Raw genomic sequence first — 56,784 nt, forward strand, 5'->3', positions numbered from 1 at the left:
CTCACCACAGCGGCCCCCTCCCCCGCGCGGGGCCCCCCCCCCCCCCCCTCGACGCGGCGGGCGACCCGTGGGTCCGCCGTGGCTCAGGCCGGGTTGACGGTGCCCTCGCGGCGCGCCCGGGCCGCGATCACCTCGTCGTCCGCCGCCCGCTTCAGCTTGCGCTCGGCGACGAAGCCGCCGAGCGGCACCACCGAGAGCACGAAGTACAGCGCCGCCGTCTTGAACTCCCACTTCGTCCGGTTCCAGGCGTCGAGCCAGAAGAGGACGTAGATGATGAAGAGGATGCCGTGGATCATCCCGAGGGCCGGTACCGCGTTGAAGTCCGTCGTGCGCTTCAGCACCGCCGCGATGATCAGCAGCACGAAGGAAACGGCCTCCGGTGCCGAGATCAGCCGGAGGCGGTGGAGGGACGAGGCGGTCTTGATGTCCACGGCGGATGCACCTTTGATTTTTAGACGATCTTGTGAAAGCGCTCACAAGCGCAGCCCTCATTCTGCCAGCCGCTTTGCCGAGTCTTTGTCCGGGGTGGCCTCCCGGCCGCCGTGATCCTGCCCACGGACCTGTTCCCGCCCGGCCGGCGCCGGTTACCTTCGGCTGGTGGCAACCTTCCGGCTCCAGGGGAGCAAGGTGCTCGCGGTCGACCTGACCGGCGACACCGTCAAGGCGAAGAACGGGTCGATGGTCGCGTACGACGGCCGGATGGCCTTCAAGAAGCTGTCCGGCGGCGGTGAGGGCATCCGGGGGATGGTGACCCGCCGCATCACCGGCGAGCAGATGACGCTGATGGAGGTGAAGGGAGAAGGCACCTGCTTCTTCGCCGACCGGGCGTCGGAGATCAATCTGGTCGACCTCCACGGGGACAAGCTCTATGTCGAGTCCAGCAATCTGCTGGCCGTGGACGGCGGGCTGCGGACCGGCACCAGCTTCACCGGAATGCGCGGCGGCGCCTCCGGCAACGGCCTCTTCACCACGACCCTCGAAGGCACCGGCCGGGCCGCGATCATGTCGGACGGCCAGGCGGTGGTGCTCCGGGTGACCCCGCGGTACCCCCTCTCGGTGGACCCGGGGGCGTACGTCGCCCACCAGGGCGACCTGCGGCAGAACTTCCAGTCCGGGGTCACCTTCCGCACCTTCGTGGGCGAGGGCGGCGGCGAGGCGTTCCAGATCCGCTTCGAGGGCGACGGCCTGGTCTACGTCCAGCCGAGCGAGCGGAACACGATCGCGGGTGACGTCTAAATGGCCTTCCGCGAGATCAACTCGAAGATGATCGAGGCGACCGTCGCCCCCGGGCAGCGCCTCTTCAGCCAGCGCGGCGCGATGATCGCGTACCGCGGCGAGGTCTCCTTCACCCCCAGCACCACCGGCGGCGCGGGCGGTATCGGCTCCATGATCGGCCGCCGGGTGGCGGGCGAGGCCACCCCGCTGATGAGCGTCGAGGGCAGCGGCACGGTGATGTTCGGCCACGGCGGCCACCACATCCAGGTGGTCGAGCTGACCGGCGACACGCTCTATGTGGAGGCCGACCGGCTGCTCGCCTTCGACGGCGCGCTGGAGCAGGGGACGATGTTCCTCGGCTCGCAGGGCGGCGTGATGGGCGTGGTCCGGGGCCAGGTCACCGGCCAGGGCCTGTTCACCACGACCCTGCGCGGCCACGGCGCGGTCGCGGTGATGGCCCACGGCGGTGTGATCGAACTGCCGGTCGTCCCGGGCCGCCCGGTCCATGTGGACCCGCAGGCGTACGTGGCCCACCACGGCGACATCCGCAACAAGCTCTCCACCGCCCTCGGCTGGCGGGACATGGTGGGCCGGGGCTCCGGCGAGGCGTTCCAGCTGGAGCTGAGCGGCAGCGGCGCGGTCTACGTACAGGCATCGGAGGAGAAGCTGTGACCGGAACCGGTGCCCTGGTGGCCCATGATCCGACGACCCTGCCGGGCGACGACAACGTCAACCCGTACACCTTCTGTGTGGAGTTGAAGGGGAGCCAGTGGTTCCTCCAGAAGGGGAAGATGATCGCCTACTACGGGCGGATCGACTTCAACGGCATCGGCCACGGGCGGCTCGACCGGCTGCTGCGGACCTCCTTCCACTCACCGCTGCACGCGGCCGACTGGGTGGTGGCGGAGGGCAGCGGGAAGATGCTGCTCGCGGACCGGGCGTTCGACGTCAACTCCTACGACCTCGACGACGGCAATCTGACCATCCGGGCCGGGAACCTGCTGGCCTACCAGCCTTCGCTGGCGCTGAAGCAGTCGATCGTGCCCGGCTTCCTCACCCTGATCGGGACCGGGAAGTTCGTGGCCGCGTCCAACGGTCCGGTGGTCTTCATGGAGCCGCCGCTACGGGTGGACCCGCAGGCCCTGGTGGGCTGGGCCGACTGCCCGTCGCCCTGCCACCACTACGATCACGGCTATATGACCGGGGTGATGGGCGGGGTACGGGCGCTGACCGGGCTCGGCGGCACGTCGGGCGAGGAGCACCAGTTCGAGTTCGTGGGCGCCGGGACCGTGCTCCTCCAGTCGTCCGAGAGCCTGCTGCCGGAGACCGCGACGGGGGCGCCTCCGGCGCAGGCGGGGGTGCCGGGCGGGTCCGGCGGGAGCCAGGCGCAGCACGGCTCGGCCCCGCGTCTGCCCGGCCAGCTGGGGGACATCCAGCGCCGTTTCGGTCTCTGACCGGGGGTACCCGGAGTGTGCGGCAGGGCGGACTGCGCCCCTCGCGCGCTGCGTACACTGCGCAGTCCCACGGGTGGTCGTTCGGGCGGTCGCGCGAGTGGCCGCGGTACGACCGACGCCGTACGGTGCGCCCGGCGTCCCGGGCGTCGCGCGTCACACCCCCGCGGACCTCACGGAACCTCCCAAACTAGTCCGCCTTTCAACTTTTTTAGGTAGAATCCATCTATGGAGACCGAGACGGCCACCCGCTGGCTCACCGACGACGAGCAGCGCACCTGGCGCACCCACCTCGACGTCAGCCGACTGCTGATGCACCAGCTCGAAAAGGACCTCCAGCCGTTCGGCCTGACGAACAACGACTACGAGATCCTGGTCAACCTCTCCGAATCGCCCGATCTGCGGATGCGGATGAGCGATCTCGCCGCCGCCACCCTGCAGTCCAAGAGCCGGCTCTCCCATCAGATCACCCGGATGGAGACCGCCGGACTGGTCCGCCGGGAGAACTGCGAGTCGGACCGGCGGGGGCTGTACGCGGTCCTCACCGACCACGGCATGGAGACCATGCGGAAGGTCGCCCCGCACCATGTGGCGTCCGTCCGCCGCCACTTCATCGATCTGATGACCCCGGAGGCGCTGGCCGATCTGCGGGAGTCCCTGACCCCCGTCGCCGAACATCTGCGCGGCCACCGCGGCAAGGCCTGACCCCGGGGCGGCACCCGGCGGGCCCGCGCCCGGCCCCGTACCACCGGCACTCCGCCGGTGGTACGGGGCCGGGGCCTTTCCCGAACCCGTACGGCCCCGGCCCGTCCGGTCATACAAATGACCGCACGGACGACCCGGAGTCACGCCACCGGCAGCCGCAGTACGAAAAGCGCACCACCCGCCGGGGAATCCGCCACCGTCAGAGTGCCGCCGTGCCGCCGGGCCACATCCCGGGCGATGGCGAGCCCGAGACCGGCACCGCCGTCGTCCCGGCCACGCGCCTCGTCCAGCCGGACGAACCGCTCGAAGACCCGCTCCCGCTCGGCCTCCGGCACCCCGGAACCGTCGTCCCCGACCGCCAGCACCGCGTCGGCGCCCTCCCGGCGCACCGACACCGTCACCGCCCCGGCCGCGTGCCGCTGCGCGTTGTCCAGCAGATTGCCCAGCACCCGGGCGAGCTGCCCCGGCGACCCCAGCACCTCCACCCCGTCCGCCGCCACGACCGTCACCGGCACCCGGTCCGCCGCGCCCCGCTGCGACAGCTCCTCCCGGGCCAGCGCCGCCAGATCCACCCGCGACCGCCCCGGCCGCTCCCCCGCGTCCAGCCGCGCCAGCAGCAGCAGATCCGCCGCCAACTGCTGCAGCCGTACGGTGTCGGCCACCGCGCCCGGCACGTCCAGCAGCCCCGGATGGGCCTCCCCCACCTCCAACTGCGTCCGCAGCGACGCGATCGGGCTCCGCAGCTCGTGCGAGGCGTCGGCGACGAACCGCCGCTGCCGCTCCACCGACGACTCCAGCGCAGCCAGGGTCTCGTTGGTGGTCCGCGCCAGCCGGGCCACCTCGTCCCGGGTCCCCGGCTCCGGCACCCGCCGCGACAGATCCTCGGACGCCGTGATCGCCGCCATCTCCGTCCGGATGTCCTCCACCGGACGCAGCGCCCGCCGCGTCACCAGCCAGGTCACCGAACCCACCACCAGCAGCAGCACCGGAAGACCGGCGAGCATGGCCTCCCGTACCGACTCCACGGCGTCCTGCTCGACCGTCAGCGGCGCGCCCGCGTAGACCGTGACGTCCCGGCCCTCGCCGATCGTCACGTCCACGGCGGCGAAGATGTACCCGGCCGTCTCGCCGTCCACGGTCGCCTCGCCCCGGCTGAACCGCGGCGGATCGCCCGACACATGACCCCGGTCCGGCTCTTCGGAATCGTCCCCCGGATCCGGCTCATCGGCCTCGTCGCCACCGGTCCGCCGGGGCTCCGGCGTCACATCGGCACTGCCCGTACCCGAGATCTTCTCCAGATCCTTGCTGACCGCGACCGTCCGGCCGTCCTCGTCGACGACCTGCACCGGCCGGTCCTCCGTCGACGGTACGGTGATCGGCCCCGCGTCGCCCTCCGCCGCGATCCGCGACGCCACCTCCCGGGCCGTCACCTCCGCCTGCAACTCGGCCTGGTCCGTCAGAAACGACCGCAGCACCAACAGCACCGCGAACCCCGCCGCCACCAGGGCGACCGCGACGACGGCCGTCGCACCGATCGTCGTCTTCGCGCGTACGGACCTCATCGCGGCGCCACCAGCCGGTAGCCCGCGCCCCGCACGGTCTGGATGTAGTGCGCGCCCAGCTTGCGGCGGAGCGCGCTGATATAGACCTCGATGATGTTCGGATCGCCGTCGTAGGCGAAGTCCCAGACGTGCTCCAGGATCCGCGCCTTGCTGACGACCTCGTCCGCGCGGATCGCCAACTGCTCCAGCACCGCGAACTCCTTCGCCGTCAGCGCGACCTCCCGCTCCCCCCGATACACCCGGCGGGCCGCCGTCTCCACCCGCAGATCCCCCACCACCAGCGACGGAGACGCCGTACCCCGGCCCCGGCGGCGCAACAGCGCCTTGATCCGGGCGGTCAGCACGACATACGAGAACGGCTTCGTCAGATAGTCGTCGGCCCCGGTGTCCAGGCCCTCCGCCTCGTCGTACTCGCCGTCCTTCGCGGTCAGCATCAGGATCGGGACGTCGTTCCCGGCGGCCCGCAGAGCGCCGCAGACCCGGTAGCCGTTCATCCCCGGCAGCATGATGTCCAGGATCACCAGGTCGTAGCCGCCCTCGGAGGCCCGGTGCAGCCCCTCCGTACCGTCATGGACCACATCCACGGCATAGCCCTCGGCGGTCAGTCCCCGGGCCAGGGAGAGGGCGAGACGGCGCTCGTCCTCGACGATCAGCAGACGCATGACCACAGGGTCGCAAACCCAAGCTGAAGAAGGCTTCAGGTGACTTCAGCAAGCCTTCAGGTGCACTCGGTCACCTTGGGAACGTCCAGTCAGCCACGACGACCGACGGGAAACCCCATGAAGCGCAAGATCGTCCTCGCCACCGCCGTGGCCGCCCTCATGGCGGGCGGCACGTACACGGCGTTCGCCTCGTCCGGCGCGCTGTCCGGCACGCCCTCCACGTCCTCCACGTCCTCCTCCAGCTCCTCCGGCGACGGCGCCGCGCCCGTCTCCCGGATCTCGGTGACCGAGGCGACCGAGGCCGCCCTCGCGAAGTTCCCCGGCACCCTGGAGTCCGCCGACCGCGACGACGACCGGGGCCACTGGGAGATCGAGATCCGCGCCACCGACGGCAAGGAGCGGGAGGTGACGGTCGACGCGGTGTCGGGCGAGGTCCGGGTGGACGACGGATCGTCGGACGACCGGGACGACCGCGACGACGCGGATGACCGGGACGACGCGGATGACCGGGATGACCGCGACTCCCGGGACGACGACGCGTCGGCGGCCACCGCGAAGACCACCGCCCGCCAGGCGACGGACGCGGCGCTCAAGCTCCACCCCGGCACGGTGACCGAGGTCCAGTTCGACGACGGCCGCTGGGAGGTCGAGGTCCGCGGCGACAACGGCAAGTCGTACGACGTCGACGTCGACGCGACCACCTCCAAGGCGACGACGAGCCCCGACGACTGACGGGCGCCTCCCGCTGGGGCGCCTCCCGCTGTGGGGTGCTTGGTCCCCGGGGCGCCTGGTGCCGGGGTTGCCCGCCTCGCGCGGGGTCTTCGCGCCTCAGGCGCCGGCGGGGCGGGGGCGCCTCCCGCTGTGGGGTTCCTGGTCCCCGGGCCCCCGGTGTGGGGTTGCCTGTGCCAGGCGGGGCCTTCGCGCCTCAGGCGCCGGCGGGGCTGAGGGAGATGTGACCGTCGCTCCAGCGGTATGCGGGCGGTCTTGTGCGGCGTCGGGAGGGTCGGTGGCCTCCGGGCTCACCTCCTCACGGACGGCGGAAGTGAGGGTCTCCTTCAGGAGACCCGATCTTCTCCGCCGCCCTCCCCCAAAGCTGCCTTTGGGGGGACCCCCAGGGGGCGACCCCGCACCCCCCGACCACGCCGACCGCACCTGCCCCCTGGTGCTGGAGCCCGTCCCGGGGAGGGGATGCTGCCACCTGGTGTCGGTGGTCCGCCTGTTGCCCGGTGGCTGGCTGGTCGCGCAGTTCCCCGCGCCCCTGACGGGGCGCGTCTCCTTTTCAGGGGCGGGCGGCGCTCGGGAGAGCGTTAGGGGCTCGGGGAACTGCGAGACAAGCCACAGGCGGGCCGCCGACCGCGAACAACATCAGGCCGCCGGGCGCGGCCCGGGTAGTTCGGGACGGTGCCCCGGAGGGCCAAGGCTCTGGGGGTCCCCCCATCGCCGAAGGCATAGGGGGCGGAACTGCGGGACAAGCCACCGGCGGACCGCCGACAACACCGGGCCGCCGGGCGCGGCGGACCCCCGGGGGGCCAGGGAGCCCGCGACGGGAGGCGCTACCCCGTGAGGCCCTCCAGGAGGGTGTCGGCGGCGCCGTAGGGGTCGAGGGAGCCCGCGACCACGCGGGCGGCCAGCGCGTCGACTCGCCGGTCGCCGTGGAGGTCCGCGATCCTGGCGCGCAGGGCCGTGACCGCGATGGTCTCCACTTCGCCCGCCGCCCGCCGCAGCCGGCGCTCCGCGAGGACGCCGTGCTCTTCCATCCAGGCGCGGTGTTTGTCGAGCGCCGTGACGACCTCGTCGATGCCCTCGCCGCGCGCGGCGACGGTCTTCACGATGGGCGGGCGCCAGTCGCCGGGCGCGCGGGCCTCGCCGAGGCCGAGCATGTGGTTGAGCTCGCGCGCGGTCGCGTCGGCGCCGTCGCGGTCGGCCTTGTTGACGACGTAGACGTCGCCGATCTCCAGGATGCCCGCCTTGGCGGCCTGGATGCCGTCGCCCATGCCGGGGGCGAGGAGGACGACGGAGGTGTCGGCCTGGGCGGCGATCTCGACTTCGGACTGGCCGACGCCGACGGTCTCGACCAGGACGATGTCGCAGCCCGCGGCGTCGAGGACGCGTACGGCCTGGGGCGCGGCCCAGGCGAGTCCGCCGAGGTGGCCCCGGGTGGCCATGGAGCGGATGTAGACCCCGGGGTCGGATGTGTGTTCGGACATCCGGACGCGGTCGCCGAGGAGGGCTCCGCCGGAGAACGGGGACGACGGGTCGACGGCGAGTACGCCGACCCGCCGGCCGGTCCTGCGGTAGGCGCTCACCAGTGCGGAGGTGGTGGTGGACTTGCCGACGCCGGGCGAGCCGGTCAGCCCCACGACGTACGCGTTGCCGGTGAGCGGCGCGAGCGCGGCCATCACTTCCCGTAGCTGGGGTGACGCCCCCTCGACGAGGGAGATCAGCCGGGCGACGGCGCGGGGGTGTCCCGCCCGTGCCCGGTCGACCAGTTCGGGGACGTCCACCATGGCTCCGCTCCTCCTGTGTTCGCGGCGGCCGCCCCGGGCGGCGGGCGCCGTGGATCCGATGCGCCCGGGGGCGCTGTCCGGGGAGTGCCCCGGGGCCCGGCCCCCGGGGTGTCCTGTTACGCCGGTGTGCCGGTGCCGGGCGCGGGGACCCGGAGGATCAGCGCGTCGCCCTGGCCGCCGCCGCCGCAGAGGGCGGCCGCGCCCACGCCGCCGCCGCGCCGGCGCAGCTCCAGCGCGAGGTGGAGCACGATCCGCGCGCCGGACATGCCGATGGGGTGGCCCAGCGCGATCGCGCCGCCGTTGACGTTCACCTTTTCCGGGGACACTCCGAGGTCCTTCATGGACTGGACGGCGACCGCCGCGAACGCCTCGTTGATCTCGATCAGGTCGAGGTCTTCGACGGCGATGCCTTCCTTGCCGACGGCGTGGACGATCGCGTTGGAGGGCTGGGAGTGGAGGGAGTTGTCGGGTCCGGCGACATTGCCGTGGGCGCCGATCTCGGCGATCCACGTCAGGCCGAGTTCCTCGGCCTTGGCGCGGCTCATGACGACGACGGCCGCGGCTCCGTCGGAGATCTGGGAGGAGGTGCCCGCGGTGATGGTGCCGTCGGCGGCGAAGGCGGGCCGCAGCCGGGCCAGGTTCTCCGCCGTGGTCTCGGCCCGGATGCCCTCGTCGTCGGTGAGGACGACGGGGTCGCCCTTGCGCTGGGGGATCTCGACGGGGGCGATCTCGGCGTCGAAGAGGCCGTTCTTGCGGGCGGCGGCGGCCCGCTGGTGGGAGGCGGCGGCGAGGGCGTCCTGTTCGGCCCGGCCGATGCCGAGGCGGGCGTTGTGCTTCTCGGTCGACTCGCCCATGGCGATCTGTTCGAAGGAGTCGGTGAGGCCGTCGTGGGCCATGGCGTCCAGCATGCCGACGGCCCCGTACTTGAAGCCCTCGCGGGACTTCGGCAGCAGGTGCGGGGCGTTGGTCATGGATTCCTGGCCGCCCGCGACGACGATGTCGAACTCGCCGGCCCGGATCAGCTGGTCCGCCAGGGCGATGGCGTCGAGTCCGGAGAGGCAGACCTTGTTGACGGTGAGCGCCGGGACGCCCATCGGGATGCCCGCCTTGACGGCGGCCTGGCGGGCCGGGATCTGTCCGGCGCCCGCCGTCAGCACCTGGCCCATGATCACGTACTGGACCTGGTCGGGGCCGATGCCCGCCCGGTCGAGGGCGGCCTTGATGGCGAATCCGCCGAGGTCGGCGCCGGAGAAGGACTTCAGCGAGCCGAGCAGCCGCCCCATGGGCGTGCGGGCGCCCGCGACGATCACTGTGGTGTTACCGGTCGTTCCTGACATGGGCAACGATCCCTTCCGGCTCGGACGCCGAGGAGTGAACGAGGGTTTACTACAAATGTACTGAGCGGTATGCCGGAAGGTCACGACGCGCTCCGTGTGACGGCGCGCACCTTGCGCAACCGGGGGCGGCCCGATCCACTGGTGCCATGCTGACGCGTATCGACCACATCGGGATCGCCTGCTTCGACCTCGACGCGACCGTCGAGTTCTACCGGTCCACGTACGGCTTCGAGGTCTTCCATTCGGAGGTCAACGAGGAGCAGGGGGTACGGGAGGCCATGCTGAAGATCAACGAGACCTCCGACGGGGGCGCCTCCTACCTCCAGCTGCTCCAGCCGGTCCGGGAGGACTCACCGGTCGGGAAGTGGCTGGCCAAGAACGGCGAGGGGGTCCATCACATCGCCTTCGGCACGGCCGATGTCGACGGGGACGCCGAGGCGATCCGGGAGAAGGGCGTCCGGGTGCTCTACGACGAGCCGCGGCGCGGCTCGATGGGCTCCCGGATCACTTTCCTGCACCCCAAGGACTGCCACGGCGTACTGACCGAACTCGTCACCTCCGCAACGGAGCACTGACCCGAAGGATTCCCGGCCCGGTAGAGTGGGCGGTTCCGGGCCGGGGCCGGGTCGGGGCCGCGACGCGTCCTCTCATATTGTTCTGTCACCATTCCCCGGGGGCCGTTCGCCGGGCGGGCGGTGTTTGTGCGGGAGAAGTTGCGACCAGGGGACGGATGGGACCGCGTAGTGCGGGGCTACGAACGCCAGGACAGCCACCGAGCTGACGACGACGTCCTCTCTCGGTTCGAGGCCGATATGGACCGGCTGAAGACCGAGCGGGAGAAGGCCGTCCAGCACGCCGAGGACCTCGGTTACCAGGTCGAGGTATTGCGGGCCAAGCTCCACGAGGCACGCCGCGGGCTGGCGGCCCGTCCCGCGTACGACAATCCCGATCTCGGCTATCAGGCCGAGCAGATGCTGCGGAACGCGCAGGCCCAGGTCGACCAGATGCGCTCGGACGCCGAGCGCGAGCTGCGGGACGTCCGGGCGCAGGCGCAGCGGCTGCTCCAGGAGCACGCGGAGCAGCAGGCCCGGCTCCAGGCGGAGCTGCACGCGGAGGCCAATCAGCGGCGGCAGCGGCTCGATCAGGAGCTGGCGGAGCGCCGGCAGACCGTCGAGGCGCATGTCAACGAGAACGTGGCGTGGGCCGAGCAGCTGAGGGCTCGTACGGAGTCCCAGGCGCGCCGGCTGATGGACGAGTCCCGGGCGGCGGCCGAGCAGTCCCTGGCGCAGGCGCGCGCCGAGTCCAAGCGGCTGACGGACGAGGCCCGTTCCCGGCTGGGCGCGGAGGCGGAGGCGGCGCGTTCGGAGGCGGAGGCGCTGCTGCACCGGGCCCGCCGGGACGCGGAGCGGATGCTGAACACGGCGTCGGCGCAGGCCCAGGAGGCCACCGGGCACGCGGAGCGGCTGCGGTCGTCGACGGCGGCCGAGGCGGAGCAGGCGCGGCAGCAGGCGGCGGAGCTGAGCCGGGCGGCCGAGCAGCGGCTGGCGGAGGCCGATGAGCGGTTGCGGGAGTCGCGGGCGGAGTCGGAGCGGCTGGTCGCCGAGGCCAAGGACGCGGCGGCCCGGCAGGAGGCGGCCGCGGAGTCGCTGAGCGAGCAGCGGACCCGTACGGCGAAGGCTGAGGTCGCCCGGCTGGTGGCCGAGGCGACGACGGAGGCGGAGGCCGCGAAGGCCGAGGCCGAGCAGGTACTGGCCGATGCCAGGTCGGAGTCGGAGAAGCGGCTGGCGGAGGCCTCGGAGAAGGCGCGGACGATCGCGGCCGAGGACTCCGCGGCGGCCATCGCCAAGGCCGCCAGGGATGCCGAGGAAGTGCTCACCAAGGCGTCCGAGGACGCCCGGGAGACCACCCGGAAGGCGGCCGAGGAGGCCGAGCGGATCCGTCGTGAGGCGGAGTCGGAGGCGGACCGGCTGCGCGGTGACGCGGCCGAGCAGGCCGATGACATCAAGGGCGCGGCCAAGGACGACACCAAGGAGTACCGGGCTCGTACGGTCGAGCTGCAGGAGGAGGCCAGGCGGCTGCGCGGCGAGGCCGAGACGCTGCGGTCCGAGGCGGTCGCCGAGGGCGAGCGGATCCGTACCGAGGCCCGCCGGGAGGCGGTGCAGCAGATCGAGGAGGCGGCGTCCACCGCCGAGGAGCTGCTGACGAAGGCCCGGTCGGACGCGGACGAGCTGCGGGCGGGCGCGGGCAGCGAGAGCGAGCGGATCCGCACCGAGGCGATCGAGCGGGCGACGACCCTGCGCCGCCAGGCCGAGGAGACGCTGGAGCGGACCCGGGCGGAGTCCGAGCGGCTGCGGGTGGAGACCGAGGAGCAGGCGGACGCCATGCGGGCCGCCGCCGAGCAGGCCGCCGGCGCGCTGCGCGAGGAGGCCGAGCGGGCGGTCGCGGCCCGGCAGGAGGAGGCGGCGCGGGCGGTGGCCCGGCTGCAGTCCGAGGCGGAGGCCCGGCTCGGGGCCGCCGAGACGACGTTGTCGGAGGCGCGGACCGAGGGCGAGCGGCTGCGGCGCGAGGCCGCCGAGGAGGCCGACCGGCTGCGGACGGAGACGGCGGAGCGGATCCGGAGCCTCCAGGAGCAGGCCGACCACGAGGCGGACCGGCTGCGGACCGAGGCCGCGGCGGACGCGGCGACGGCCCGCGCGGAGGCGGAGAACATCGCGGTACGGCTGCGCGGGGACGCGGCGGCCGAGGCGGAGCGGCTGAAGACGGAGGCGCGGGAGACCGCGGACCGGCTGCGGGCCGAGTCCGCGGCGGCGGCCGAGCGGGTGGGTGCCGAGGCCCAGGAGGCGCTGGCGGCGGCCCAGGAGGAGGCCGTACGGCGTCGCCGGGAGGCCGAGGACACCCTGGGCGCGGCCCGTTCCGAGGCGGACCGGGAGCGGGAGCGGGCCCGGGAGCAGAGCGAGGAGCTGCTGGCTTCGGCCCGTAAGCGGGTCGAGGAGGCGCAGTCCGAGGCGCAGGCGCTCACGGAGGACGCGGACCGGCGGGCGTCGGAGACGGTGGCGGCGGCCGAGCAGACCGCCAAGCAGGTCCGGGACGCGGTCGCCGGGCTGCACGAGCAGGCCGACGAGGAGATCGCGGGGCTGCGGTCGGCGGCCGAGCACGCGGCGGAGCGGACCCGTACCGAGGCGCAGGAGGAGGCCGACCGGCTGCGGTCCGACGCGCACGCCGCGGTGGAGCGCGCCACCGAGGACGCGGCCCGGCTGCGGGAGCGCGCCCAGGAGGAGACGGACGCGGCGAACGCGCTGGCGGAGCGGACGGTCACGGACGCCATCGCCGAGGCGGAGCGGCTGCGGGCGGATTCGGCGGAGTACGCCCAGCGGATGCGGACGGAGGCGTCCGACACGGTCGCGACGGCCGAGCAGGACGCGGCCAGGACCCGGGCCGACGCCCGGGACGACGCCAACCGGATCCGTTCGGAGGCGGCGGGGCAGGCGGACCGGCTGGTCGGCGAGGCGGCGTCGGAGGGCGACCGGATCCGGGCCGAGGCTCAGACGGTGCTGGACGAGGCGCGGACGACGGCCGACAAGCGGCGGGCGGACGCGGCGGTGCAGGCCGACCAGTTGCTGACGGAGGCCCGGGGCGACGCGGAGCGGCTGCGGGCCGAGGCGGCGGAGACCGTGGGTTCGGCGCAGCAGGCGGCGGAGCGGATCCGGGCCGAGGCGCAGAAGACGAAGTCGGACGCGGAGGCGGCGGCGGAGCGGCTGCGGGCCGAGGCGCGGACGGCGGCGGACCGGGCCGTCGACGAGGCCCGGGAGGCGGCGGCGAAGCGGCGCCGGGACGCGGCGGAGCAGGCGGACCAGTTGGTCAACCGGGCTCAGGAGGAGGCGCTGCGCGCGGCGCTGGAGTCCGAGAAGCAGGCCGACGCGATGGTCGGCGCGGCCCGCAAGGAGGCGGAGCGGCTGGTCTCGGAGGCGACCGTGGAGGGCAACTCCCTGGTGGAGCGGGCCCGCGCGGACGCGGACGAGCTGCTGGTCGGCGCGCGCCGGGACGCCACCGCCATAAGGGAGCGGTCGGACGAGCTGCGGGTCCGGGCCGAGTCCGAGGTGGAGGAGTTGCACGAGCGGGCCCGCCGGGAGACCGCCGAGCAGATGAAGGTGGCCGGCGAGCGGGTGGACCATCTGGTGAAGGCGGCCACCGAGCAGCGGAACGAGTCGGTGCAGAAGGCGAAGGACCTGCTGGCGGAGGCGAACTCCGAGGCGAGCCGGGTCCGGATCGCGGCCGTGAAGAAGGCCGAGGGCCTGCTGAAGGAGGCCGAGGCGAAGAAGGCCGGGCTGATCCGCGAGGGGGAGCAGATCAGGGCCGAGGCCGAGGCGGAGGCCCGCCGGATGGTCGGCGACGGCAAGCGGGATCTGGATGTGCTGGTACGCCGCCGGGAGGACATCCAGGCGGAGATCTCCCGGGTGCAGGACGTGCTGGAGGCGCTGGAGTCGTTCGAGGCTCCGGGTGCGGCCGACGGCAAGGGCCCCAGACCCGGCGGCGGTTCGGCCGACGGCAAGGGCGGCGTCCCCCAAGGGGGCGTCAAGGCGGGCGCGTCGGCGGGAGTTAACCGTTCGGGCGGCAAGTCGTCACGGTCCTAGGCCGTGTCCGGTGGATCAGGAGAGCCCTCCGGGGTCCATCGGACACGCCTCAGGCACTCAAAAGACTGCATATTCTCCAGATCAAACCCGTATCCGCTCGATGACACACCGCTTCGGCCCCTAGGATTCCCCCTATCACCTCACCGGTCTCTTTCGACAGGAACCCCATGAGCGACACTTCCTCCCCCTTCGGCTTCGAGCTCGTGCGGCGTGGTTACGACCGCGGTCAGGTGGACGACCGCATTACCAAGCTCGTCGCCGATCGTGATAGCGCCCTGACCCGGATCACGTCTTTGGAAAAGCGCATCGAGGAACTGCACCTCGAGACGCAGAACGCCCAGGCGCAGGTCAGCGACGCCGAGCCGTCGTACGCCGGACTGGGCGCGCGCGTCGAGAAGATCCTCCGTCTCGCCGAGGAGGAGGCGAAGGACCTGCGCGAGGAGGCGCGCCGCGCCGCCGAGCAGCACCGGGAGCTGGCCGAGTCCGCCGCCCAGCAGGTCCGCAATGACGCGGAGGCGTTCGCCGTCGACCGCAAGGCGAAGGCGGAGGACGAGGGCGTCCGGATCGTCGAGAAGGCGAAGGGCGACGCCAGCCAGCTCCGTTCGGACGCGCAGAAGGACGCGCAGTCCAAGCGGGAGGAGGCGGACGCGCTCTTCGAGGAGACCCGCGCCAAGGCCGCCCAGGCCGCCGCCGACTTCGAGACGAACCTGGCCAAGCGCCGCGAGCAGTCCGAGCGTGACCTGGCGTCGCGTCAGGCGAAGGCGGAGAAGCGGCTGGCGGAGATCGAGCACCGGGCGGAGCAGCTGCGTCTGGAGGCGGAGAAGCTCCGTACGGACGCCGAGCGCCGGGCCCGTCAGACGGTGGAGACCGCGCAGCGCCAGGCCGAGGACATCGTGGCGGACGCCAATGCCAAGGCCGACCGGATCCGCAGCGAATCGGAGCGCGAGCTGGCGGCGCTCACCAACCGCCGCGACTCGATCAACGCCCAGCTGACCAACGTCCGCGAGATGCTGGCGACGCTGACGGGTGCCGCGGTGGCCGCGGCGGGCGCGCCCGCCGACGACGAGCCGATCTCCCGGGGCGTTCCGGCGCAGCAGTCCCGCTGACCCGGCCGTCCCGCCGGCCCCTCCCGTCAGAGCGGCCCCGCCGTGACGGATCGTCCGGTCAAATGAGTGTCAAGCCCCCCGCCACCCGAGTGGCGGGGGGCTTCGCGCGCCTTTAGCGTGTCTGCATGATCGAGCTGGAGGGTCTCACCAAGCGCTTCGGGGCGAAGGTCGCCGTCGACCGGCTCTCGTTCCGGGTCCGGCCGGGCATGATCACCGGTTTTCTGGGGCCGAACGGGGCGGGCAAGTCGACGACCATGCGGATGATGCTGGACCTCGACATCCCGACCGCGGGTTCGGTCCGGATCGACGGCCGCCACTACCGCGATCTGGCGGAGCCGCTGAAGTACATCGGGGCGCTGCTGGACGCCAAGGCGATGCACGGCGGGCGGAGCGCGTACAACAATCTGCTCTGTCTCGCCCAGTCGAACCGGATCCCGGAGTCCCGGGTCGCCGAGGTGCTGGATGTGGTCGGTCTGACCTCGGTGGCCCGAAAGAAATCGAAAGGATTTTCTCTCGGGATGGGGCAGCGGCTCGGTATCGCCTCGGCGCTGCTCGGCGATCCCGAGATCCTGATGTTCGACGAGCCGGTGAACGGACTCGACCCCGAGGGCATTCACTGGATCCGCAATCTGATGAAGGGGCTGGCGGCCGAGGGCCGGACGATCTTCGTCTCCTCGCATCTGATGAGTGAAATGGCCCTGACCGCCGATCATTTGATCGTCATCGGGCAGGGGAAACTGCTCGCCGACACCTCGATGGCGGAGTTCATCCGGCAGAACTCGCGGAGTTACGTACGGCTCCGCTCGCCGGAGCCGGAGCGGCTGCGGGACGTCCTGCACGGCGCCGGTCACCGGGTGCTGGAGTCGGCCGGAACGCTGGAGGTCGACGGTGCGACCACCGAGGCGCTGGGTGAGCTGGCCGCCGCGCACGGGGTGGCGCTGCACGAGCTGAGCCAGCAGCGGGCATCGCTCGAGGAAGCGTTTATGCAGATGACGGCGAGTGCGGTGGAGTACCACGCCCACGGCACCCCGGCCGGGGCCGGAGCGGGCCCCGGACCGGACCGGTCGCGGCAGCGGCCGGAAGGGCAGGCCGGGGACCCGGGACGGCCGGGATGGGGCGCCGGGTGGTCCGCGCGTCCCGGCGGGAGCGACGAGGGCGGCGACGGCCGCGGCAAGGGAGCCTGACGCGATGGCCTCGGTACCCGCGGTCCTCCAGTCGGAGTGGACCAAGATCCGGACGGTGTCGTCCACGGTCTGGACGCTCGCCTCGGCCTTCGTCGCCACGGTGGCGATCAGCGCCGCGCTCTGCGCCGTCTACAACGCCACCTTCGACGACATGCCCGATGCCCAGCGGCTGACCTTCGACCCGGTCCTGGCCGGGTTCTCCGGGATCGTGCTGGGTCAGCTGGCGATGGTGGTCTTCGGCGTCCTGGTCGTGGGCACCGAGTACAGCTCCGGCATGATCCGGACGTCCCTGGCCGCCGTACCCCAGCGGGGCACGTTCCTCTTCGGCAAGATCGCGGTGGCCACCGCCCTGGCGCTGGCGGTCGGGCTGGTCACCAGCTTCGTCACCTTCTTCATCGGGCAGGCCCTGCTCGGCGAGCACCGGACGGCCCTGGGCGACGAGAACGTACTGCGCGCGGTCTTCGGCGCCGGGCTCTACATGGGGCTGATCTCCCTCTTCTCGATGGCCGTGGCGGCGATGCTGCGCAGTTCGATGCTGTCGCTGGGCATTCTGATGCCGTTCTTCTTCCTGGTCTCGCAGATCCTGACCGCCGTCCCGAAGGCGAAGGACGTCGCGCGCTACTTCCCGGACCAGGCGGGCTCCAAGATCATGCAGGTGGTACCGGGCGCGATGGGCAGCGACAAGGCGCCGTACGGCCCCTGGGAAGGGCTCGGGATCATGGTGCTGTGGATCATCGCGGCCCTGATCGGCGCCTATCTGGTGATCAAGAAGCGGGACGCCTGAGAAGATCCCGAACAGGCACCCCCGGGGCGCCCCCGGCACTCTCGGCGGACCACCGCCGGGGGCGACGGAAAGTGTCCGGAAGATGACGCTCCGCAGGGGCGCGCGAGTTGGTCGCGCGCTCCGGGGCAAAACCATCCGAACAGGGTGTACACGGGCAATGAAGTACACGTCACTCCTGCGGGGGAACCGCCGGTCGGCAGATATCCTCGTAAGCCTTACGGGGGGCACGCGGCGACGAAGCCGACGGCCCGGAACCTCTGACGCCGATGGGGCAGGAGCATGATCGAGGCAGTCGGCCTGACAAAACGCTACGGCACCACGACGGCGGTGGAGAACCTCACCTTCCAGGTCAGGCCAGGCGCCGTAACCGGATTCCTCGGGCCCAACGGCGCCGGGAAGTCCACCACCATGCGGATGATCCTCGGCCTGGACAATCCGACCTCCGGCACGGTCACGGTCGGCGGCCGGCCGTACCGCGCGGCGGTGAACGCGCCCCGCGAGGTCGGCGCGCTGCTCGACGCCAAGGCCGTGCACGGCGGGCGGACCGCCCGCAACCACCTGCTGTCCCTGGCCCAGCTGGCCGGGATCCCGGCCCGCCGGGTGGACGAGGTACTCGGCGTCGTCGGCCTCCAGGACGTGGCCCGGCGCCGCTCCAAGGGCTTCTCCCTCGGGATGGGCCAGCGGCTGGGCATCGCGGCGGCCCTGCTGGGCGACCCCCGGGTCCTGCTCTTCGACGAGCCGGTGAACGGACTCGACCCCGAGGGCATCCTCTGGGTCCGCAATCTGATGAAGGCCCTGGCCGCCGAGGGCCGTACCGTCTTCGTCTCCTCCCATCTGATGAGCGAGATGGCCCTCACCGCCGACCATCTCATCGTCATCGGCCGGGGCCGGCTGCTCGCCGATATGAGCGTCCGGGACTTCATCGCGGCCAACTCGGCGGGCTATGCCCGGGTCCGTACGCCGCAGGACGAGCCCGAGCGGCGCGAGAAGCTCTCCGGGGTGCTCGCCGAGGCCGGGGCCCGGGTCATGCCCGAGCCGGACGGCGCGCTGCGGGTGATGGGGCTGCCGCTGCCCCGGATCAGCGATCTGGCGCACGAGGCCGACGTCCGGCTCTGGGAGCTGTCGCCGCATCAGGCATCCCTGGAAGAGGCGTATATGCGGATGACCCAGGGGTCCGTGGACTTCCGCTCCAGCCAGGACGACAAGTCCGGACTGCGGGAGCAGCCGCCGTTCGGGGCGGCGCCGGAGATGCCCGAGATGCCGGTGGGCGGCTGGTACGCCCCGCCGCGGCCGGAGGAGAATCCGTACGCGGCCCCGGTCGCACCGCCCGTCGCCCCCGGGGGCCCGGCTCCCCTGCCGCCCGCCCCGCCGACCACGCCCGAGGACGCCCGATGACCACGCCCCACCCGCAGCCGGGCGCCTCCGCCGGGTACACCTCGCCGATCCCGGTCCGACCGGCCCGGCTCGCCGACGCGATCACCTCCGAGTGGACCAAGATCCGCTCGCTGCGGTCCACCATGTGGACGCTCGGGGCGATGGTCGGTCTGCACTTCGGGGTCGGCACCCTGACCGCGTGGATCGCCCGCGAGACCACCGAGGGCACCGATTTCGTCCGCGACGACATCCTGGCCCTCGGCTTCTTCGGCGCCGTCCTCGCCAGCCTCTGTGTGATCACCCTCGGGGTGCTGACGATCACCTCCGAGTACGGCACCGGACTGATCCGGACCACGATGACGGCCTGTCCGTCCCGGGCCCGGATACTCACCGCCAAGGCCGTCGTCTACTTCGTCCTGGTCTTCTCCGTCAGCACGGTGACCACCCTGCTGCTCGGCGTCGTCCAGGTCGGCATCGCCGGCGGGGAGCCGAGCGGCGGCCAGTGGCTCCGGGCCACCCTGGGCGCCAGCCTCTATCTGGCCCTGCTCGGACTGCTGTCGCTGGCCGTGGGGTCGCTGATCCGGCACTCCGCGGGCGCGATCACCATCATGCTGGGGTTCGTGCTGCTGCCGCTGGTGATGGCGCTCTTCATGGCCGGCTCCGGCGGGATGCGGCGGCTCAGCGAATGGCTGGTCCAGTACTCGATCCCGAGCCAGCTCGGGGTGGTCTACGAGGGCGAGATGATGTCGGGCGGTCCGAGCGGCCCGGCGGCCCTGGTGATCATCGCGGTACTGGCGGGCGCGGCCCTGGGCGGCGCGTACGCGGCTCTGGAGTCCCGCGACGTCTGATCAGCCCTACAGCCGCCGTACGCCCGCGGTGGTCAGTAGCGGGGTGTGTTGCGGGACCGCCGTACCCGGCTGGTGCGGCGGTCCTTCGCGTTCCAGCACGCCTTGTGCCAGTGCCGCCGGTCGTCCACCCCGCCGTGCTCCGGCCAGGCCACCACATGCGGTACGGAGGACGGGATCTCCTGGTCGCACCCGGGACAGCGGTACCGCTTGCCCTCGGCCGACGCCCCGGCCACATGGCGGACCGACCACTCCTCTCCCTGCCATGACTCGGTACTGCCGAAGCCGCCGTACCGGTCGCCGGGATCACCGGCCGTCGCTGGGGACTTGTCGCCGCCCTTGGGGCGGTTGCGGCGGGGGGACACGCGGCACCTCACGGGGCGAGTAGGGGCGTTTCCTGAGTTTTCCGGCGGGTTCCTGAGTTTTCCAGGGGGTTCCTAGGGTTTCCAGGGAGTTCCTGGTGGTTTCCCGCACGGTCCAGCCTACGGGCCGACGCGCCGGGTAGCCGCACCCGGGAGGGTGACGGATCGGGCCGCCACAAGGACGGGTTGGCGGACTATCCGATAAATCTCGCCATCGCCCGTGCCTTTGGCACGTGTCAGACGTTAGTGCGGGCAGGGGGAGCGCCGGGTCGGCCGCGAGGAGGCAGAAGGCATGCGCGTGGGTACGTTCGTCCTGGCCGCCCAGTTCCCGGGCCAGGGACGGGGGGAGGCTCTGCACCGGGCGGTGCGGACGGCCGAGGTCACCGAGGAGACCGGGCTCGACTCCGTCTGGCTGGCGGAGCACCATTTCGTGCCGTACGGCGTCTGCCCGTCGGCGGTCACCCTGGCGGCGCTGCTGCTGGGCCGGACCCGCCGGATCGGCGTCGGGACGGCGGTGAGTGTGCTGCCGAACGCCCATCCGGTGGCGCTCGGCGAGCAGGCGGCGCTGCTCCACATCACCAGCGGCGGGCGGTTCTCCCTCGGAGTGGGCCGGGGCGGGCCCTGGATCGATCTGGAGGTCTTCGGCTCGGGGATCGGGGCGTACGAGTCGGGCTTCCCCGAGTCGCTCGATCTGCTGCTGCGCTGGCTCCGGGAGCCCTCGGTCGGCGCGGACGGCGAGCGCTACCGGTTCCGCGCGGTCGACGTCGTACCGCGCCCGGCGGACCTGTTGGAGAGCCCGGTCCCGCTGGAGGCCCCCGCCCGGCCCGGCGGCCCGGCCCCGCACCCGGAGGTCGTGGTCGCGTGTACGTCCCCCGGCGGGGTGCGGACCGCCGGGGAGCGGGGACTGCCGATGCTGCTGGGGATGCACTGCGGCGACGAGGAGAAGGCGGAGATGGTCGCCCTGTGGCGGCGGCACGCCCTGGCCGCCGGCCACTCCCCCGACGACGTGGCCGCCGCCGGACATGTCTCGGCCGGGGTGGTCCAGCTCGACGACCGGGCGGGGGACGCCCGTGAGCGGCTGCTGAAGGCGATGCCGGGGTGGCTGCGCCAGGGGCTCGGCGCTCATCGGACGGTCGACGACAGGACGCGGGCGATGCGCGATCCGGTGGCGTACACCGAGCTGTTGTGCTCGCTCCACCCGGTGGGCCCGCCCCGGCTCGCGGCCGACCGGCTCGCGGCCACGGCGGAGCGTACCGGCATCACCCGGTTCGCCCTGCTCGCCGAGGGCTCCGGCGACCCGGCCGCCACCGAGGCGACACTGCGCGGCCTGGCCGGTGAGGTACTGCCGCTGCTGGTCTGAGCACCGGGCGCGACCGAGCCCCCCGCCCGGGAACGTCCCGGCGGGGGGCCTACGGAGCCGCCCTCTCCGCACGGCCGGACGCCCCGCATCTCCCGCGATGCGAGGCCGCTCCGTCACCGCGCACAGGTCTCAGCAGTCGCGTAGCTCCGGCGACTGGTTGAGCAGCTGTCCCCGGGGCGAGGTGAAGCGGGCGAGCCGCTCGTCCACCGACGGGTCCAGCGGGAACACCGCGACGCGGTGGCAGTTCTGGAACGCGAGACGTACTCCGAAGTGCCGCTGCAGCGCACCGCGAATGGCGTCACTCGCCAGCGCGCGCAGCAGTTGGCCACGTGCCTGCTCGTTCGGCGGAGGCGTCTGGTTGTCGGCGAACTCACCGCCGTCGACCTTCAGCTGGGCCACCAGGGAACTGATCATCTCCCATGCGAAGGGCAGGGAGGTCCGGACGCAGTCGACGAAGGCGGCTTCGTCGACCTCGCCTCGCTCGGCCTGTTCCAACAGAGCCGGTGAGACGTCGAGCGACATGGGTTCTCCTCTCGCGACCCCCCATCCCCAGGGGGCCTTACGGGCAGGGAAGAAGGCATCGAACGGCACCCGAACACGCCGACATGGGCATGGCGCATGACGACGCAGAGTGCACGACCGACGACCTCCCGCATCCACGGTAAGTGCGCCGTCCCGCCCGCACCAGAAGATTGGGCATACAACCAGCCAGAAACGAACGGGGACAAGTGGGACGACCCGAAGGCCCTCAGCCAAGCTCAGTAGCGGCTGCGGACGGAGGAGCGCAGGGGGAATCGCGCGCCGCCGCGTGCGTCGAGTAGCGTTGCCGACCATGCGCCTTGTCATCGCTCGCTGCTCCGTGGACTACGTGGGCAGGCTCACCGCCCACCTCCCTTCCGCTCCCCGTCTGATCCTCGTGAAGGCCGACGGCAGCGTCTCCGTCCACGCAGACGACCGGGCGTACAAACCGCTGAACTGGATGTCCCCGCCCTGCACCCTCAAGGAGGGCGACGGCACCGTCTGGACGGTCGTCAACAAGGCGGGCGAAAAGCTGATCATCACCATGGAGGAGGTTCTCCATGACTCCTCCCACGAGCTGGGAGTCGACCCCGGTCTGATCAAGGACGGTGTCGAGGCCCACCTCCAGGAACTCCTCGCCGACCGGATCGAGACACTGGGCGAGGGCTACAGCCTGATCCGCCGCGAGTACCCGACGGCGATCGGCCCGGTCGACATCCTCTGCCGGGACGGCGGCGGCGCCACGGTCGCGGTCGAGATCAAGCGGCGCGGCGAGATCGACGGCGTCGAGCAGCTGACCCGCTATCTGGAGCTGCTGAACCGCGACCCGCGTCTGTCGCCGGTCCGCGGCGTGTTCGCGGCCCAGGAAATCAAACCGCAGGCCCGCGTCCTGGCGACGGACCGCGGCATCGGCTGCGTGGTCCTGGACTACGACGCACTGCGCGGCATCGAGGACGACAAGCTCCGCCTCTTCTGATCCCCGGGGGCGGTCGCGTCTGCGCGCCGCGGTGCGCTTCGGGGCGCCGCCCGGTGGTGGGTGAGTGCCCCTCCGGCGCGCCGCCCCGAACTACCCGGGCCGCGCCCAGCAGCCCGGTCTGGTTCGCGGCCTGCGGACCGTGGCCGGCTGGTCGCGCAGTTCCGCCCCTTGCGTATTCGGCGATGCGGGGACCCCATCGCCTCGGCCCTCCGGGTGAGAACCACGCCCCCGCCCAGCCGGGCGGACGTTGTCGGGCGACCGCGCGCCGGTCGGTGGCTTGTCGCGCAGTTCCGCCCCCTACGCCTGGCGGCGTGGGGGGACCCCCAGCGCCACCTGGGTTGCCCTTCTCACCGCCCCAGCAAGAGGCGGGTGCCTCTTCTCAAGGGCAGGGCGCGGGAGAGTATTTAGGGGCGCGGGGAACCGCGCGAACAGCCACGGACGGCCCGCAGGCCGCTGACAACGCGCGGGCGCCGGGCGCGGCCCGGATAGTCGGCGGCGACCCGGAGAGCCGAGAGGCTGGGGTCCCCTCACTGCCAGAGGCACAGAGCGCGGAACTGCGCGAGCAACCCACGGCGGCGCGCGGTCGGGCTCCGGGCAGGAGAACTACGGCGAGTTGCCGCTCCCCGGCTCCGGCGCGGGGGCCGGGGGTGGGTCGGAGGATTCGGACGTGCCGGAGGCGATCGGCGCGGACTCCGCCTGCGGCGGCGACTGGGACGCGGTCGGCGGCTTGGACGACGCGGGCGGCGCGGACGACGGCGGCTTCGACGAAGCGGGCGCCGACGACGACGGCGGCCGGCTCGTCGGCGCGGACGATCCCGGCCGCGACGGCCGGGACGGCGCAGACCGGCTCGGCCCGGGTTGCTGCGGGGCCGTGGACCGGGTGGGCCGCGGGGACTCCGGGGCCTCCCGGGAGGCCGACGGCGCCGTCGGCACCCGCGACGCGGACCGGGTCGGGTCCACGGTGCCGGGAGTGTCGTCCGTTTCGGCGTCCGTCGTCCGCGGCGGTTCCTCACGCGTCCCGTCCTCGGTGGCGGACTCGCCGGTCCCCACCCGGGTCGTGGGCGCCTTCTCGTCGGAGACGGGGGCGATGGTGAGGAAGGTGCCGAGGGCGGCCACGATCACCGCGCCCGCGCCCGCCGCGACCAGGTTGCGCCGGGCGCCGAGCAGCACTCCGAGGCGGCGCCCCGGCCGCCGTCCGCGGGGCTTCCCCGGCCGCTCGTCGCCGAATCCGGGTGTCCGTGCCGCGCCGATCACCGGCTGGGGCACGGTCAGCGGTTCGGAGATGGCCGCCCCGCCGCCGATCGACAGCGGCGGCCGGGACGACACGGCGAGCGGCGGATGGTCGTCGGACCGTACCTGCGGCCATGCCTCCAGTGGCGCGGGCGGCTCGTCGGCCACCGGGGCGGCGGGCGGCGGCACCGCCACCGGTACGGGTACCGGGACGAGCTGGGGCCGGGCCGGGCCGCCGGGACCGATGGCCCGGTGCTCCGGCGCGGCGGCGAGCGCGGCGGGCCCTGCGCCACGGGTCTCCCGGTCGGTGACCAGGGCGAGGGCGCGGCGGCCCGCGACGGTGCCGTTCTTGTCGGCGAGCGCGCCGCGCAGGGCGATGGACGCCTCCAGTTCGGCCCGGGCCCGGCCGAGGCGTTCGGTGCAGAGGGCGAGTACCCCGAGTTCGTGGTGGAAGTACGCCTCCTCGGCGACCTCCCCCGCTATTCGGGCCGCTTCCGAGCCCATCCGCAGCGCGCTCTCCCAGGCCGTCCAGTGGAGTCCGGCGGCGAAGACGGGGGCGGCGGCGCGGGCGAGCCGTACGGCCGTGCTGATGTGTCCGGGTACCCGGTCCGTCAGCAGCGCCGACAGGGTGGCGAGTACGGCGTCGGCCTCGACGGCGACACGTTCGGCGGTGACCGAGGGGTGCGCGGTCCACCAGGCGTAGTGCCCGGCGGCGGTGTGGGCGCGGGCGCCCGCCTCGACGGGGTCGGCGCCGTCGGCCCCGTACCCCTTCTCCTTGAGCTGGTCGAGCGCGCCGGGCGCGAGGCGGTAGCGGGATCCGGCGGGCGACAGCAGTCCGCAGCCGGTGAGTTCGCCGAGGGCCGTATCGGCGTGTGTGTCGCCGATGAGGGCGGGCAGATGCGCCTGGTGCGGCACCTCGCCGCCGAGGGCGACGGCGAACCGCAGGGTCTCCCGGGCCGACTCGCTGAGCCGGGAGGCGAGCAGCGCGGCGGGCGCCGCGCCCTGGCCGAGCGTCGGGAGCCGTACGGGACGGCTCGCGGGCGCCTGGAACGGCGAGACGTCCTCGGCGGCGTCGTCGGCGTCGTCGGCGTCGTCCATGACGTTGGCGGCACCCGCGCCGGCGTCGGCGCGGAGCGCGTCGTACTGCCGCAGCAGGGCACCGGCCTGGACGAAGCGGAGCGGCAGCCCCTCGGACTCGAACCAGAGGTCGCCCGCCCAGTTCCGTTCGTCCTCGGTCAGTTCGCGGCCGACGAGTCCGGTGAGCAGCCGGAGCGCCCCGGCGCGGCTGAGTCCTTCGAGTTCGACCCGGTCGGCGAGGGGGCCGCGGGCGTCGTCCTCCGGCGGGTCCTCGGCGGGCCGGGCGGCGACCAGGAACGCGCACTCGGGCGCGGAGTCCAGCAGGTCGTCCAGGGCGCGGTCGCTGGTCTCCAGGTCGTCGAGGACGACGACGGCGCCGATCCCGGCGACATGGGCGAGGAGTTCGGCGCGGTCGGGCCGGTAGCGGTCGGTGCGGTACACGGTGGCGTAGAGCGCGTACAGCAGGTCGGCCGCGGTACGGCCCGCGCCGTTGAGCCGGATCACCCCGTCGGGGGCGAGCCCGGCACAGTCCTGGGCGACGAGGTCGAGCAGGGCGGTACGGCCGGAGCCGGGCGGGCCGCTGAGGCGTACGGAACGGCCCCGGCGCAGCAGCCCCGTCAGTCGTTCGCGGATCTCGTCGCGTTCGACGAGGGCGACGGGCGGGGCGGCGGGCCCGGCGGGCACGGGCGGCTGACCGGCCCGGTCGTGGGCGGCGCGTTCGGCCTCGGTACGGCGCCGGGGCGGCTCGGGCCAGTCCTGGTCGCCGGGCGCGCCACCGGGCGGGCGGAGCGCGATCTCGCTGCCGTCGACGGGGTTGACGGAGAGCAGATGGTCACCGGCGAGCACGGGGACGATCCGCGCGGTCCCGGCGGCGGGGTGGGCGAAGCCCTCCACCGCGGGGTCGCGCGGGGCACGCGGCATGCCACTGCTCTCGCCGGAGCTGGCCCTCTTCATCGTCTCCCTCGGCTTCATCGGCTCCATTGGATTCCGGCCCCCCGGAGGTGTCGTCACGCGGTTGAGCGCCGCGGCGCTCCGTTCCACGGGCGCGGCGGCGGGCAGGGGCGGCGGCGGAACCGAACCCTAGACGCTGGCAGCGTATCCCCCAACCCCAGGGGTCCCGCGCGGTCGGTCACGTCACGATCCCATGAGAAATCCCCACACACTCCTCACCCACGGTCGGCCCCGGGCGCGGCGCCCCGCGGTGACGCCTCGCGCGGTCGTGGGCCGCGGCCCGGAGCGTACCGTCGTCCACGGACGCGACCGCCCCCGGAGCCGGGGCCCGGCAACTCGCCGTAGATCTTCCGTCCGGAGTCCGCCTGCGCGCGGTCGTGGCTTGCTCGCGCTATGCCTTCGGCAATGGGGGACCCCAGCGCCTTGGGGCTCTCCCGAGCACCATCGACTACCCGCGCCGCGCCCGGCGCCCGCGCGCTGTCAGCGGTCTGCGGGCCGTCCGTGGCTGTTCGCGCGGTTCCCCGCGCCCCTAACCGCCCTCCCGCTCCCTGCCGTCGAGAAGAGGCACCCGCCTCTCCGCCGGGGCGGCGAGAAGGGCGACCAGGGGGCGCCGGGGGTCCCCTGGACGTCCACCTGCCCGCCCCGGAGAAGGCGACGCGGCTTCAGACGCGCGGCAGCGACTCCGCCGCCAGGCCGCCCTCGATCGCGAGGATGCGGTGGAGGCGGGTGGCGACCAGCAGGCGCTGCATCTGCGGGGGGACCCCGCGCAGGACGAGCCGCCGGCCGCGGCGCCCGGCGCGGCGGTGGGCGCCCATGATGACCCCGAGCCCTGTGGCGTCCCAGGAGTCGAGGCCGGTGAGGTCGAGCACCAGGTCCCCGTCCCCGTCGTCGACGGCCGAGTGCAGGACCGTACGGGCGTCCGCCGCGCTGCGGACGTCGAGGCGGCCCCCGACGACCAGCTCGGTGTGGTCGCCCCTGATGTGCATAAGCTCTCCCCGAGATGTGCTTCGACCGCCGTACAGCGGGAGCCGTACGGCGCGGCGCGGGCGCCGTCCCGGCGCGCCGCGGCCGTCTTCCTGTCGTCCGTCGCCGTGCGGACCGTTCGCGTCGCCGGTCCCGTCGGCCCCACGGGTCCGTTCGGCCCGTCCAGTCCACTGCGGTTCTCCATCAACTGACTGCCCAACGGGCCGCGCAGTTGCTGGTTGTAAGCGAACCGATACCGAAATCACTCCTAAGGGTGATCGACGGGGCCGTCCGGCCCGGTCGTACGGGCCGTGGCGGCGGCCCGGTCCGGTATCGGCGGGGTGGTCCGGGCGCGCCGGGGCGTGCCCGTCCGCACCGGACGCGGCGGTCCGCGTCAGTACGTGTAGAAGCCCTGCCCGCTCTTGCGTCCGATGTCACCCGCGTCCACCATCCGGCGCATCAGCTCCGGCGGGGCGAACTTCTCGTCCTGGGACTCGGTGTAGATATTGCCGGTGGCGTGCATCAGGATGTCGACGCCGGTGAGGTCGGCGGTGGCCAGCGGCCCCATGGCGTGGCCGAAGCCGAGCTTGCAGGCGAGGTCGATGTCCTCGGCGGAGGCGACACCGTTCTCGTAGAGCTTGGTGGCCTCGACGACCAGTGCCGAGATCAGCCGGGTGGTGACGAATCCGGCGACGTCGCGGTTGACGACGATGCAGGTCTTGCCGACGGACTCGGCGAAGGAGCGCGCGGTGGCGAGGGCTTCGTCGCCGGTCTTGTAGCCGCGGACCAGTTCGACCAGCTGCATCATCGGCACCGGCGAGAAGAAGTGCACGCCGACGACGCGTTCCGGGTGTTCGGTGACCGACGCGATCTTGGTGATCGGGATGGCGGAGGTGTTGGAGGCGAGCACGGCGTCGGCCCGGACGATCTTGTCGAGGGTCCGGAAGATCTCGTGCTTGACCTCGAGCTTCTCGAAGACGGCCTCGACGACGACATCCGCGTCGGCGACCGCGTCGAGTTCGGTCGTGGTGGTGATCCGGGCGAGCGCCGCATCGGCGTCCTCGGCGGCGAGCTTCCCCTTGGCGACGAACTTGTCGTACGAGGCTCTGATCGCGTCGGTGCCACGGGTCAGGGCGTCGTCGGTGATATCGCGGAGTACGACGTCCCAGCCCGCCTGCGCGGAGACCTGCGCGATACCGGACCCCATGAGTCCGGCCCCGATGACGGCGAGCTTCCCGGCCACGGCGACACCCCTTAACACTCGTTCACTTTTTCGCCTCTCGGCGGAGGTTAGCGTCCGCGGGCGGCCGTGTGGCGCCGAAGAGATGCGCGTCACGCTCCGTCCGGCCGACATCACACCCGGGAGCCGCTCAGCGGGCCGCCCGGACGGCGTAGCCGAGGACGCGCGGGGAGAGCAGTGTCTCGATCTCGTCGAGGACGGCGAGGGTGTCGCGGGAGACGACCTCGGGGCTCCGCCCGGCCGTCATACCGTGCCGTACGGCGTACATGACGGAGCGGTGGATCCAGTCGAGCTGGCCCGCGACGAAAGCGGGCAGCAGGTCGTCGGGCCGGGCGCCGGTCTCTTCGCGCAGGGTCTCCTCCAGTCGCTCGACGGCCTGTTGCTGGAGCCGGGCGAGTCCGGCGCGCAGGGTCGCCGCGTCGTGGACGACCATCAGAAAGCGTTCCTGTCCGGCGGCGAGGCCGAACCGGGGCGAGACGGCCTCGACCTCGGCCCTCACTTCGCGCAGTACGGCCTCGGCGGCGGACTCCCCCGAATCCCGGCCGCGCACCCAGCGGGAGAGCTGTTCGACCAAGTCGTCGCCCCGGTCGAGGAAGAGGTCCTCCTTGGTGGCGAAGTAGTTGTAGACGGTGTTGACCGACACTTCGGCCAGTTCGGCCACCTCGGCGATGGTGACGGCGTCGAAGCCGCGTTCGAGGAAGAGGCCGGTGGCGGTGTCGGAGATGTGCTGCCGCGTCCGGCGCTTCTTGCGCTCCCTCAGTCCCTCGTCCATACCACCACTCTACCTTTACCGCATTGAATCCATTTTCACAATAGACTCCAACTTCATGCTCGTTCCATCTTTGGTGTCATTGCAAATTTTCATCGACTCTGCTTCGGTGGGGTCATGGCAGTCATCAGCACGTCCGGGCTGACCCGGACCTTCACCACCCGCAAGGGCCAACGGGTCGAGGCCGTCCGCGGCATCGACCTCCGGGTCGCCGCCGGTGAGATCGTCGGACTTCTCGGCCCCAACGGCGCGGGCAAGACGACGACCCTGCGGATGCTCACGACCCTGCTCCCGCCCACCGGGGGCGCGGCCACCGTCGCCGGACACGACCTGGTCCGCGATCCGGCGGCGGTCCGGGCCCGGATCGGCTACATCGCCCAGTCCGGCGGTCTCGATCCCCAGCTGTCGGTACGGGAGGAGCTGACCACCCAGGGACGGCTCTACCGCCTCTCCCGCCGGGCGGCGGCCGTGCGCACCGCGGAACTGGCCGGGCTGCTCGGCCTGGACGCCCTCCTGGGCCGTACCGTCGCAGCGCTCTCGGGCGGCGAACGCCGACGGCTCGACATCGCCCTGGGGCTGACCCACCGCCCCGCCGTGCTCTTCCTCGACGAGCCGACGACCGGGCTCGACCCCGGCAGCCGGGCGGACGTCTGGGAGCTGGTCCGGGGGCTCCGCCGGGAACTGGGTACCACGGTCGTCCTCACCACCCACTATCTGGACGAGGCCGACGCGCTCGCGGACCGGGTGGTGATCGTGGACCGGGGCCTGATCGCCGCGGAGGGCACCCCGAAGGAGCTGAAGCGCGCCCACGCCGGCTCGGACGGCGCCACGCTCCAGGACGCGTTCCTCGCCGTGACCGGCCGTACGCCGGTACCCGTCGGCACCGGCCCCACCTCGGTCTGACCCGCCACCGCCCCGCGCCCCACGGCCCATCAAGGAGACGACCCGACCGTGCTGCTCCGCGACACCGCCCTGATCTTCGGCCGCTATGCCCGCCAGACCCTGCGTTCGGGGATCCATCTGGCCTTCGGGGTCCTGATGCCCCTGCTCTATCTGCTCTTCTTCGGCCCGCTCCTCACCGGACTCCCGCTCGGCGGCCGGGGCGACTCCTGGCAGGTCCTGGTACCCGGACTCCTGCTCCAGCTCGCCCTCTTCGGGGCGGCCTTCGCCGGCTTCGGGCTGATCGTGGAGCGGGGCCACGGCGTACTGGAGCGGATGCGGGTCACCCCCGTCAGCCGTACGGCCCTGCTGCTCGGCCGGGTCCTCCGGGACGCCGCCCTGATGGTCTTCCAGTCCGTACTGCTGGTACTCGCGGCGCTGGTCATGGGGCTGCGCGCACCGCTCGCGGGCGTACTGATCGGCTTCGTCTTCGTCGGTGTCCTGGCCACGGCGCTGGCGGCGCTCTCGTACGCCCTGGCGTCCGCGCTGCCCGTCCCGCAGACGTTCGGCCCGATCGTCAACGCCACCGTCATGCCGGTAATGCTGCTGTCGGGGCTGATCCTGCCGACGGCCATCGGACCCGACTGGCTGGACACCCTGTCCCGGCTGATCCCGCTGCGCCACCTCGTGGACGCGGTCAGGGACGCGTACGCCGGCTCGTACGCCACCGCCCCGATGCTCTACGGCTCCCTCGTCGCCCTCGCCCTCACGGCGGCGGCCGTGGCGGTCGGCACCCGGGCGATCCGCCGCCCGGCCGGCTGACCCCGGGATCCGGGCCCCGGGGACGTCATTACGCTGGCCGTATGGTGAATCTGACGCGTATCTACACCCGTACCGGCGACGACGGGACCACGGCCCTCGGCGATATGAGCCGGGCGCCCAAGACCGATTTGCGGATCGCCGCCTACGCCGACACCAACGAGGCGAACGCCGCGCTCGGCACCGCGATCGCGCTCGGGGCGCTCCCGGCGGAGGTCGTGAAGGTGCTCGTCCGGATCCAGAACGACCTCTTCGACGTCGGCGCCGATCTGTCGACCCCGGTCACCGAGAACCCGAAGTACCCGCCGCTGCGGGTGGAACAGTTCTATGTCGACCGGCTGGAGCAGGACTGCGACCGCTTCCTGGCCGACCTCGACAAACTGCGCAGCTTCATCCTCCCCGGCGGTACGCCCGGAGCGGCGCTGCTGCACCAGGCGTGCACGGTCGTCCGCCGCGCCGAGCGCTCCACCTGGGCGGCGCTGGAGGTCCACGGCGAGACGATGAACCCGCTGACCGCGACCTATCTCAACCGGCTGTCGGATCTGCTGTTCATCCTGGCCAGGACGGCGAACAAGGACCGCGGCGACGTGCTGTGGGTACCCGGCGGCGAGCGGTAACCCCCTGTTCGAACCGGTGCTTGAGCCGGTCGAGTCGGTCGAGCCCGGTCGCACCGGTCGGGCCGGGGAACCCGCGTGTTCCCCGGCCCGACCGGAGTATCCCCCGGGGCAGCCGATCAGAGCCGCTTCCCGGTCCGCTCCGGCGCCCGGTCGCCGGCCTCGTCGCCCGCCGCCGCCGCAGCCGTCGCCGTGAGGTCGTTACCCCAGTCGTCCTTGCCCTCGGGCGTCTTCGGCGGCCACATCAGGTACCAGAGCGCCACCAGGCCGTGGATGCCCGCGATCCGCCACGCCTGGGCCAGCCACGCCCACAGGCTGTCGTCCCGGCCGCTGTCACCCACATAGGCGATGGCGAGCAGCAGCAGGGCACTGGCGGTGGCCGCGCCGATCACGGTGCCGCGCCAGAGCCGGGCCTCGTACGCGGTGCGCGCCCGGCCGTACGACGGGGCCTTGGGAGGCGGCGGTCCACCGCCGAGGCGATGGGCGGCGATGCGGTCGAGCCATTTCACCGTGCGGTGGCCGTGGCCGACGGTGTAACCGATGTACAGCGCCGCCAGGCCGTGAGTCCAGTTCGCCTCGGCGCCGTTCTTCAGATCGATCGCCGTGGCGACCAGCAGTACGACCTCCAGCAGCGGCTCGCAGAGCAGCAGCGCCATGCCGAGCCGGGGCATCTTCAGCAGATAGCGCGCCCCCAGACCGGCCGCCAGCAGGACCCAGAAGCCGACCTCGCAGATCACGATCAGGGTGACGATCACGACGGTTCTCCTCTCACCCCTCAAGGCTCCCCGCCGGTCCGCCCGGATTCGTCGTCGCGCGAGACGAGATACACCGGCCCCGAACTGCATCCTTCGATGTAGCGCCGGTTCGCTCCCCGGTCCGAGGCGCCCGGTGGGCCCGCCGTGTTTGATGGGGATGTGCGCCTCCCCCGACCCCACCGCGTCGATATCCTGATCGCCGGGACGTCGCTGCTCGGCGGCATCCTGCTGTGGTCGCTCGGGCTGTTCATGCAGCGGCCGGAGACCAGCCCGCTGCCGCCGTGGGCCGCCCTGGTGCCCCTGGTGGTGATCTGCTGCCAGGCGGTGCTCCGCCGGACCCGCCCCCTGACCGCCCTGGCGATCAGCTGTCTGGCGCTGATCGGGGATCTGTTCACGGTCGGCTCGCTGGTCACCGTGATCGTCTTCACGGACGCGGTCTACAGCTCCGTGGTCTACGGCCCCGACCGCTTCGCCCGGCACGCCCCCAAGGTCACCGGGGTACTGACGGTCGCCGTCACCGGCGTAGTGATCGCGATCTTCCAGGAGGCCGAGTCCCTGCTGCTGGGGGTGATCTTCGGGCTGATCACGATGGCTCCGGCGACCACCGGGGCCATCGTCCGCAACCACCGCCAGGCGGCCGAGGCGGCCCGGCTGCGGGCCGAGCAGACCGCCCTGCTGGCCGAGCTGGACCGGACCCAGGCGATCACCGCCGAACGCTCCCGGATGGCCCGCGAACTCCATGACATGGTCGCCAACCACCTCTCCGCGATCGCCATCCACTCCACCGCGGCCCTCTCCCTGGACGACCCGGTGACCAGCCGGAACGCTCTGGAGGTGATCCGGGAGAACAGTGTCGCGGGGCTGGCCGAGATGCGCCGGCTGATCGGACTGCTCCGGGACAACAGCGACGACCGGGAGCCCGCCGCCCGGCCGTCGCTCGCCGGTCTGGAGGCGCTGCTGGCCCAGGCCCGGACCAACGGCTCCGCGAGCGGCCTCGGTTTCGCCCTCGCCACCACCGTCGACGGCGCGCCCGCCGAGGACGGCCCCGGGGCGATCACTCTCCCCGCCCCGGTCGAACAGGCGGCGTACCGGATCGTCCAGGAGTCGCTGACGAACGCCCTGAAGCACGCGGCACCGGGCGAGGTCCTCGTCGTTCTCGACCACCGTACGGGCGAATCGCTGACGGTGACCGTGACCAGTCCGTACGGCGCGCGGACCGGGCCCCGCGCCCCCGGTTCCGGGGCCGGTCTGGTGGGGATGCGGGAGCGGGTGGTACTGCTCGGCGGGGAGATCGACGCCGGACCCGAGCCGGGCCCGGGCGGCGGTCCGGAGAAGATCTGGCGGGTACGCGCCGTACTGCCGGTACACGACGAAAGGGAGCCCGACGCATGACCCCGGAAGCCCAGCAGCCCGGCGAGGAGCCGCCGCCCGTACGGATCCTGGTCGCGGAGGATCAGAGCGCCGTACGGGCCGGGCTGGTGCTGATCCTGCGCAGCGCCCCGGACATCGAGGTGGTCGGGGAGGCCGCGGACGGCGAGGAGGCGGTCCGGCTCGCCCGTGAACTGCGCCCCGACCTCGTACTGATGGATGTCCAGATGCCCAAGCTGGACGGGGTGTCCGCGACCCGACAGGTGGTCGCCGATGGGCTGGCGGACGTACTGGTGCTGACCACCTTCGACCTGGACGAGTACGTCTTCGGCTCACTGCGGGCCGGGGCGGCCGGATTTCTGCTCAAGGACACGGAAGCCGCGGCTCTGCTGGCGGCGGTACGGACGGTGGCCCGGGGCGAGGGGCTGATCGCGCCCGCGGTGACCCGCCGGCTGATCGCGGAATTCGCCACACCCCGGCCGGTTCGCGCCCCCGGCGGTCCGGACCCCTCGATCCTGGACGCGCTGACCCGGCGCGAGCGCGAGGTGCTCTCCTGTCTCGGCGAGGGGCTGTCGAACGCGGAGATCGCCGAGCGGCTGCGGATGGCGGAGGCCACCGTGAAAACCCATGTGAGCAGGTTGCTCGGAAAGCTGGAACTGCGCAGCCGGGTCCAGGCTGCGGTGCTGGCACAGGAGTTGGGCATATGACGGAGAGTTACTCACGGCTGTGACGGATGGGGCGGGAGAGGTCTCGCCGGGGCGGTGCAACGTGGTCTGGACCTATTGACGATTGGTCCAGACCTTCCTACTCTCACCGGAACACACGCTGCGGTGAGCCACGCAGAGTGCCCAGTGCACGGTTCCATCTGGTCCCACCCCCACTGTCCGGACCTCCTCAAGGAGTACCCGTGAGCACTCAACCCCCACCACTGCACGCCCCCAGAAGCCGGTGGTCGCTCAGATCCCGGGTGGTCGCGGCCGCGGCCGCGCTCGTCGTCCCGCTGGCCGCCATGGTCGGACTCGCCTCTCCCGCCCAGGCCGCCACATCGGCCACGGCGACTTACACCAAGGGCTCCTCTTGGGGTAACAACTTCGAGGGCAAGTGGACGATCAAGAACACCGGTACCACCACCATCAACACCTGGACTGTCGCGTGGGACTTCCCCGCCGGCACGCGGGTCACCTCCGCCTGGGACGCCGACGTCACCAACGTCGGTGACCGCTGGACCGCCAAGAGCAAGTCCTGGGCCGCACCGCTGGCGCCGGGGGCCTCCGCCTCCTTCGGCTTCAACGGCACCGGCACCGGCGCCCCCGCCAACTGCGCCCTCAACGGCGGCTCCTGTGACGGCGGCGTGGTCCCGGGCGACGACCCGCCGTCCGCCCCCGGCACCCCGTCCTCCAGCAACGTCACGGAGACCAGCGCCACCATCTCCTGGGGCGCCGCCACCGACGACAAGGCCGTCAAGGACTACGACCTCTTCCGTGACGGCGTCAAGCTCGCCACGGTCGCCGGTCTGACCTTCACCGACAACGGGCTGACCAAGGCCACGGACTACAGCTACACCGTCCAGGCCCGGGACAACGCCAACCAGGTCGGCCCGCTGAGCGCCGCCCACTCCTTCCGCACCCCGGGCATCCCCGGCGGCGGCGGCAACAAGATCAAGATGGGCTACTTCACCAACTGGGGCGTCTACGGGCGCAACTACCACGTGAAGAACCTGGTGACCTCCGGCTCCGCCGCGAAGATCACCCACATCAACTACGCCTTCGGCAACGTCCAGAACGGCCGCTGCACCATCGGCGACTCGTACGCCGACTACGACCGGGCGTACACCGCCGACCTGTCCGTCGACGGCGTCGCGGACACCTGGGACCAGCCCCTCCGCGGCAACTTCAACCAGCTGCGGAAGCTGAAGGCCAAGTACCCGCACATCAAGATCCTCTACTCCTTCGGCGGCTGGACCTGGTCCGGCGGCTTCGGCCAGGCCATGCAGAACCCGGCGGCTTTCGCCCAGTCCTGCTACGACCTCGTGGAGGACCCCCGCTGGGCCGATGTCTTCGACGGCATCGACCTGGACTGGGAGTACCCCAACGCCTGTGGCCTGACCTGCGACAACAGCGGACCGGCCGTCATGAAGACCATGGCTCAGGCGTTCCGCGCCAAGTTCGGCCCGAACAACCTGGTCACTGCTGCCATCACCGCGGACCCCAAGCCCGGAGGCAAGATAGAGGCGGCGGACTACGCGGGCGCGGCACAATATATGGACTGGTACAACGTGATGACGTACGACTTCTTCGGTGCCTGGAACGCCCAGGGACCGACGGCGATGCACTCGCCGCTCACCGCGTACACGCCCATCCCGGACCCGCAGTGGACCTCGGCCAACGCCATCGCCAAGCTGAAGGCCATCGGCGTACCGGCCAGCAAGCTGCTCCTCGGTGTCGGCTTCTACGGCCGCGGCTGGACCGGTGTCACCCAGGCGGCACCGGGCGGTACGGCCACCGGACCGGCCCAGGGCACCTATGAGCCCGGCTTCGAGGACTACAAGGTCCTGAAGACGAGCTGCCCGGCCACCGGCACCGCGGGCGGCACCGCCTACGCCAAGTGCGGCAGCAACTGGTGGGGCTACGACACCCCGGCCACCATCGACTCCAAGATGAACTGGGCGAAGAACCAGTCACTCGGCGGAGCGTTCTGGTGGGAGTTCAGTGGTGACACCAGCAACGGTGAGATGGTCACCGCGGTCAACAACGGACTGCAATGACCCTCGCGACCCGGGTCGCCCGCCGCAGCCGGTGAGCCACCCGTGACATGACGAAGGGGCCGAGACCACGTCTCGGCCCCTTCCCCATGCGCCTCGGCCCTCCGCGCGAGCGCCACAACCGGGCCGCGCCCGGCGACCGGGCGTTCCGACGGCCCGCGCCCCGCCTATGGCTCGTCTCGCAGTTCCCCGAGCCCCTGGGTTGCCCTTCTCACCGCCCTTGCAGAGAGGCGGGTGCCCCATTTCAAGGGCAGGGCCGGGGAGAGCATTTAGGGGCGCGGGGAACTGCGCGACAAGCCACAGACGGCGCGCGGGCGCCGGACGAAGCGCAACCCCGCCGGGCGGGGGCGACGTCCGGTCAGATGGAGAGCCAAGGCGCTGGGGGTCCCCCCACGCCGCCAGGCGTAGGGGGCGGAAGTGCGCGACAAGCCACAGACCACCCGCAGACGGGCAACAACAGATCGCGGCGCACCCCCAGCGGGAGGCGGTTACGCCACGTTGACCCGCTGGCCCGGCGGCGCCGCCTCCAGCCACGCCAGGAAACCCGTCAACGCGTCTTCGCTCATCGCGAGTTCGAGCCGCGTCCCCTGGTGGACGCAGCCCAGGACGACCGCGTCGGAGAGGAGCGCCAGCTCCTCCTCGCCCTCGGGGGTGCGCCGGCCGACGACCTCGATCGCGGCGCGTTCCAGTACCCGGCGCGGCCGGGGGGCGTACGAGAAGACCCGGAACCACATGATCCGGTCACCGCTGTAGCGGGCGACGCCGTAGACCCAGCCCTTGCCCGGCGGCAGGCCGGTCGATTCGGGGTCGTCGGGGACGTCCCACCGCAGTGAGCAGTCGAAGGTGCCGCCGGAGCGCTGGATGAGTCGGCGGCGCAGCCCGAAGACGAACAGCCCGATCCCCACCAGTGCGACGACTGCGAGCACACTCACCAGCACCGCGAGGAACATCGCCGCCGACCTCCTCGCGTCGTCGTATCCGAACCCGGACCCGGAACCGAGCCCGACATCTGTCCCGTACCGAAAACCACTCGCACCCGCATTGCCTCAGCCGCGACCCGGTCTGGAGGGTTCCAGTCCCGGCCGCGGCTGAGGGCGACGTCTGTCGGCGTCTGTCAGCGGGAGGCTCAGCGCACCGCCACCGCACGCAGCCGGACGTCCGCACGGCGCTCGGCCGCCGCGTCCGAATCCGACTTGGCCCGCTCCAGCGCCCGCTCGGCGCGCTGGGCGTCGATCTCGTCCGCCAGCTCGGCGATCTCCGCCAGCAGCGACAGCTTGTTGTCGGCGAAGGAGATGAATCCGCCGTGTACGGCGGCGACGACCGTCCCGGCACCCTCGGGGGTGCTGGTACGGATGGTCACCGGGCCCGACTCCAGCACACCGAGCAGCGGCTGGTGACCGGGCATGACGCCGATGTCGCCGGACGTGGTGCGCGCGACGACCAGGGTGGCCTCGCCGGACCAGACCTGACGGTCGGCGGCGACCAGCTCGACATGCAGCTCAGCAGCCAAGGGTGGCTCCTCGGGTCACCACCCGGCGGCTTCGCCGGGTGTCGGTTCATCAGTCTAGTAGGGCGCCGTACGCGATCGCGCCGGGGCCCGCTCCGGCACGCGGCCGGAATGGCGGTCAGGAGGGGCGAGGGGGGTGGGGACAGGCCCCGCCCCCCTCACCTCACCAGGTCACCGGGGTCAGGAGACGCCCAGCTCCTTGGCGTTCTTCTTCAGGTCCTCGATGCCACCGCACATGAAGAAGGCCTGCTCGGGGAAGTGGTCGTACTCGCCGTCGCAGATCGCGTTGAACGCGGAGATCGACTCGTCGAGCGGCACGTCCGAACCGTCCACACCGGTGAACTGCTTCGCCGCGTGGGTGTTCTGGGAGAGGAAGCGCTCGACCCGACGGGCGCGGTGGACGACCAGCTTGTCCTCTTCGCCCAGCTCGTCGATACCGAGGATCGCGATGATGTCCTGGAGGTCCTTGTACTTCTGGAGGATCCCCTTGACGCGCATGGCGGCCTCGTAGTGGTCCGCGGCGATGTACCGCGGGTCCAGGATCCGGGACGTGGAGTCCAGCGGGTCCACGGCCGGGTAGATGCCCTTCTCGGAGATCGGACGGGAGAGCACCGTCGTCGCGTCGAGGTGGGCGAAGGTGGTCGCCGGGGCCGGGTCGGTCAGGTCGTCCGCGGGGACGTAGATCGCCTGCATGGAGGTGATCGAGTGACCACGGGTCGAGGTGATGCGCTCCTGGAGGAGGCCCATCTCGTCGGCCAGGTTCGGCTGGTAACCCACCGCGGACGGCATCCGGCCGAGCAGGGTCGACACCTCGGATCCGGCCTGGGTGAACCGGAAGATGTTGTCGATGAAGAAGAGCACGTCCTGCTTCTGCACATCGCGGAAGTACTCCGCCATGGTCAGACCGGCCAGGGCGACCCGGAGCCGGGTGCCCGGGGGCTCGTCCATCTGGCCGAAGACCAGCGCCGTCTTGTCGAGGACGCCGGACTCCTCCATCTCGTCGATGAGGTCGTTGCCCTCACGGGTGCGCTCGCCGACGCCCGCGAAGACGGAGACGCCCTCGTGGAGGTTGGCGACACGCATGATCATTTCCTGGATCAGCACGGTCTTGCCGACACCGGCACCACCGAACAGACCGATCTTGCCGCCCTTGACGTACGGGGTCAGCAGGTCGACGACCTTCAGGCCGGTCTCGAACATCTCGGTCTTGGACTCAAGCTGGTCGAAGGCGGGGGCCTTGCGGTGGATCGCCCAGCGCTCACCGACGTTGGCGTTCTCCTCGGGGTGGTTCAGCACCTCGCCGAGGGTGTTGAACACCTTGCCCTTGGTGAAGTCGCCGACCGGGACGGTGATGCCCGCGCCCGTGTCGGTCACCGGGGCCTGGCGGACCAGACCGTCGGTGGGCTGCATGGAGATGGTGCGGACCACGCCCTCACCGAGGTGCTGCGCGACCTCCAGGGTCAGCGTCTTGACCGCGCCGTCCTGGGCGGGGTCGGCCACCTCGACGTGCAGCGCGTTGTAGATCTCGGGCATCGCGTCGACGGGGAACTCCACGTCGACGACCGGGCCGATGACCCGGGCGACGCGGCCCGTGGCGGCGGCCGTCTCAACAGAGGTCGTCATTACTTGTCACTCCCCGCGGTCGCGTCGGCCAGGGCGCTGGAGCCACCGACGATCTCGCTGATTTCCTGGGTGATTTCGGCCTGGCGGGCCGCGTTGGCAAGTCGGGAGAGCGTATTGATCAGCTCACCCGCGTTGTCGGTCGCCGACTTCATCGCGCGGCGCCGGGCCGCGTGCTCGGAGGCGGCGGACTGGAGCAGGGCGTTGTAGACCCGGCTCTCGACGTACCGCGGCAGCAGGGCGTCGAGGACGTCCTCCGCCGACGGCTCGAAGTCGAACAGCGGGAGGATCTCGGTCTTCCCGTCGCTCTCCTCCGCCTTCTCGAGGCTGAGCGGCAGCATCCGGTTGTCCACCGGCGTCTGCGTCATCATCGACACGAACTCCGTGAAGACGATGTACAGCTCGTCGACGCCGCCCTCGGCGGTGTCCTTCTGGACCGCCTCGATGAGCGCCGCGGAGACCTTCTTGGCATCCGCGTACTCCGGGCTGTCGGTGAAGCCGGTCCACGAGGCCGCGACCTTGCGCTCACGGAACCCGTAGTAGGCGACACCCTTGCGGCCGACGATGAAGCTGTCGACCTCCTTGCCCTCGCCGCGGAGCCGCTCGGTGAGCCGGTCGGCCGCCTTGATGGCGTTGGAGGAGTAGCCGCCCGCCAGTCCGCGGTCGCTCGTGACGAGCAGTACCGCGGCCCGGGTGGGGTTCTCCGCCTCCGTGGTCAGGGGGTGCTTGGTGTTCGATCCGGTCGCCACCGCCGTGACCGCGCGGGTCAGCTCGGTCGCGTACGGCGTGGAGGCCGCCACCTTGCGCTGCGCCTTGACGATGCGCGAGGCGGCGATCATCTCCATCGCCTTGGTGATCTTCTTCGTCGCGCTGACGGACCGGATGCGACGCTTGTAGACCCGGAGCTGTGCTCCCATGAGTCAGGTCCCTTCCGTCGTCACTTCGAGACGTTGACGGCTGCCGGGGCGTCCTCGCCGAGGAGCTTGCCGTCGTGCGTCTCGAACTGCTTCTTGAACGCGGCGATGGCGTCCGCGACCGCGGTCAGCGTGTCGTCCGACATCTTGGCGCCCTCGCGGATGGAGAGCATCAGGCCGGACTCCTCGCGGTGCAGGTACTCCAGCAGCTCACGCTCGAAGCGGCGGATGTCCTGAACCGGGACGTCGTCCATCTTGCCGGTGGTGCCGGCCCACACGGAGACGACCTGGTCCTCGGTGCGCATCGGCTCGTACTGCGGCTGCTTCAGCAGCTCGACCATGCGCTTGCCGCGCTCCAGGGACGCCTTGGAGGCCGCGTCCAGGTCCGAACCGAAGGCGGCGAACGCCTCCAGCTCACGGAACTGGGCGAGGTCCACCCGGAGGCGGCCGGAGACCTGGCGCATCGCCTTGTGCTGGGCGGAGCCACCGACTCGGGAGACCGAGATACCGACGTTCAGGGCCGGACGCTGACCGGCGTTGAACAGGTCGGACTCCAGGAAGCACTGGCCGTCGGTGATGGAGATGACGTTGGTCGGGATGAACGCCGAGACGTCGTTGGCCTTGGTCTCGACGATCGGCAGACCCGTCATCGAACCGGCGCCCATGCTGTCGGAGAGCTTGGCGCAGCGCTCCAGCAGACGCGAGTGCAGGTAGAAGACGTCGCCCGGGTAGGCCTCACGGCCCGGCGGGCGGCGCAGCAGCAGCGACACGGCGCGGTAGGCGTCGGCCTGCTTCGACAGGTCGTCGAAGATGATCAGGACGTGCTTGCCCTCGTACATCCACTGCTGACCGATGGCCGAGCCGGTGTAGGGAGCCAGGTACTTGAAGCCCGCCGGGTCGGACGCCGGGGCGGCGACGATGGTGGTGTACTCCAGGGCGCCGGCCTCCTCCAGCGCGCCGCGCACGGACGCGATGGTGGAGCCCTTCTGGCCGATGGCGACGTAGATGCAGCGGACCTGCTTGTTCACGTCGCCCGAGCGCCAGTTGTCGCGCTGGTTGATGATCGTGTCGACGGCCAGGGCGGTCTTGCCCGTCTGGCGGTCGCCGATGATCAGCTGGCGCTGACCGCGGCCGATCGGCGTCATGGCGTCGACGGCCTTGTAGCCGGTCTCCATGGGCTCGTGGACCGACTTGCGCTCCATGACCGTGGGGGCCTGCAGCTCGAGGGCGCGGCGGCCCGTGGTCTCGATCTCGCCGAGACCGTCGATCGCGTTGCCGAGCGGGTCGACGACGCGGCCGAGGTAGCCCTCGCCCACCGCGACCGACAGGACCTCGCCGGTACGGCTGACCGGCTGGCCTTCCTCGATACCACTGAACTCACCGAGGACGATCGCGCCGATCTCGCGCTCTTCCAGGTTGAGCGCGAGGCCGAGGGTGCCGTCCTCGAACTTCAGCAGCTCGTTCGCCATGGCCGAGGGAAGACCCTCGATCTTCGCGATGCCGTCGCCGGCCACGCTGACCGTACCGACCTCCTCGCGCGAGGCCGCGTCCGGCTTGTACGACTGGACGAAGTCCTCCAGCGCGTCCCGGATCTCCTCCGGCCGGATCGTGAGCTCCGCCATCAGGTTCCCTGCTCTCCTTGTTGGGCCCGAAGTTTTCTTGGGGTCTGGGGGCGACCCCCAGGAATCTTCTGCAATCTCTGCACGGCCCAACCGGGCCGCTGTCTTGCCAGTTCAGTTGTGCGCCGCGGTGCGCGACGGCCGACACACGGGGTGCGTCAGCCGGCGAGCCGGCGCTTCGCCTCGTCGAGACGGTCGGCGATGGTGCCGTTGATGACCTCGTCACCGACCCGGACCGAGATTCCGCCGATGACCGTGGGGTCCACCTCGAGGTTGAGGTGCATCTCACGGCCGTACAGCCGGGCCAGTCCGGCGCCGAGGCGCTCCTTCTGGCCGTCGCTGAGCGGTACGGCGGAGGTGACCACGGCCACCATCCGGTCCCGGCGGGCCGCGGCCAGCTTGGACAGGGAGTCGATTCCCTGTTCCAGGCTACGTCCCCTGGGCACGGTGACCAGTCGTCCGACCAGCCGCACGGTTGCGGCGTCGGCCCGACCGCCGAGCAGACTCCGCAGCAGCTCGCCCCGGCGGGACGGAGCCGCTGCCTTCTCGGTCAGCGCGGACCGCAGCTCGGGGTTGGCGTCGACGATCCGGCCGAACCGGAACAGCTCGTCCTCGACGTCGTCGAGGACGCCCGCCCGCTGCGCCGCGGTGAGGTCCGCGGTGTTCGCCAGCTCCTCCAGCGCGTCCACCAGGTCGCGCGAGCGCGACCAGCGGGAGCGGACCGCTCCGGAGACCAGGTCGGCGGTCTCGCCGCCCACCTGGCCGGCCAGCAGCCGTCCGGCCAGCTCGGCCTTGGCGTCGCCGTTCTGCGCCGGGTCGGTCAGGACCCGACGCAGCGACACCTCGCGGTCGAGCAGAGCGGTGACGGCCGCCAGCTCACCGGCGAGCTCCGCCGCGTCGACCGAGGTGTTGTCGGTCAGCGCGTCGAGCGACTCGCGTGCGGTGGCCAGTGCCTCTCGGCTCGCTCCGTTCACCGGGCGACCTCCGTCTTCACCGTGGTGCCCGCCTCGAGCTCGTCGAGGAAGCGGTCGATCGTCCGGCTCTGCCGGGCGGTGTCCTCCAGGGACTCGCCCACCAGCTTGCTCGCCAGGTCGGTGGCGAGCTTGCCGACGTCCTGGCGGAGCGCCGCGGACGCGGCCTTGCGGTCGGCCTCGATCTGGGCGTGACCGGCGGCGATGATTTCCTCGCGCTGGCGCTGCCCGTCGGTCCGCATGTCCTGCACGATCGTGGCGCCCTGCTCGGTCGCCTCCTGGCGGAGCCGGGCGGCCTCGTGCCGGGCCTCGGCGAGCTGGGCCTTGTACTGCTCCAGCACGCTTTCGGCTTCGGTCCTGGCCGCATCGGCCTTCTCGATGCCGCCTTCGATGGCCTCGCGGCGCTCTTCCAGAGTGTTCTTGATATTCGGGAGGAGCTTCTTGGCCAGGAAGAAGAAGACGATCGCGAAGGCGATGGTGCCGATGATGAGCTCATCGGGATGCGGGAGCAGCGGCGGCATCGGCTCCCCCGCTGCCGCGATGTCAATCAGGGCGCTCACATCAGTGCCTTCCGTGAAATGAGGTGGGCTTCCGTCCGGGGATTACGACGGGTAGACGAAGCCCATGACGATGCCGATGAGGGCGAGCGCCTCACAGAAGGCGAAACCCATGATCTGGTTGGTACGGATCAGGCCGGCCGCCTCGGGCTGACGGGCGAGGGCCTGGGTGCCGTTACCGAAGATGATGCCGACGCCGACGCCGGGGCCGATCGCGGCGAGACCGTAACCGATGGCGGCAACGTTTCCGGTGAGAGCGGCGAGGGTCTGGGACATGCCGGTTCTTCCTTCTCTTTCAAGGACCCGGTGGGGGTTGGCCACCGGAGATCTGGGGTGAGGTGTGGTGCGCTACGGACAGGTGGCTCAGTGGTGCTCGGCGAGCGCGCCCTGGATGTAGTTGGAGGCCAGGAGGACGAAGACGTACGCCTGGACCGCCTGGATGAACAGCTCGAACACGATCATCACCATGACCAGGATGAACGAGGTGCCGGCGTACAGGACGCCGATACCGTTCAGCAGGTACCAGCTGGCGACGGTGAACATCACGATGAGCAGATGGCCCGCGAACATGTTCGCGAACAACCGGACCGCGTGCGTGAACGGCCGGATGATCAGGTTCGACAGGAACTCCAGGACCACGATCAGCGGAAGGATCGGGCCGAGTTCCTTGTTGTAGCCGGTGATGTTCTTCCAGCCACCGACGAAGCCGTGCTTCTTGAAGGTCAGTCCGACCCACAGGAAGTAGACGAGAAGTGCGAGCGCCACCGGGTAGGCGATCAGCGATGTGACCGGGAACTGGGCGACCGGGATGATCGACCACAGGTTCATGATCCAGATGAAGAAGAAGAGCGACACCATCAGCGGGACGTACTTCTCGCCGTCCTTCTTGCCGATGATCTCGTAGACGACGCCGCGGCGGACGAAGTCGTAACCCGCCTCGCCGATCATCTGAATCTTGCCCGGAACGAGCTTCGGCTTGTTGAAGGCCGCCCAGAAGAAGCCGACGACGATCAGCGTGCTCACGAAGGCGAGCAGCATCGGCTTGTTGAAATCGAAGCCGCCGACCGAGAACAGAGGGTCGTACATGAAGGTGTGGAGCCCGGGGGCATTGAATCCACACCCACTGAAGATCTGACAGTCGGCCTCGAAGGCGAGCATCTGGGGGTCAGCACTCACCGCGGGCTCCTTCAGCGTGGCGCATAGGTACGGCAACCTCGTTGTGTCGGCGCGGCGGACAGCCGCGGTTCGGCACGGGACTGGTGTAACGGATGGTGGGGCGGCGGGCGGGCCATGAGCCTCGCGGATGAGCGGACGTCAGCTCAGATGCCCGCGCCCGCAGTGCCGCAGTTGGAACCGGACGATAGCAGGAACGCGAAAGGCCATTTATCCCGCCCCTACTCTTCACGTCGTGGACCCCGTCTTCCGGGGCTCCCGGGCGCCCGTAGCCTCGGATTCCCCGGGTTCGACGTAAAGGATCTTGGCCTTCATGTAGGCACGGGCCTGTGCCGTGACCCAGACCAGGGTCGCCACGACGAGCGTCAGGGCGAAGACCTGGGGGTCGAAGAGTTCGGTGTTCTTGAAGACCATCAGGAAGACGAAGAGGAGCAGCAGCTGCGTGGTGTACAGCAGCATCCCCATGGCCTGGAACAGGTGCGGATACTGCTTGGCGGTGCGCTGGAGCACCACCAGGCCGATCCCCATGAAGAGGATGACCACCAGCGTGGCGACGGCGGCGCCGATCGCGCCCTTGCCGCCCTCGATCCCGGCGGCGACGCCAACGGCGACGAGGCCGATGACGGCGGTCGGTACCGCGGTGTGCAGAAGGGTGCGTGCGTCATTGGACGGCATGGCGGCATCTCCGCTTGCTGGTGGTGGCAGTGGTGTCGTCATGGACGAGCGTAAGCCGGGTCCGAGACGTGTCCTCGGGGGCCGGAGGACCGTCGCACTACGGTCCTTCGGCACTGTCGCCGGTTCTCGTGAATCGTATCACAAGCTATTTGAGGAGACCTTTACCCATCCGTGTGCCTGCCATCACACATGAGAGTGAACGCGCCCGTGTGTGCACAGATTTCGGGGAGTCATATCTGCTAAGGGGGCCCAACATGGGAAAAGTCACCCGCGTGATCCGGCCTTCCGCCGCTCGGACGATCGCGAACGGGCGCCGATCGCGGTCGCCCCGTTGACACCCTCCGGCGTCCGGGTACGGGCCCGGTCCGACTCCTCCGCATCGCCCGGGACGGCCGTCCCGGCCGCCTCGGGGGACCCGGCGGCGTACCCGTGCGCGGGTTCCGGTTCCGTACCCGCGGGCCGCTTGCGGCGCCGGTAGCGCGGCGGTACGAACGCCTCCGCCCAGCGCGGCGCCCGCGGCGTGAACCGGGGCAGCAGAAGCAGCACCAGTCCCACGGCGCTCAGCCCCACGATCACCATCACGATCCACAGGGACGCGGAGTGCACCGAGTAGCCCACCACACCGAAGGCGAAGACCGCCGACCAGAAGTACATGATCAGCACCGCCCGGCTGTGCGAGTGCCCGATCTCCAGCAGCCGGTGGTGCAGATGCCCCCGGTCCGCCGCGAACGGCGACTGGCCCTTCCAGGTCCGGCGGACGATCGCCAGCACCAGGTCGGCGACCGGGATGGCGATGATCGTCAGCGGCAGCAGCAGCGGGATGAAGACCGGCAGCATGGCATGGGTGGCGTCCCGGGCGGAGCCCTCGTAGACGAAGATCCGCAGGGTGTCCGGGTCGACCTGCCCGGTCACCGAGATCGCGGAGCCGGCCAGCACCAGACCGATCAGCATCGACCCCGAGTCGCCCATGAAGATCCGCGCGGGATGCATGTTGTGCGGCAGGAAGCCCAGGCACATACCCATCAGGATCGCCGTGAACAGGGCGGCCGGGGCCGCCGCCTCGATCATGTTCCCGACCCAGAGCCGGTACGAGTAGAGGAAGAACGCGGCGGCCGCGATGCAGACCATGCCGGCCGCGAGACCGTCCAGACCGTCGACGAAGTTCACCGCGTTGATCGTGATCACCACGATCGCCACCGTCAGCAGGGTCCCCTGCCAGGAGGTGAGCGACACCGTGCCGACGCCCGGGACCGGGATCCAGAGAATGGTCAGACCCTGCATGACCATCACACCGGCGGCGATCATCTGACCGCCCAGCTTGATCAGGGCGTCGATCTCGAACTTGTCGTCGAGGACCCCGATGATCCAGATCAGGGCGGCGCCCGAGAGCAGCGCCCGGGGCTCGTTCGACAGCTCGAAGACACTGCTGAGATTGGTCAGATGGTCCGCGACCAGCAGCCCCGCGCAGAGCCCGAAGAACATGGCGATACCGCCGAGCCTCGGCGTCGGTTCTCGGTGCACGTCGCGCGCCCGGATCTCCGGCATCGCGCCGGTCGCGATGGCGAACTTCCGCACCGGACCGGTGAGGAGGTAGGTCACCGCGGCCGTGACACAGAGCGTCAGCAGATAATCACGCACGGGCTGCCCCACAGGAATCGCTGGCCATCTCAGCCCCACACCCTAGCCGTGGTGGCCGCATGGTGGAGGACAAGCGGGCGCCGCGGACGGTTGCAGCCGATCGCGATCACCCCGGATAAGGCGGAAATCTACCGGCCAGCCCGGCGGCCTCCGCGCGCAAGGTCCGCACCTCCTCGCCCTCGGCGTACAGCGCCGCGGTACAGAGCACCGCGATCCGGGCCATCTCGGCCTCCCCCATCCCCTGGGTCGTCACCGCCGCCGTTCCCAGCCGCAGTCCGCGCCCCTCGCCGTACGGCAGCGGGCAGGTGTCCAGAACCAGCCCACAAGCCGCCAGACGGCCGCGTGCCGTCCTCCCGTCCACTCCCAGGGGTGCCGGGTCCACCACGATCAGATGAGTGTCCGTACCGCCCGTGAGCACCGCGAAACCCTCCGCCTCCAGACCGGCCGCCAGTACCCGCGCGCCGGCCACCACCCGATGGGCGTACGCGGCGAAAGCCGGGGCCGCGGCCTCCCCGAACGCCACCGCCTTCGCCGCGACCGTGTTCATCTGCGCCCCGCCCTGCGTGAACGGGAAGACCGCGCGGTCGATCCGCCCCGCCAGCTCGTCGCCGCAGAGCAGCATCCCGCCCCGCGGACCCCGCAGCACCTTGTGGGTCGTCGCGCAGACGACGTCCGCGTACGGCACCGGACTGGGCGCGGCGCCCCCGGCGATCAGCCCCGCCGGATGGCCCGCGTCGACGATCAGATACGCCCCCGCCTCGTCCGCGATCTCCCGGAACAAGGCGTAGTCCGGGTGCCGGGGATAGGTCACCGAGCCGCAGACGATCGCCGCCGGGCCGCGCGTCTTCGCCAGCCGCCGCACCTCGCGGTAGTCGATCAGGCCCGTCTCCCGGTCCACCCCGTAGCCGACGAAGTCGAACCAGCGGCCGGAGAAGTTCGCGGGCGAACCGTGGGTGAGATGCCCGCCGAACGGCAGCCCCATCGCGAGCACCGTGTCACCCGGCCGCAGCAGCGCCGCGTACGCCGCGATCACGGCCGCCGAACCCGAATGCGGCTGTACGTTGACGTGCTCGGCCCCGAACAGGGCGGCGGCCCGGTCCGCGGCGATCCGCTCGGCCGCGTCCACGATCTCGCAGCCGCCGTGGTGCCGGGCGCCCGGATAGCCCTCCGCGTACTTGTTCGCCAGCGGGGAGCCGAGAGCCGCGAGCACGGCGGGCGAGACGAAGTTCTCGGCGGCGATCAGCTGGAGGGAGCCCGTCTGCCGGGCCGTCTCCCCCGCGACCACCTCGGCGATCTCCGGGTCCTGCCGGGCCAGCGGGCCGCCTCCGGCGGTGGTGTACGGCCCCGGGCCCGCGGTGCTGCTCTCTACGGTACGTACGCCCATGACGCACTCCGACCCTCGCGGTCCGACTGCCTCCACTCTATGCCGGGCGCCCTCCCGCCGCAGGGTCCCGTCCCGAACCACCCGGGCCGCGCCCGGCGCCCGACACTTGTTCGCGACCTGCGGCCCGTCGGTGGCTTGTCTCGCAGTTCCCCGAGCCCCTAAATGCTCTCCCCGGCGCCGACCTGAAAGGGTTCCCGGCCCGGTCAGAGGGGCCCGCCTCTTTACGAGGGCGGTGAGGAGGGCAACCAGGGGCGCGGGGAACTGCGCGACCAGCCACCGACGGTGGGCAGACGGCCTACGACCGGTGGGTGCTCCACGGGATCCGTGGCCCAGTGCGACACCGTCGTGGTTGTTCGCGCAGTTCCGCCCCCTATGCCTTCGGCAATGGGGGGACCCCCAGCGCCCCTGAATGCTCTCCCCCAGCCGCGCTCGCGGGGAAGCGGGAACCCCGGTACCCGGGAAGAGGCGGGTCCCTCAGCGGGAGGCGTCGGCGCGGGGGATGCCGGTGAGGGCCGTGAGGACGGGGTCCAGCGCCTGGTCGATCTCGTCGCCGATCGAACGGAAGAACGTGATCGGCGCCCCGTACGGGTCGTAGACCTCGTCCGCGTCCGGGCTGGGCGCCAGCAGCCAGCCCCGCAGCGCCGCCGCGGCCCGTACCAGCGCCCGGGCGCGTTCGACGACGCCCTCGTCGCGCGGGTCGGGCAGGGTCGCCGGGTCTATGGCCCGGACCAGCCGGGTGAACTCCTTGAGGGTGAAGGTCCGCAACCCCGCCGAGTGCCCCATGGAGATGACCTGCGCCCGGTGGTCCCGGGTCGCGGTGAGGACGAGGTCCGCCCGGATCACGTGTTCGTCGAGCAGTTCGCGGCCGGTGAACCCGCTGGCGTCCGCGCCGAAGTCGGCGAGCACGATCTCCGCGTTGGCCTCCATGGGCGCGCCTTCGTGCCCCCAGGTCCCGGCGCTCTCCACGATCAGTCCGCTCGCCATCAGATCGCCGAGGCGGTCGGTGAGGGCGTGCCGGGTCAGCCGCTCGGTGATCGGCGAGCGGCAGACATTGCCCGTACTGACGTGGAGTATCCGGAAGCAGTCGTCCTTCTCGGTGCCACGCCCCTGGTCAGGAGCGATCAAGGCGCCACCTCGAGGTCGGGGACGACCTTGCGGAGCTCGTCGGCGTCGAGGGCGCCGGCCCGCAGCAGGACGGGCACCTCGCCGGTGACGTCCACGATGGACGACGGCACGATCCCCGGGGTGGGGCCGCCGTCGAGGTAGACCGAGATCGCCTCACCGAGCATCCGCTGGGCCGCGTCGCAGTCCTCGGGCGCCGGGTAGCCGGTGAGGTTCGCCGAGGAGACGGCCATCGGGCCGACCTCGGTGAGGAGTTCGATGGCGACGGGGTGCAGCGGCATCCGGACGGCGACGGTGCCCCGGGTGTCGCCGAGGTCCCACTGGAGGGACGGCTGGTGCCGGGCGACGAGGGTGAGCGCCCCGGGCCAGAAGGCGTCGACGAGTTCCCAGGCGGCTTCGGAGAAGTCGGTGACCAGTCCGTGCAGGGTGTTCGGGGAGCCGATGAGGACGGGGGTGGGCATGTTCCGGCCCCGGCCCTTGGAGGTGAGGAGTTCGGCCACGGCCTCGGAGCTGAAGGCGTCGGCGCCCACGCCGTACACGGTGTCGGTGGGCAGCACGACCAGCTCGCCGCGGCGGATGGCGGACGACGCCTCGCGCAGCCCGGTCGTCCGGTCGGTGGCGTCGTTGCAGTCGTATCGCCGGGCCATCAGCAAGCCTCCTTGGGCACGTACACGTACGGTTGCGTCGGCCGGGCCGGGCGAACGGTCGCCGGCCCGGTCACGGGGTCGCCTTACGGGCGGTCGCGAACCTGGGGCGCTTGTTCAGGTCGGGGTGGTCCGCCGCGTCGGTCCAGCCGGACTCCTCGGCGAAGATCCACGGCACCTGGCCGCCCTGGGTGTCGGCGTGTTCGACCACGACAAGACCGCCGGGGCGGAGCAGCCGGTGGGCGGTGCGTTCGATGCCGCGGATGGTGTCGAGGCCGTCCTCACCGGAGAAGAGGGCCATCTGGGGGTCGTGGTCGCGGGCCTCCGGCGCGACGTACTCCCATTCGGTGAGGGGGATGTACGGCGGGTTGGAGATCACCAGGTCGACCTGGCCGTCCAGCTCGGGCAGGGCGCTGAGCGCGTTCCCCTGGTGGAGGGTGACGCGGGAGCCCTCGGCGTTGCGGCGGGCCCAGTGGAGGGCGTCGTCGGAGAGTTCGACGGCGTGCACCCGGGAGCGGGGCACCTCCTGCGCCATGGCGAGGGCGATGGCGCCGGATCCCGTACAGAGGTCGACGATCAGCGGTTCGACCACGTCCATGGCGCGGACCGCGTCTATGGCCCAGCCGACGACGGACTCGGTCTCGGGGCGGGGTACGAAGACCCCGGGGCCGACCTGGAGCTCCAGATACCGGAAGAAGGCCCGTCCGGTGATGTGCTGGAGGGGTTCGCGGGCCTCGCGGCGGGCGACGGCCTCCCAGTAGCGGGCGTCGAAGTCGGCGTCCTTGACGAGGTGGAGTTCACCCCGCTTCACGCCGTGGACGTACGCGGCCAGCTCCTCCGCGTCGAAGCGCGGCGACGGTACGCCGGCGTCGGCCAGCCGCTGGGTGGCCTGGGCCACCTCGGCAAGCAGCAGGTTCACTGGTCGTCCTCCACCCGTTTCGTACGGACGTGTCTTACTGCGCCGGTCTTACTGAGCGGCGGCGAGCTTGGCGGCGGAGTCAGCGTCGACACATGCCTGGATCACGGCGTCGAGGTCGCCGTCGAGTACCTGGTCGAGGTTGTACGACTTGAAGCCGACGCGGTGGTCCGAGATGCGGTTCTCCGGGAAGTTGTAGGTACGGATCTTCTCGGAGCGGTCGACGGTACGGACCTGGCTGCGGCGCTGGTCCGCGGCCTCCTTCTCGGCCTCCTCCTGGGCGGCGGCGAGCAGCCGGGACCGCAGGATCCGCAGGGCCTGCTCCTTGTTCTGGAGCTGGCTCTTCTCGTTCTGGCAGGAGGCGACGACGCCGGTGGGGAGGTGGGTGATCCGGACGGCGGAGTCGGTGGTGTTGACGGACTGGCCGCCGGGCCCGGACGAGCGGTAGACGTCGATCCGCAGGTCGTTGGGGTTGATCTCGACCTCGATCTCCTCGGCCTCGGGGGTCACCAGGACCCCGGCGGCGGAGGTGTGGATCCGGCCCTGGGACTCGGTGGCGGGCACCCGCTGGACGCGGTGCACGCCGCCCTCGTACTTGAGCCGGGCCCAGACGCCCTGGCCGGGCTCGGTGGCGCCCTGGCCGCCCTTGGTCTTCACCGCGACCTGGACGTCCTTGTAGCCGCCCAGCTCGGACTCGGTGGCGTCGATGATCTCGGTCTTCCAGCCGACGCGCTCGGCGTAGCGGAGGTACATCCGCAGCAGGTCTCCGGCGAAGAGGGCCGACTCGTCGCCTCCGGCGCCCGCCTTGACCTCCAGGATGACGTCCTTGTCGTCGCTGGGGTCCCGGGGCACCAGCAGCAGCCGGAGCTTCTCGGTCAGCTCGTCGAGCTGCTTGTCCAGCTCCTTGACCTCGGCGGCGAAGTCCGGGTCGTCGGCGGCCAGCTCGCGGGCGGTCCTGATGTCGTCGCCCGTGCTCTTCCAGGAGCGGTACGTCCCGACGATCGGCGTCAGCTCGGCGTACCGCTTGTTGAGCTTGCGCGCGTTCGCCTGGTCGGCGTGGACGGCGGGGTCGGCCAGCCGCTGCTCAAGGTCGGCGTGCTCACCGACGAGTTCCTCGACCGCCTCGAACATCGGGGGCTCCTGCTCTGCTTTCGTACGAAGGTCCTGCGGGACGTCAAAGCGCCGGTCCCGGCCGCCCCGGCACGGGAACGGCCGGTGACCGGCGCAGTTGGCTCGCTACTTCTTGGCGGAGCCGGCCTTGCCGAAGCGGGCCTCGAAGCGGGCCACACGGCCACCGGTGTCGAGGATCTTCTGCTTGCCCGTGTAGAACGGGTGGCACTCGGAGCAGACCTCGGCACGGATGGTGCCGTTGGTGAGGGTGCTACGGGTGGTGAACGACGCGCCACAGGTGCAGCTGACCTGGGTCTCGACGTACTCGGGGTGGATCTCGCGCTTCAAGGTGTCTCCTAGTTTCGGGAGGGCGCCGGGTCGCACGGGCGGAATACTCGCGCGTGAACCGGGGCCGACGAACCAGTCTGCCAGGACCGGCCGTATCTCCCAAAACCGGGGTCGGTCCGGAACTATTCCCCCCGGACCCCACGGGGGCCGTCCCGGGCCGCCGATACGGGATCGCGGCGGGTTCGCGGGCCGGTCCCGGGCCCGTCCGGCGTACCGCGAGCCGGGCCCGGCCGGGCCTGTCGGGATCAGCCCGCGGGGGCCACGGTGCCGGGGACGGTGCTGGTCACGGGCCCGGCGCCGCCCCGGCCCGCGGCCGAGTCCCGCAGCGCCGCCGCGGGTACGGGCCGGTCGTGGCGGAGGGCCTGCCACACCTGTCGGGCGTCGCTGTCGATGGGGACGACCCGGTTGGGGTCGTAGGGGTCGTAGCCGACCGGCAGGGTGACCATCTGGACGTCCGAGGGGCCGATTCCGGCGAGTGACCGGGCGAAGCCGGTGAGCTTGGCGACGGAGGCCAGTTCCGAGTCGGTGGTGACGGCCTTGGTCGCGGTGTCGGCGACGCCGAAGAGCCGTACCGGATCGGTCAGCAGCCCGGCATCCCTGACCTGGGCGATGAACGCCTTCAGAAAGACCTGCTGGAGCCGGATCCGGCCGAGGTCGCTGCCGTCGCCGACGCTCTTGCGGGTACGGACCAGGGCAAGGGCCTGCTCGCCGTCGAGGGTGTGGGTCCCGGCGGTGAGGTCGAGTCGGCTGTCGCGGTCCCGGATCGCCTCGGAGGTGGTGATCTCCACTCCGCCGAGTTCGTCGACGAGCTTCTTGAAGCCGGTGAAGTCGATCTCCAGATAGTGGTCCATGCGGATGCCGGACAGCCGCTCGACGGTGGCGACGGCACAGGCCGGTCCGCCGACCTCGTAGGCGCTGTTGAACATGGCGTTCCGGGCCCCGGGTATCCGGTCGCCGTCGGGGTCGGTGCAGACCGGGCGGTCGACCAGGGTGTCGCGGGGTATGGAGACCACGGTGGCGCTGCGGTGGCCCTCGTTGACATGGACGACCATCGCGGTGTCGGCCCGGGCGGCGCCGTCGTCGCGGCCGTACTCGCTGTTGGCGCCGGAGCGGGAGTCGGAACCGAGGACCAGGATGTCCATGGAGCCGTCGCCGATGTCCGGGGGCCGGTCCTTGCCGTAGAGCTGGGCGTCGATGTCGACGCCGTGGAGGTTTCCGTCGAGCTGGAGGTAGAGGTAGCCGAGTCCCGACCCGCCGACGACGATCAGCGCCGCGGCGGCCCAGGCCGTGACGACGGCGGCTCTACGGCGCCGGGAGCGCGGTCGGCGATCGCTCCCGCCGCCCCCGGCTATCCGGCCTTCCCGGCCGCTCCGCTCGTTCATGGTCTCTCCGCTCTCGCTCTCCGCGCGCCTCCCGGCGGTCCCGCCGCGATCCCGCGGCTCTCACCCTCCGTCGCTCTTCGGTGACAGATTTCCGGTTATGTCCAGCTTTGTTCAGCCATTGGTAGGACGTTACTGCCCCCAAAAGGGTTGCATGCGGTCGTGAGAAGCGCGTGAGAAGACGCTGAGAAAACCGCCACGGACCGTGGCACGGGCGCCACCGTACGCAGACGCGGGCCCCGCCACCTGCGAAGGTGACGGGGCCCGCGGGGGTACTGCGGCCGCGACGCGATCAGTCGTTGTTACCGGAGGACGGCGTCGTCTTCTGGATCTGGAGCAGGAACTCGGCGTTCGACTTCGTCTGCTTCATCTTGTCCAGCAGCAGCTCGATCGCCTGCTGCTGGTCGAGCGCGTGCAGCACCCGGCGGAGCTTCCAGACGATGGCCAGCTCCTCGCCGCCGAGCAGGATCTCCTCCTTGCGGGTGCTGGACGCGTCGACGTCCACCGCCGGGAAGATGCGCTTGTCGGAGAGCTTCCGGTCGAGCTTCAGCTCCATGTTGCCGGTGCCCTTGAACTCCTCGAAGATCACCTCGTCCATCCGCGAGCCGGTGTCGACCAGTGCGGTGGCCAGGATGGTCAGCGAGCCGCCGTCCTCGATGTTCCGCGCGGCACCGAAGAACCGCTTCGGCGGGTAGAGCGCGGTCGAGTCGACACCACCGGAGAGGATGCGTCCGGAGGCGGGCGCGGCCAGGTTGTAGGCGCGGCCCAGACGGGTGATGGAGTCCAGCAGGACGACCACGTCGTGACCCAGCTCGACCAGGCGCTTGGCCCGCTCGATGGCCAGCTCCGCGACGGTGGTGTGGTCCTCGGCCGGGCGGTCGAAGGTCGAGGAGATGACCTCGCCCTTGACCGACCGCTGCATGTCGGTGACCTCTTCGGGCCGCTCGTCGACGAGGACGACCATCAGATGGCACTCGGGGCTGTTGACCGTGATGGCGTTGGCGATCGCCTGCAGGATCATGGTCTTGCCGGTCTTCGGCGGGGCCACGATCAGGCCGCGCTGCCCCTTGCCGATCGGCGACACCAGGTCGATGATCCGGGTGGTCAGCACGCCCGGGTCGGTCTCCAGCCGGAGCCGGTCCTGCGGGTAGAGCGGCGTCAGCTTGTTGAACTCCGGCCGTCCGCGGCCCGATTCGGGCGCCATGCCGTTGACGGAGTCCAGCCGGACCAGCGCGTTGAACTTCTCGCGGCGCTCGCCCTCCTTGGGCTGCCGGACCGCGCCGGTGACGTGATCGCCCTTGCGCAGCCCGTTCTTGCGGACCTGCGCCAGGGAGACGTACACGTCGTTGGGGCCCGGGAGGTAGCCCGAGGTGCGGATGAACGCGTAGTTGTCGAGGATGTCGAGGATGCCCGCGACCGGGATCAGCACGTCGTCGTCGGCGACCTGCGGCTCACCCGCGAACTCCTCACGGCCGCCACGACGGCCCCGGCGGTCGCGGTAACGGCCCCGGCGACCGCGGCGACCGCTGCCGTCCTCGTCGAAGTCGTCCTGCGGGCCGCTCTGCTGGCCGCCCTGCTGCTGCCGCTGGCCGCCGCCCTGCTGGCGCTGGCCGCCCTGCTGGTCGTCGCCCTTGCCGCGGCCGCGCTGACGGTCCCGGCGCTCGCCGCGGTCACCGCGGTCGCCGCGCTGACCGCGGTCGCCGCGGTCCTTGCGGCCCTCGCCGTCCTGCCCGGACCCGTCCTGCGCGTCGGTACGGGAGACCTCCTTGGCCTCCTTGACGGCGACGGAGCCCTCGGCGTGCGTCTCGGGGCTGCCCGCCTGCGCCGTGGCGCGGCGGCGGCGGCGCTCGACGGCCGGGGTGTCGTCGCTGGCCGGCTGGCCGGGGATCTCGATCTGCTGCTGGGCGGCCTTCTCGGCCGGCTCGGCCTTCGCCGTCTTCTCGGCGGGCGCGGCCTTCTCGCCGTCACCGGCGTCGGCGTCGGTACGCGCCTTCGAGGTGGCGCGGCGCTTCGGCTTCGCCTCGGCGGCCTTGGCCTCCGGCTCGGCGGTCTTCTTGGCCGGGGCGGCCCCGCCGCCTGCCTGCGCCTCCTTGATGACCTCGATCAGCTGGCTCTTGCGCATCCGCGCGGTGCCCCTGATCCCGAGGCCGGACGCGACCTGCTGCAGCTCGGCCAGGACCATGCCCTCGAGGCCGGTGCCGGAACGGCGGCGCCGGGCGGTGGTGCCGGAGGCAGCACCTGCGGCGGGCGCGGAAGTGTCGACGGGGTTGTCGGCAGTCACGCCCATCAGATCGGTGGTGTCGCTCACGAAGGGTCCTTCCCTGGAGCGGACGTCGGCCATCTGGCTCGGCGACCGGTTGTGCTGTCCGAACGCGGTCGGTGATACGACCGTGCCGGGGCGGTGGTCCCCGCCGGCTCTGCGGACGGCGGAGAAGCAGATACTTGCGATCCGGCCCGAGGTCCCCCCCGCTCGGCCACTGATCGGCGGAGCGTGAGGTGTCGTGCCGGTTCCGGAGCGTGCTCGATACTGCTCAGGCAGGCTGCTCAGGCAGTCGGGGAGGCTCCCGGAAGAATTGGCGGTCCCGATGCGGGACACGAAGCTCCGAGCCATGAAGGCTTCGGGCGCTGACTTGAGGTTAACACTACCGGCTCCAACAAACATTCCCCCTCTCCATCACCGGCAATCTCGTGTCCCCGGGAATCACCGCGGTAATCCGCGCCGCCCCCGGGCCGGGATTCGGGTGGAATCCCGCGGCCGCGGTGCTCCGGTGGCACCCCGCGGCCGGTACGGCGCGTCCGGCGCGGTCACCGCGTCGTACGGCATACCCCCCGCGACGGCCCACGGCCCCCGGACGGCTCACCCGGAGGACGTGTCGCCCGGCCGCGTACCGTCCCCGGCCCGATGCGTCCGCCCGGAGCCGTCGGGGGACGGTTCCTCGGCGGGCGGCACGGCGTCGGACGGTACGAGCGGCAGCACGCTCGTACCCGCGGCGTCGAAGGCCAGCCGGTTGGCGGCCCAGCCCTCGCCCGCGAGCCGTGCGACCTGGTCGGCCGCACTGTTCTCGGCCAGCGCGAGCACCGTGGGGCCCGCACCGGAGATGACTGCAGGGACGCCGTCGGCGCGCAGTCGGTTGACAAGGTCGACGCTCTGCGGCATCGCCGGGGCGCGGTACTCCTGGTGGAGCCGGTCCTCCGTGGCGG

Annotated in this window: 53 protein-coding genes (1 of these 53 only partly in view); 21 read left to right on the plus strand and 32 right to left on the minus strand. The window is 71.6% G+C overall.

Annotated features, from left to right (window positions below; all coding sequences use genetic code 11):
- Nucleotides 1-83: 83 nt before the first annotated feature.
- Nucleotides 84-431 (minus strand): DUF3817 domain-containing protein, encoded by a 348-nt coding sequence (locus ABZ714_RS25220; RefSeq protein ID WP_358827598.1) that lies wholly within the window; start codon nt 429-431, stop codon nt 84-86.
- Nucleotides 432-597: 166 nt separating this feature from the next.
- Here ABZ714_RS25220 and ABZ714_RS25225 point away from each other — a divergent pair, with 166 nt between their 5' ends.
- The 4 genes from ABZ714_RS25225 to ABZ714_RS25240 all read left to right on the plus strand — a co-directional run bounded on the left by ABZ714_RS25225 (nt 598) and on the right by ABZ714_RS25240 (nt 3,371).
- Nucleotides 598-1,236, plus strand: a complete 639-nt coding sequence (locus ABZ714_RS25225; protein WP_358827599.1) for an AIM24 family protein — start codon at nt 598-600, stop codon at nt 1,234-1,236.
- Nucleotides 1,237-1,887, plus strand: coding sequence for an AIM24 family protein (locus ABZ714_RS25230; protein WP_358827600.1), 651 nt, complete (start codon nt 1,237-1,239; stop codon nt 1,885-1,887).
- Nucleotides 1,884-2,669: an AIM24 family protein gene (locus ABZ714_RS25235; RefSeq protein ID WP_358827601.1), complete on the plus strand. Its 786-nt coding sequence runs from the start codon at nt 1,884-1,886 to the stop codon at nt 2,667-2,669. Before ABZ714_RS25230 ends, ABZ714_RS25235 begins: the two co-directional genes overlap by 4 nt.
- Nucleotides 2,670-2,894: 225 nt before the next feature.
- Nucleotides 2,895-3,371: a MarR family transcriptional regulator gene (locus ABZ714_RS25240; protein ID WP_358827602.1), complete on the plus strand. Its 477-nt coding sequence runs from the start codon at nt 2,895-2,897 to the stop codon at nt 3,369-3,371.
- A gap of 140 nt (nt 3,372-3,511) precedes the next feature.
- Here ABZ714_RS25240 and ABZ714_RS25245 read toward each other — a convergent pair whose 3' ends face one another.
- Both ABZ714_RS25245 and ABZ714_RS25250 read right to left on the minus strand, forming a co-directional pair.
- Nucleotides 3,512-4,933: a HAMP domain-containing sensor histidine kinase gene (locus tag ABZ714_RS25245; protein WP_358827603.1), complete on the minus strand. Its 1,422-nt coding sequence runs from the start codon at nt 4,931-4,933 to the stop codon at nt 3,512-3,514.
- Nucleotides 4,930-5,595 carry a response regulator transcription factor gene (locus ABZ714_RS25250; RefSeq protein WP_358827604.1) on the minus strand — a complete coding sequence of 222 codons (666 nt, stop codon included), beginning with the start codon at nt 5,593-5,595 and terminating at the stop codon, nt 4,930-4,932. The genes ABZ714_RS25245 and ABZ714_RS25250 overlap by 4 nt, the downstream gene beginning before the upstream one ends.
- A gap of 117 nt (nt 5,596-5,712) precedes the next feature.
- Between ABZ714_RS25250 and ABZ714_RS25255 the strand changes: the two genes are divergently transcribed.
- On the plus strand, nt 5,713-6,327 hold the full coding sequence (locus ABZ714_RS25255; protein ID WP_358827605.1) for a PepSY domain-containing protein: 615 nt from the start codon (nt 5,713-5,715) through the stop codon (nt 6,325-6,327).
- Between the two features lie 821 nt (nt 6,328-7,148).
- Here the strand turns inward: ABZ714_RS25255 and meaB are convergent.
- Nucleotides 7,149-8,102, minus strand: a complete 954-nt coding sequence (gene meaB, locus ABZ714_RS25260; protein WP_358827606.1) for a methylmalonyl Co-A mutase-associated GTPase MeaB — start codon at nt 8,100-8,102, stop codon at nt 7,149-7,151.
- Nucleotides 8,103-8,218: 116 nt separating this feature from the next.
- Nucleotides 8,219-9,439, minus strand: coding sequence for an acetyl-CoA C-acetyltransferase (locus ABZ714_RS25265; protein WP_358827607.1), 1,221 nt, complete (start codon nt 9,437-9,439; stop codon nt 8,219-8,221).
- A 146-nt stretch (nt 9,440-9,585) separates the two neighbouring features.
- Here ABZ714_RS25265 and mce point away from each other — a divergent pair, with 146 nt between their 5' ends.
- The 7 genes from mce to ABZ714_RS25300 all read left to right on the plus strand — a co-directional run bounded on the left by mce (nt 9,586) and on the right by ABZ714_RS25300 (nt 19,366).
- Nucleotides 9,586-10,014, plus strand: a complete 429-nt coding sequence (gene mce / locus ABZ714_RS25270; RefSeq protein ID WP_358827608.1) for a methylmalonyl-CoA epimerase — start codon at nt 9,586-9,588, stop codon at nt 10,012-10,014.
- A gap of 168 nt (nt 10,015-10,182) precedes the next feature.
- Nucleotides 10,183-14,070, plus strand: a complete 3,888-nt coding sequence (gene scy / locus ABZ714_RS25275; RefSeq protein ID WP_358827609.1) for a polarized growth protein Scy — start codon at nt 10,183-10,185, stop codon at nt 14,068-14,070.
- 167 nt (nt 14,071-14,237) lie between these two features.
- Nucleotides 14,238-15,176 carry a cellulose-binding protein gene (locus ABZ714_RS25280; protein WP_358827610.1) on the plus strand — a complete coding sequence of 313 codons (939 nt, stop codon included), beginning with the start codon at nt 14,238-14,240 and terminating at the stop codon, nt 15,174-15,176.
- A 125-nt stretch (nt 15,177-15,301) separates the two neighbouring features.
- Entirely contained in the window at nt 15,302-16,360 is a 1,059-nt protein-coding gene (locus ABZ714_RS25285; protein ID WP_358827611.1) for an ATP-binding cassette domain-containing protein, read from the plus strand.
- A 4-nt stretch (nt 16,361-16,364) separates the two neighbouring features.
- Entirely contained in the window at nt 16,365-17,144 is a 780-nt protein-coding gene (locus tag ABZ714_RS25290; protein WP_358827612.1) for an ABC transporter permease, read from the plus strand.
- A gap of 279 nt (nt 17,145-17,423) precedes the next feature.
- Nucleotides 17,424-18,539: an ABC transporter ATP-binding protein gene (locus ABZ714_RS25295; protein WP_358827613.1), complete on the plus strand. Its 1,116-nt coding sequence runs from the start codon at nt 17,424-17,426 to the stop codon at nt 18,537-18,539.
- On the plus strand, nt 18,536-19,366 hold the full coding sequence (locus tag ABZ714_RS25300; protein WP_358827614.1) for an ABC transporter permease subunit: 831 nt from the start codon (nt 18,536-18,538) through the stop codon (nt 19,364-19,366). The genes ABZ714_RS25295 and ABZ714_RS25300 overlap by 4 nt, the downstream gene beginning before the upstream one ends.
- Before the next feature lie 32 nt (nt 19,367-19,398).
- Here the strand turns inward: ABZ714_RS25300 and ABZ714_RS25305 are convergent, their stop codons facing one another.
- Complete coding sequence (locus ABZ714_RS25305; protein WP_358827615.1) at nt 19,399-19,728, minus strand: ATP/GTP-binding protein; 330 nt, start codon at nt 19,726-19,728, stop codon at nt 19,399-19,401.
- Between the two features lie 289 nt (nt 19,729-20,017).
- On the opposite strand from ABZ714_RS25305, the gene ABZ714_RS25310 reads away from it, so the two are divergent.
- Nucleotides 20,018-21,085: an LLM class flavin-dependent oxidoreductase gene (locus tag ABZ714_RS25310; RefSeq protein ID WP_358827616.1), complete on the plus strand. Its 1,068-nt coding sequence runs from the start codon at nt 20,018-20,020 to the stop codon at nt 21,083-21,085.
- Between the two features lie 129 nt (nt 21,086-21,214).
- Here the strand turns inward: ABZ714_RS25310 and ABZ714_RS25315 are convergent, their stop codons facing one another.
- A complete protein-coding gene (locus tag ABZ714_RS25315; protein WP_358827617.1) occupies nt 21,215-21,607 on the minus strand; it encodes an SCO5389 family protein in 393 nt (130 codons plus the stop codon).
- A gap of 310 nt (nt 21,608-21,917) precedes the next feature.
- Between ABZ714_RS25315 and nucS the strand changes: the two genes are divergently transcribed.
- On the plus strand, nt 21,918-22,580 hold the full coding sequence (gene nucS / locus ABZ714_RS25320; RefSeq protein ID WP_358827618.1) for an endonuclease NucS: 663 nt from the start codon (nt 21,918-21,920) through the stop codon (nt 22,578-22,580).
- Between the two features lie 603 nt (nt 22,581-23,183).
- Here nucS and ABZ714_RS25325 read toward each other — a convergent pair.
- Nucleotides 23,184-25,808, minus strand: a complete 2,625-nt coding sequence (locus ABZ714_RS25325; RefSeq protein ID WP_358827619.1) for an ATP-binding protein — start codon at nt 25,806-25,808, stop codon at nt 23,184-23,186.
- On the opposite strand from ABZ714_RS25325, the gene ABZ714_RS25330 reads away from it, so the two are divergent.
- A complete protein-coding gene (locus ABZ714_RS25330) occupies nt 25,807-25,971 on the plus strand; it encodes a hypothetical protein (protein WP_358827620.1) in 165 nt (54 codons plus the stop codon). The genes ABZ714_RS25325 and ABZ714_RS25330 overlap by 2 nt on opposite strands.
- A 529-nt stretch (nt 25,972-26,500) precedes the next feature.
- Here the strand turns inward: ABZ714_RS25330 and ABZ714_RS25335 are convergent.
- From ABZ714_RS25335 to ABZ714_RS25345, 3 genes are all read right to left on the minus strand, one after another.
- Nucleotides 26,501-26,824: an anti-sigma factor antagonist gene (locus ABZ714_RS25335; RefSeq protein WP_358827621.1), complete on the minus strand. Its 324-nt coding sequence runs from the start codon at nt 26,822-26,824 to the stop codon at nt 26,501-26,503.
- 371 nt (nt 26,825-27,195) lie between these two features.
- A complete protein-coding gene (locus ABZ714_RS25340; protein ID WP_358827656.1) occupies nt 27,196-28,044 on the minus strand; it encodes a 3-hydroxyacyl-CoA dehydrogenase family protein in 849 nt (282 codons plus the stop codon).
- Nucleotides 28,045-28,171: 127 nt separating this feature from the next.
- Nucleotides 28,172-28,813 carry a TetR/AcrR family transcriptional regulator gene (locus tag ABZ714_RS25345; RefSeq protein WP_358827622.1) on the minus strand — a complete coding sequence of 214 codons (642 nt, stop codon included), beginning with the start codon at nt 28,811-28,813 and terminating at the stop codon, nt 28,172-28,174.
- Nucleotides 28,814-28,927: 114 nt separating this feature from the next.
- Here ABZ714_RS25345 and ABZ714_RS25350 point away from each other — a divergent pair, with 114 nt between their 5' ends.
- From ABZ714_RS25350 to ABZ714_RS25360, 3 genes are read left to right on the plus strand one after another with little or no spacing between them, the layout of a single operon-like run.
- The gene (locus ABZ714_RS25350) at nt 28,928-29,713 is read left to right on the plus strand and encodes an ATP-binding cassette domain-containing protein (protein WP_358827623.1); all 786 of its coding nucleotides are present in this window, start codon (nt 28,928-28,930) and stop codon (nt 29,711-29,713) included.
- Nucleotides 29,714-29,761: 48 nt separating this feature from the next.
- Nucleotides 29,762-30,511 (plus strand): ABC transporter permease, encoded by a 750-nt coding sequence (locus ABZ714_RS25355; protein WP_358827624.1) that lies wholly within the window; start codon nt 29,762-29,764, stop codon nt 30,509-30,511.
- A 41-nt stretch (nt 30,512-30,552) separates the two neighbouring features.
- Nucleotides 30,553-31,125: a cob(I)yrinic acid a,c-diamide adenosyltransferase gene (locus tag ABZ714_RS25360; RefSeq protein ID WP_358827625.1), complete on the plus strand. Its 573-nt coding sequence runs from the start codon at nt 30,553-30,555 to the stop codon at nt 31,123-31,125.
- A 116-nt stretch (nt 31,126-31,241) separates the two neighbouring features.
- Here ABZ714_RS25360 and ABZ714_RS25365 read toward each other — a convergent pair whose 3' ends face one another.
- Entirely contained in the window at nt 31,242-31,877 is a 636-nt protein-coding gene (locus ABZ714_RS25365; RefSeq protein WP_358827626.1) for a hypothetical protein, read from the minus strand.
- 159 nt (nt 31,878-32,036) lie between these two features.
- Between ABZ714_RS25365 and ABZ714_RS25370 the strand changes: the two genes are divergently transcribed.
- From ABZ714_RS25370 to ABZ714_RS25380, 3 genes are all read left to right on the plus strand, one after another.
- Nucleotides 32,037-33,269 carry a histidine kinase gene (locus tag ABZ714_RS25370; protein ID WP_358827627.1) on the plus strand — a complete coding sequence of 411 codons (1,233 nt, stop codon included), beginning with the start codon at nt 32,037-32,039 and terminating at the stop codon, nt 33,267-33,269.
- Entirely contained in the window at nt 33,266-33,952 is a 687-nt protein-coding gene (locus ABZ714_RS25375; RefSeq protein ID WP_358827628.1) for a response regulator transcription factor, read from the plus strand. The genes ABZ714_RS25370 and ABZ714_RS25375 overlap by 4 nt, the downstream gene beginning before the upstream one ends.
- Nucleotides 33,953-34,254: 302 nt before the next feature.
- Nucleotides 34,255-36,009, plus strand: a complete 1,755-nt coding sequence (locus ABZ714_RS25380; RefSeq protein ID WP_358827657.1) for a glycosyl hydrolase family 18 protein — start codon at nt 34,255-34,257, stop codon at nt 36,007-36,009.
- Nucleotides 36,010-36,494: 485 nt separating this feature from the next.
- On the opposite strand, the gene ABZ714_RS25385 is transcribed toward ABZ714_RS25380, so the two are convergent.
- The 20 genes from ABZ714_RS25385 to thrB form a co-directional block, all read right to left on the minus strand.
- Complete coding sequence (locus ABZ714_RS25385) at nt 36,495-36,956, minus strand: DUF2550 domain-containing protein (RefSeq protein ID WP_358827629.1); 462 nt, start codon at nt 36,954-36,956, stop codon at nt 36,495-36,497.
- A 176-nt stretch (nt 36,957-37,132) separates the two neighbouring features.
- Complete coding sequence (locus ABZ714_RS25390; protein ID WP_006346591.1) at nt 37,133-37,516, minus strand: F0F1 ATP synthase subunit epsilon; 384 nt, start codon at nt 37,514-37,516, stop codon at nt 37,133-37,135.
- Between the two features lie 177 nt (nt 37,517-37,693).
- Nucleotides 37,694-39,136, minus strand: coding sequence for a F0F1 ATP synthase subunit beta (atpD, locus tag ABZ714_RS25395; RefSeq protein WP_358827630.1), 1,443 nt, complete (start codon nt 39,134-39,136; stop codon nt 37,694-37,696).
- Complete coding sequence (locus tag ABZ714_RS25400) at nt 39,136-40,050, minus strand: F0F1 ATP synthase subunit gamma (RefSeq protein ID WP_358827631.1); 915 nt, start codon at nt 40,048-40,050, stop codon at nt 39,136-39,138. Before ABZ714_RS25400 ends, atpD begins: the two co-directional genes overlap by 1 nt.
- A gap of 20 nt (nt 40,051-40,070) precedes the next feature.
- The gene (gene atpA / locus ABZ714_RS25405) at nt 40,071-41,669 is read right to left on the minus strand and encodes a F0F1 ATP synthase subunit alpha (protein WP_358827632.1); all 1,599 of its coding nucleotides are present in this window, start codon (nt 41,667-41,669) and stop codon (nt 40,071-40,073) included.
- A 155-nt stretch (nt 41,670-41,824) separates the two neighbouring features.
- The gene (locus tag ABZ714_RS25410) at nt 41,825-42,640 is read right to left on the minus strand and encodes a F0F1 ATP synthase subunit delta (protein WP_358827633.1); all 816 of its coding nucleotides are present in this window, start codon (nt 42,638-42,640) and stop codon (nt 41,825-41,827) included.
- Nucleotides 42,637-43,197 (minus strand): F0F1 ATP synthase subunit B, encoded by a 561-nt coding sequence (locus tag ABZ714_RS25415; RefSeq protein ID WP_358827634.1) that lies wholly within the window; start codon nt 43,195-43,197, stop codon nt 42,637-42,639. The genes ABZ714_RS25410 and ABZ714_RS25415 overlap by 4 nt, the downstream gene beginning before the upstream one ends.
- Before the next feature lie 42 nt (nt 43,198-43,239).
- A complete protein-coding gene (gene atpE / locus ABZ714_RS25420; RefSeq protein WP_358827635.1) occupies nt 43,240-43,470 on the minus strand; it encodes an ATP synthase F0 subunit C in 231 nt (76 codons plus the stop codon).
- A gap of 87 nt (nt 43,471-43,557) precedes the next feature.
- Complete coding sequence (gene atpB, locus ABZ714_RS25425) at nt 43,558-44,370, minus strand: F0F1 ATP synthase subunit A (protein ID WP_358827636.1); 813 nt, start codon at nt 44,368-44,370, stop codon at nt 43,558-43,560.
- Between the two features lie 225 nt (nt 44,371-44,595).
- Complete coding sequence (locus ABZ714_RS25430; RefSeq protein ID WP_358827637.1) at nt 44,596-45,042, minus strand: hypothetical protein; 447 nt, start codon at nt 45,040-45,042, stop codon at nt 44,596-44,598.
- 264 nt (nt 45,043-45,306) lie between these two features.
- Complete coding sequence (locus ABZ714_RS25435; RefSeq protein ID WP_358827638.1) at nt 45,307-46,680, minus strand: MraY family glycosyltransferase; 1,374 nt, start codon at nt 46,678-46,680, stop codon at nt 45,307-45,309.
- A gap of 106 nt (nt 46,681-46,786) precedes the next feature.
- Nucleotides 46,787-48,064: a serine hydroxymethyltransferase gene (glyA, locus tag ABZ714_RS25440; RefSeq protein ID WP_358827639.1), complete on the minus strand. Its 1,278-nt coding sequence runs from the start codon at nt 48,062-48,064 to the stop codon at nt 46,787-46,789.
- 474 nt (nt 48,065-48,538) lie between these two features.
- Nucleotides 48,539-49,189: a protein-tyrosine-phosphatase gene (locus ABZ714_RS25445; protein WP_358827640.1), complete on the minus strand. Its 651-nt coding sequence runs from the start codon at nt 49,187-49,189 to the stop codon at nt 48,539-48,541.
- Nucleotides 49,186-49,833, minus strand: coding sequence for an L-threonylcarbamoyladenylate synthase (locus ABZ714_RS25450; protein WP_358827641.1), 648 nt, complete (start codon nt 49,831-49,833; stop codon nt 49,186-49,188). The genes ABZ714_RS25445 and ABZ714_RS25450 overlap by 4 nt, the downstream gene beginning before the upstream one ends.
- A 70-nt stretch (nt 49,834-49,903) precedes the next feature.
- The gene (gene prmC, locus ABZ714_RS25455) at nt 49,904-50,749 is read right to left on the minus strand and encodes a peptide chain release factor N(5)-glutamine methyltransferase (RefSeq protein ID WP_358827642.1); all 846 of its coding nucleotides are present in this window, start codon (nt 50,747-50,749) and stop codon (nt 49,904-49,906) included.
- A 48-nt stretch (nt 50,750-50,797) separates the two neighbouring features.
- Entirely contained in the window at nt 50,798-51,877 is a 1,080-nt protein-coding gene (gene prfA, locus ABZ714_RS25460) for a peptide chain release factor 1 (RefSeq protein ID WP_358827643.1), read from the minus strand.
- 105 nt (nt 51,878-51,982) lie between these two features.
- Nucleotides 51,983-52,204, minus strand: a complete 222-nt coding sequence (rpmE, locus tag ABZ714_RS25465) for a 50S ribosomal protein L31 (RefSeq protein WP_358827644.1) — start codon at nt 52,202-52,204, stop codon at nt 51,983-51,985.
- Nucleotides 52,205-52,449: 245 nt separating this feature from the next.
- Nucleotides 52,450-53,586, minus strand: a complete 1,137-nt coding sequence (locus ABZ714_RS25470) for an LCP family protein (protein ID WP_358827645.1) — start codon at nt 53,584-53,586, stop codon at nt 52,450-52,452.
- Between the two features lie 289 nt (nt 53,587-53,875).
- Nucleotides 53,876-55,891: a transcription termination factor Rho gene (gene rho, locus ABZ714_RS25475; RefSeq protein WP_358827646.1), complete on the minus strand. Its 2,016-nt coding sequence runs from the start codon at nt 55,889-55,891 to the stop codon at nt 53,876-53,878.
- A 549-nt stretch (nt 55,892-56,440) separates the two neighbouring features.
- On the minus strand, nt 56,441-56,784 hold the 3' portion of the coding sequence (gene thrB, locus ABZ714_RS25480; protein ID WP_358827647.1) for a homoserine kinase. It continues 673 nt past the right edge of the window; only the last 344 of its 1,017 coding nucleotides appear in the window; its start codon lies beyond the right edge, outside the window; it ends in the stop codon at nt 56,441-56,443.

It is taken from the genome of Streptomyces sp. NPDC006798 (genome assembly GCF_040635975.1).
Taxonomy (GTDB): Bacteria; Actinomycetota; Actinomycetes; order Streptomycetales; family Streptomycetaceae; genus Streptomyces.

Excerpts from the sequence above, each read along its gene's own strand:
- ABZ714_RS25240 (WP_358827602.1), top strand. The coding sequence starts at position 2,895 with ATGGAGACCGAGACGGCCACCCGCTGGCTCACCGACGACGAGCAGCGC.
- ABZ714_RS25230 (WP_358827600.1), top strand. The coding sequence starts at position 1,237 with ATGGCCTTCCGCGAGATCAACTCGAAGATGATCGAGGCGACCGTCGCC.
- ABZ714_RS25385 (WP_358827629.1), bottom strand. The coding sequence starts at position 36,956 with ATGTTCCTCGCGGTGCTGGTGAGTGTGCTCGCAGTCGTCGCACTGGTG.
- atpD (WP_358827630.1), bottom strand. The coding sequence starts at position 39,136 with ATGACGACCTCTGTTGAGACGGCCGCCGCCACGGGCCGCGTCGCCCGG.
- glyA (WP_358827639.1), bottom strand. The coding sequence starts at position 48,064 with ATGGGCGTACGTACCGTAGAGAGCAGCACCGCGGGCCCGGGGCCGTAC.
- ABZ714_RS25285 (WP_358827611.1), top strand. The coding sequence starts at position 15,302 with ATGATCGAGCTGGAGGGTCTCACCAAGCGCTTCGGGGCGAAGGTCGCC.
- meaB (WP_358827606.1), bottom strand. The coding sequence starts at position 8,102 with ATGGTGGACGTCCCCGAACTGGTCGACCGGGCACGGGCGGGACACCCC.
- ABZ714_RS25330 (WP_358827620.1), top strand. The coding sequence starts at position 25,807 with ATGCCACTGCTCTCGCCGGAGCTGGCCCTCTTCATCGTCTCCCTCGGC.
- ABZ714_RS25315 (WP_358827617.1), bottom strand. The coding sequence starts at position 21,607 with ATGTCGCTCGACGTCTCACCGGCTCTGTTGGAACAGGCCGAGCGAGGC.
- ABZ714_RS25300 (WP_358827614.1), top strand. The coding sequence starts at position 18,536 with ATGACCACGCCCCACCCGCAGCCGGGCGCCTCCGCCGGGTACACCTCG.
- ABZ714_RS25450 (WP_358827641.1), bottom strand. The coding sequence starts at position 49,833 with ATGGCCCGGCGATACGACTGCAACGACGCCACCGACCGGACGACCGGG.
- ABZ714_RS25245 (WP_358827603.1), bottom strand. The coding sequence starts at position 4,933 with ATGAGGTCCGTACGCGCGAAGACGACGATCGGTGCGACGGCCGTCGTC.
- ABZ714_RS25345 (WP_358827622.1), bottom strand. The coding sequence starts at position 28,813 with ATGGACGAGGGACTGAGGGAGCGCAAGAAGCGCCGGACGCGGCAGCAC.
- ABZ714_RS25380 (WP_358827657.1), top strand. The coding sequence starts at position 34,255 with ATGGTCGGACTCGCCTCTCCCGCCCAGGCCGCCACATCGGCCACGGCG.
- ABZ714_RS25400 (WP_358827631.1), bottom strand. The coding sequence starts at position 40,050 with ATGGGAGCACAGCTCCGGGTCTACAAGCGTCGCATCCGGTCCGTCAGC.
- ABZ714_RS25325 (WP_358827619.1), bottom strand. The coding sequence starts at position 25,808 with ATGCCGCGTGCCCCGCGCGACCCCGCGGTGGAGGGCTTCGCCCACCCC.
- ABZ714_RS25265 (WP_358827607.1), bottom strand. The coding sequence starts at position 9,439 with ATGTCAGGAACGACCGGTAACACCACAGTGATCGTCGCGGGCGCCCGC.
- ABZ714_RS25295 (WP_358827613.1), top strand. The coding sequence starts at position 17,424 with ATGATCGAGGCAGTCGGCCTGACAAAACGCTACGGCACCACGACGGCG.
- atpA (WP_358827632.1), bottom strand. The coding sequence starts at position 41,669 with ATGGCGGAGCTCACGATCCGGCCGGAGGAGATCCGGGACGCGCTGGAG.
- ABZ714_RS25470 (WP_358827645.1), bottom strand. The coding sequence starts at position 53,586 with ATGAACGAGCGGAGCGGCCGGGAAGGCCGGATAGCCGGGGGCGGCGGG.
- ABZ714_RS25290 (WP_358827612.1), top strand. The coding sequence starts at position 16,365 with ATGGCCTCGGTACCCGCGGTCCTCCAGTCGGAGTGGACCAAGATCCGG.
- ABZ714_RS25255 (WP_358827605.1), top strand. The coding sequence starts at position 5,713 with ATGAAGCGCAAGATCGTCCTCGCCACCGCCGTGGCCGCCCTCATGGCG.
- ABZ714_RS25360 (WP_358827625.1), top strand. The coding sequence starts at position 30,553 with ATGGTGAATCTGACGCGTATCTACACCCGTACCGGCGACGACGGGACC.
- prfA (WP_358827643.1), bottom strand. The coding sequence starts at position 51,877 with ATGTTCGAGGCGGTCGAGGAACTCGTCGGTGAGCACGCCGACCTTGAG.
- ABZ714_RS25350 (WP_358827623.1), top strand. The coding sequence starts at position 28,928 with ATGGCAGTCATCAGCACGTCCGGGCTGACCCGGACCTTCACCACCCGC.
- ABZ714_RS25335 (WP_358827621.1), bottom strand. The coding sequence starts at position 26,824 with ATGCACATCAGGGGCGACCACACCGAGCTGGTCGTCGGGGGCCGCCTC.
- ABZ714_RS25250 (WP_358827604.1), bottom strand. The coding sequence starts at position 5,595 with ATGCGTCTGCTGATCGTCGAGGACGAGCGCCGTCTCGCCCTCTCCCTG.
- ABZ714_RS25375 (WP_358827628.1), top strand. The coding sequence starts at position 33,266 with ATGACCCCGGAAGCCCAGCAGCCCGGCGAGGAGCCGCCGCCCGTACGG.
- nucS (WP_358827618.1), top strand. The coding sequence starts at position 21,918 with ATGCGCCTTGTCATCGCTCGCTGCTCCGTGGACTACGTGGGCAGGCTC.
- atpE (WP_358827635.1), bottom strand. The coding sequence starts at position 43,470 with ATGTCCCAGACCCTCGCCGCTCTCACCGGAAACGTTGCCGCCATCGGT.
- mce (WP_358827608.1), top strand. The coding sequence starts at position 9,586 with ATGCTGACGCGTATCGACCACATCGGGATCGCCTGCTTCGACCTCGAC.
- ABZ714_RS25280 (WP_358827610.1), top strand. The coding sequence starts at position 14,238 with ATGAGCGACACTTCCTCCCCCTTCGGCTTCGAGCTCGTGCGGCGTGGT.
- ABZ714_RS25430 (WP_358827637.1), bottom strand. The coding sequence starts at position 45,042 with ATGCCGTCCAATGACGCACGCACCCTTCTGCACACCGCGGTACCGACC.
- ABZ714_RS25310 (WP_358827616.1), top strand. The coding sequence starts at position 20,018 with ATGCGCGTGGGTACGTTCGTCCTGGCCGCCCAGTTCCCGGGCCAGGGA.